Source organism: Amycolatopsis sp. NPDC049252, assembly GCF_043197175.1.
Lineage (GTDB): Bacteria > Actinomycetota > Actinomycetes > Mycobacteriales > Pseudonocardiaceae > Amycolatopsis.
Window position 1 is genome coordinate 112,070 of the sequence record NZ_JBICSQ010000011.1, and the last position, 57,671, is coordinate 169,740.

Sequence of the window (57,671 nt, forward strand, 5' to 3'; positions counted from 1 at the left end):
CCCGACCGCGACGCCGCGGTGGCGGGCCCGGCCTCGGGCGCGCTTCATGGGGCGCCAGCTCGTGCGTATCCCACCGGCAGAGGCCTGCGGGCGGAACAGTGACGAGGAAATGACGGCTAGCGCACTCAGTGAGACCTCCCAGAGCGACGTCCCCGAGGACCCCGCGCCCGCCACCACCGGCCGGAGCTGGGGTGCGCGGCTGGCGCCGGTGCTGGCCGTGCTCGCCGGCGTCGCGGCGGTCGCCGTCCACGCCCTGCGCTACGGCCACTGGATCGTCGACGACGCCGCCATCACGTTCTCCTACGCCCGCAGCTTCGCCGACGGCCTCGGCCCGGTGCTGCAGCCGGGCGCCCCGCCGGTGGAGGGCTTCTCCGACCCGACGTGGATGGTGCTGCTCGGTGTCGGCAAGCTCGTTGGCCTCTTCGACCACGGCCAGCTCTTCGGCCTGCCCGACTACGTGCTGTTCCCGAAGCTGCTGGGCCTGCTGTTCACCGGCGGCATCCTGACGGCCTGCTACATCGCCGCGAAGCAGATCTTCACGCGCTTCGCGTGGCTGGTCACCCTGGTCGCGGGCCTGACGCTGGCGACGATCCCGTCGTTCGTCATCTGGGTCGTGTCCGGCCTGGAGAACTCGCTGTTCGCGTTCGCGGTGGTCACGCTGGGCGTGACGCTGTTCGTCTCGGTCAAACGCGACAAGCTGCTGACGCCGAAGGTCGCGCTCTGGGCGGGCGTCATCGTCGCGTTCGCCGCGCTGACCCGGCCGGAAGGGCTCATCTACGCGGGCGCGTACCCGCTGGCCGCGCTCTTCCTGCTGCGCTCGGGCCTGTTCTGGAAGAGCTTCCGGCTGGCGCTGCTGTCGGTGGCGGCGTTCGCCGTCCCGTTCGGCGGGTACGTCCTCTGGCGGCACTCCGAGTTCGGGCGGCTGCTGGCCAACCCGTCGGTCGCGAAGCAGCAGGGCCTGCCGGGGATCGACGCGCTGAAGCGCCCCTTCGAGCTGGCCGGGTACGCGGGCTGGGCCGGCGTGGTCCTGCTGCTGCTCGTGATCGCGTTCGCGCTGGTCAAGGCGCCGTGGCGGCGTTCGCTGGTCGCGCTGCTGGTGCCGCTGGGGCTCGGGATCGTCGCGTACGGCGTGCTGGTCGCCGACTGGATGTACCAGCACCGGTTTGCCAGCCCGATCTGGCCGCTGGCGGTCATCGCCGGCACGCTGTCGGCCGGTGAGCTGCTCAAGCACCGCCGCGCGCTGCTGCGGATCGGGATCGTCGTGGTGCTGGTGGGCGCGTTCGTCCCGTCGGCCGTCGGCTTCGCGCAGGCCGCGGACAAGTTCGCGAAGAACCCGAACATCACGGCCTGCCTGGTCGCGGACCGCTTCGGCCGCGGGTTCAACACCTACGCCGACATCCTGGGCATCCAGAAGGCGTCGCTGCTGCTGCCGGACCTGGGTGGCTCGTCGATGACCAGCCGGCTCGAGCTGGTGGACATGGCCGGCCTGGTCAACAAGCCGATCGCCGACCTGGTCCACGACAACGACCTGGCCGGCCTGCGCAACTACGTGTTCGACACGGTCAAGCCGACGTTCATCCACTCGTGGGGCCCGTGGGCCGCGGGCAACGGCATCGCGCTGGACCCCCGCCTGGACCGCGACTACGTGCTGATCTACTCGTCGCCGATCGAAGGCCTGCGCAACGGCGACTGGGTGCGTCGCGATGCCGTGACCGACCCGGCGAAGCTGAAGGCGGCCCAGGACTACGCGAAGGTGACGATTCCGGCGGTGGCCGCGGACCGCTTCGGCGGCCCGCTGGACGACTGCGGCGCCACGATGAAGCCGGGCCAGACCCTGAGGATGCCGGGCAACTGAGTCCGGAACCTGGTTGCCCGGACGGGCTCGCGCTGGTGATCATGGTGGTCATGACCGAGAGAATCGAGCCCTCCGCCCGCCGGTGAGCGCGCCGATCGAGCCGGGAGCACCCCGGACCACGTTGTTCCGGCACGCTCTGCGGCTTCACCAGGCGGCGCCCGACGCGCCCTTGCGGCGGGACGGCGAGCCGTATCCGGACGACGACCTCCACCGGCGGCACCGTCCACCGGCAGTGGGGGATCGGCGCCTTCGAGGTGCCGAAGCCGCGCGTGTCCTCGACCGGTACTTCGGCGATCCCGGCGCCCCGCCAAGCGATCTTGCCGACGCGTTCCACGCCGTCGACGTCCCGATCCGCCGCAACGAGCACATCACCGCGGCCGCCCTGCGGGCGGATCGGCAGCGAGTTCGGCACACCGGCCGATGGCTGGTGCGGCACAGCACCGACCGCTGCTCGGCCACGATCGGACTGGCTCTGCTGGCCACGGACTCGGTCGAGCAGGACATCCCGTTGATCCAGACCATCGGGTTGCTGTCGGACCGGTTCGGGTCGTTGGCCGCCGATGCGCTCAGGCGTCGTAGCGGCGGTGAGGAGGCCCTGCTCTGGCTGGCCCAGCGCGTCGGCGGCTGGGGACGGGTCGACGTCGTGCGAGCCCTCTGCCGGCAGGTGACGTCCCTTTCGCGTCCCTGGCTGCTTCGCCATGCCTGTGACGGTGACTTCCTCAACGGCTACTTCGCAGGAGAGGTCGCCACTGCGGCTCACCTGCACGAAGCCGCCGATGACCCGGACGACGACCTGGTAGACCACACTGGTCTGCTGCTGAGGACCATGGCCGATTGCGAAGGCATGGGCATGAGCCTGAGTACCTATCCGCCGGCGCCCGCGGTGCTCACCGCACACGCGGCACACGTCGCGCGGCAGAGCCCGACAGCGGACCGGTACCGCACCGCCGAGATCATCGCCGGCTACTTGGCGACGCGGATGCCTGAGCGGAACGGTTGTACTCCCGGCCAACGCGACCGCATCCTGAGGCAGTACCGGGATGTCCTGGATCGTCAGGCCTGGCGTGACGTCTCGCACCGGTGACGGGTCACGTCGCGACGGTCAGGCCCAGCCACAGGGCCACCGTCGCCGCGGCCAGGCACAGCGGGGTTGTCAGCGCCCCCAGGGTGTGGAACGTCTTCGCCGACGGGTGCCGCGGGAGCGCCCGGCGCCACAGCAGGGTCGCCAGCGAGCCCAGGTAGCTCGCGTTCGGGCCGATGTTGACGCCCAGCAGCACCGCCAGCAGCACACCCGGCGCCGGGTGGGTGCCCAGGACCGACAGCAGGATCAGCGTCGCCGGGAGGTTGTTGACCAGGTTGGCCAGCAGGGCCGCCACGCCGGCCGCCAGCAGGAGGTCCACCAGGCCGGTCGACGTCGGGAGCAGGTCGCGCAGCAGGCCGCCGAGCAGGTGCTCCGAGACGGCCTCGACCACCACCGCCAGGCCCAGCACGAACAGGCACAGCTGCGGGGCCGCCTCGCTGATCAGCTGCCACGGCTTGATCTTGCCCCGGACCAGCGCCCGTACGCCCAGGACCAGGGCCGCGGCCGTCGCGATCCAGACCGGCTCGACGTGGGCCAGCGGGCCCAGCCCGAAGCCGGCCAGCGTGGCCGCCAGGACGACCAGCGCGAACGTCGGCGTCTCCAGGTGCTGCCGCGGCTCCGCCGTCTCCCGGGGCCGGAGATCCGCGGCGAAGAACCGCAGGAACACGAGCAGTTCGATGCCGATGGTGACCAGCCACGGCAGCGCCATCAACGCCGTGAACCCGGCGAACGTCAGCCCGGACGCGGCGAAGGCCAGCAGATTGGTCAAATTGGACACCGGCAGCAGCGTCGAGGCCGAGTTCGCCAGGTGCACGCAGGCGTAGGCGTGCGGGCGCGCGGGCATCTTCAGGCTCGACGCCGTCGCGAGCACCACCGGGGTGAGCAGGACGACCGTGGCGTCCAGGCTGAGCACGGCCGTCACGCCCGCCGCCGCGGCGAACGTCAGCACCAGCAGCCGCTTCGGCCTGCCGTGGCACGCCTCGGCGAGGCGGTTGCCGAGCCAGTCGAACACGCCGTCCACACTGGCCAGAAAGGACAGCAGGAGGATCGCGGCCAGGAAGCCGAGGGTCGGCAGGATCTCGACGGCCCGGTGCCCGGCCGCGGCCGGGCGCACCAGCCCGAGCAGCAGCGCCAGGCCGGCCGCCGGCACCGCGGCGACCGCCTCCGGCCAGCCGCGTGGGCGGACGATCGCGAAGACCAGCACCCCGATCAGGAGCACAAGGCTCGCGGCACCCGCCCAGAAGTTCACCGGCTCACGCTAGCCGGAGCCTCCTTCAGGACATTCAGACGCCCAGGGGTTCGGGGGTCGCGGCGCCGCGTGCGAGTTCGCGTTCCTTCTCCCGGATCACCGGCAGGACGTGCTTGCCGAAGTGCTCGACGTCCTCGAGGTAGTGCAGGAAGCCGAGCAGCAGGAGGTTCGCGCCGCGCCGCTTGTACTCGATGGCGCGGTCGGCGATCTGCTCCGGCGTGCCGATCAGCCGGGTGCGGAAGCCGTCGTTGTACTGCACGAGGTCCTCGAACTCCGAGTCCGCCCACATGCCCTTGCTGTCCGAAGTGGACTTTCCGGCCTGCTTGACGGCGTTGCGGAAGCCCTCGACGGCGTCCTTGTTGGCCTTCTCGACGATCTCGCGCAGCACGGCCTTCGCCTCGCTCTCGGTCTCCCGGGCGATGAGGAAGCCGTTCAGTCCGAATCGGACGGTGTGGTCGTTCTCGGCCGCGTAGCCGTTCACTTCGGCGACCTGCTCGCTGAAGCCGTCGAAGTCCTTGCCGTTGCTGAAGTACCAGTCCGAGACGCGCCCGGCGAGCTTGCGCGCCGCCGTGGAGTTGCCGCCCTGGAAGATCTCCGGGTGCGGTGCGGCGACCGGCTTCGGCTTGATGTCGAAGTCGTGGATCCGGTAGAAGTCGCCGCGGAACTCGGCGTGGTCGTTCGTCCAGAGTTCCCGCAGCACGCGGATGAACTCCTCGGAACGCCGGTAGCGCTCGTCGTGCTCCAGCCAGGCTTCGCCGAGACCGGTGAACTCGTCCTTGAACCAGCCGCTGACGACGTTCACCGCGGCGCGGCCGCCGGAGATGACGTCGGCGCTGGCGATGAACTTCGCCAGCACACCGGGGTGCCACAGGCCGGGGTGCACGGCCGCGATCACCTTCAGCCGCTGCGTCGCGAGCAGCAGCGCCAGGCTGAACCCGGTGGACTCGTGCTGGTAGGAGGCGCCGTAGCTGGCCGTGTAGCGGACCTGGGAGAGGGCGTACTCGAACCCGTTGTCCTCGGCGAGCACGGCCAGTTCGCGGTTGTATTCGTAGCCCCAGTCGGTGCGCTGCTCGATGTCGCTCGTGACGAGCCCACCGCTCACGTTCGGGACCCAGTAGGCGAATTTCAGGGGTTCTTCGAGCGAAGCCATGGCCCGAGTAGAGCAACGACGTCGCAGGCGGTCAACGCGTGTCCACGCGCTGGGACTTCGCCAGCGCACCACCGAGTTCGGCCCGGCCGGGGATGCCGAGCTTGCGGTACGCGCCGGACAGGTGCAGCTCGACCGTGCGGCGGGTCAGGTGCAGTGCCGTCGCGATCTCGCGGTTGGTCAGCCCCTGCGCGGCCATCACCGCGATGCGGTTCTCCTGCCGGGTGAGGCCGTGCTCGTTGTCCTTGGCCGGCGTCAGCGCGCGCCGGGACGACCGCAGTTCCTCCGCCGCACGGCGGGCCAGCGGACGCGCGCCGCAGTGCTCGCTCAGTTCGACCGCTTCGCGCAGCGTCTCGATGGCCTTTTCGGACTGACCGTGCCGCGCCTGCAGCGCGCCCAGCTCGGTCAGCGCCGTGGCCAGCTGCAGCCGGGCCGGCGACGAGCGCAGCGCGGTGATCGCCTTGTTCAGCGCCCGCTCGGACTCGTCGTCCTCGCGGACGAGACCGAGGGTCGTGAGCGCCGTGCCGAGTGGCCGCGCCGCGCCCCAGCGGGTCGAGGCGGACAGGTCCTCCTCCGCCAGCCGGGCCGCGTCGTCGGACTGGCCGAGGGCGAGCGCCGCGCGGGCGGCGTGCGCGCGCCACGGGACGAACCCGGGGAACCGCATGCCGTGGTGCGCGAGCCGCCGTCCGCAGCTGAGCAGGTCCTCGAAACCGAACCGGGTGTACCCGGTGGCGGCGCGCAGGCGGCCGCGCGCGTACAGCAGGTAGGTGTGGGTGAACAAGCCCTGGCTGGCGACGAAGTCCATCCGGTCCAGCAGCGACGTCGCCGCCTCGAACCGGCCCAGGTCGACCCAGCATTCGACGAGCTTCGCCGCACACAGCACGCCGACCGGGCACGTCGTCGTCGCGCCGCGCTCGTCGAACCGGCGCAGCAGCGACTCGAAGTGGACGCTCGCCCGCTGCAGGTCGCCGCTGGCCTGCAGCGCGATCCCGCGGGCCAGGGTCGGCAGCGCGCCCTGCGGGATGTGCACGTCCCACGGCTCGCGCTCGACGTCGAGGACCCGGCACAGCCGGTCGACGTGCACCGGCTCGTCCGCGAGCACCGCGGTGGCCAGCGTGAAGAAGTAGTGCTGCTCGAACAGGTCGCCGTCGCCGCCGCCCAGCCTGCGGGGCGTGCCGTCTTCGGCCGGGGCCGAGATGTGACTCAGCGCGTCGGCGAAGTGCGTGACGGCGTCCTGCGCCGACTCGCCGCTGCGGACCGCGTCGAGCGCCAGCAGCGCGGAGCGGCTGCGGCGCGCGGCCGGGTCGGTCAGCGGGGCCCACTGCTCCTCGAAGTCCCGGAACTCCGGCGGCGGGCCGAGCCGGCTGCCGGCCTCGGCCAGGTAGGTCATGCACAGCAGCGGCCAGACGGCGTCCGGGCCGCCGGCGTCGAGCCGCGCCGCGATCTGACCGGCCGCGCTGATCGCGAGCCGGGCGTCCTGGCCGCCGCAGAGCGACAGCAGCATCGCGGTGGCGATGAACGCGGCGGTCTCCCGGCGGCCGATGTTGTCGACGGCCTCGCGCACCCGCACGGCGGCGGCCGGCGGGTCGAGCTGGAACTCGGCGTGGGCCAGCTGCAGCAGCACCGCCACTCGCCGCCCGGAGCTCAGCCGCTCGTCGAGGGCCCGCCGCAGGTACCGCGCGGCCAGGTCGGCCTCGCCGGCGAACAGGGCGTTGCGCGCGCCCAGCCGCAGCACGTCGACGCCCCAGGGGATCCGGACCGCGGTGGCGTCCAGCAGGTGCGCGGCGACGCGCTCGATCGGCGCGCCGGTCTCCGCCAGCAGCTTCGCGGCCCGGGCGTGGCTGACCGCCCGGGTCGTCTGCGGCATGTCCTTGAGCACGGAGTTGCGGACGAACGGGTAGGACAGCGTCGGCTGGTTGCTGTTGTCGAGCACGTGCAGCCGGACCATCGTGTCGATCGCCTGCAGCGCGTCGAGCTCGTTGATGCCGGCGAGCTGGGCCAGCAGGTCGAAGCCCGCGTCCTGGCCGAGGATGGCGGCGGCCTGCAGGATCGCGGGGGCGTGCGGGAACTCGTGCATCCGGGTGTGGAGCACCTGGCCGATCAGCGACGAGCCGAGCGCGTGCGGGTCCGCGCCGGGCAGCAGCCGCGGCCGCAGCGCGTGCAGCAGGTACGGGTTGCCGCCGGTGGCCTCGCGGCAGGTGGACGCCAGCTCGCCGGGGGCGAGGCCGAGGATCTCCGCCGCGGCGGCGTCGCCGAGGCCGTTCAGGGTGATCGTGGCCGGCGTGCAGCCCGCCATCTCCAGCATCGCCACCTCGCTGTGCGGGGGGTGGCCGATCAGGGCGGTGAGTATGATCAACACCGGCAGGTCGAGCACGCGGTGCCGGATGTAGGCGAGGCAGCGCATCGACCAGGCGTCGGACAGGTGCACGTTGTCGATGCCGAGGAACAGCGGGCCCTGCTCGGCCGCGCGGCGCACGAGGTGGAAGAAGCGCTCGAGGGCTTCGCTCTCGGCGGCCGGGCCGCACTGCTCGGTGGCGTGCGCGGTCCGCGGGCGGGGTGACGCCGGGTCGGCGGTGATGTCGTCCAGCGCGTCGGCCAGCTGCCGGGCCAGCCCGCCGGCCAGGTGGCTCTCGAGCCGCGACCCGGTGGCGATCGCGACCGCGAAGCCGGCGTCCGCGGCCAGGGCGGCGGCGGTGCGGAGCGTGGCGCTCTTGCCCATGCCGAACTCGCCGACCAGCACCGCGCTGGCCGCCGTGCCGCCGAGGGCGACCGGGAAAAGCCTGGTCAGGCGGCTGAGCTCGGGCTCGCGGCCGGGGAGCCGCGGAGCGGGACGCTTCGGTACCGAAGCCCCGCTGACGGGGTTCTCGGGATTTACTTCGGTATCCACCGTAAGGACTTTCATGTTGGGTTCGGGCAGACTACTGGAAACCGGCCGACCTCGGGAGAATCCGCAGGTGGGCGCCGGTGCCGGCGACGACCTGAGCAGGGGAGACCATGGACGCAGCGGTTGCGGACCGGTCCTTCCCGCAGGCCGGGCCCGGCGCGCACAGGGCCGTCACGCCGATGGCCAGCGCCACCAGCAGCAGCGTGCCGGTCGCCGAGCCGGGCCGCCGCCCGCCGAACAGGCACGACTTCCGGCGCGGGGCCGTGCCGTCGCCCGGCGGCAGGTAGCCGAGCCGGACCGCCTGCGCCAGCGCGCCGGTCACCGAGCGGAACTCGGCGACGCGGACCCGGCAGCGGGCACAGCCGCTCAGGTGCGCCTCGAACTCCCCCGGATCGTCGAGGACGCCGAGCCCGTAGGCCGCGGCGTCCTCGTGCAGCTCGTTCCCCTCCTTCATCGCACCGTCACTTCCCCGAGCGCCTTCCGCAATTGCCGCATCGCCGTGTACAACCGCGATTTCACGGTTCCCTCCGGAATTCCGAGAATTGTCGCGGCCTGTCGAACGGTGTTTCCGGCGAGGTAGGTCTCGGAGATCACCGAGCGATATTTCTCGTCGAGTTCCGACAGTGCCCGGGAAATCGTTAGCGCGGCTAACGAACTGTCGGTGCGGTCGGCCGTTTCGGCGTTGTCCGGGATCTCCAGGGCGACCTCCTGCGGGCGGACCCGGCGATTTCGCCAGCCGTCGATGACGATCCGGCGGGCCACCGTGAGCAGCCAGCCGCGCAGCATTCCGGGCTCGCGTTCGAGGGTGTCGGAGTGCTGCCAGGCGCGGATCATGGTCTCCTGCACCACATCTTCGGTCCACTGCCGGTCGTAGTTGGTGAGGGACAACACCTGGCTGAACAGGGTGGTGCGAAAGTTCTTGTACAGCAACGGGATCAAGTCTTCCGTCGGGTTCGCGGCGAAGTCGACCGCGACGCCGGACGAGAGGTGGCCCGCGTGGCCGAGACTTGTTCTTCCCAGTGCATCCATAAATCTTCGCAACCTCACCTGACTGGCGGACTTATGCGCCAGCAGAGCGTAGCGCACAAGCACTTAATAGGCCATATGCATCAGTTTCCCCGGCTAATTGGCTCCCGGTCGCCACGGTGAGTGCTCACGGCCGGTTCAAAAACTGTCTTGTGATGCACGTCACAGTCTCTAAAAGGTGACATCGAGAACCAGGCAATGCCCTTTGCGCGTAGCTCCCGGTAAGGACTACTTCGCGAAGGGACCCGGAATGCCGCTCCGATTCGTGGCGCTGTTCGCGGCCACGACCGCGCTGGTGCTCGGCGCCGTTCTGCCGGCCGCCGCCGGGGAACTGCAGCAGACCGACCGTGCCCTGATGACCCGGCTCAAGCAGCACTCGCTGTGGGCCGGGCCGGCCAGCACGCTGGCGGCCGAGCGCGCCGGCAACCGCCGCGTGCGCGACGTCGCCGCCCGCATCGCCGACGACCAGGTCCGCCTCGGCGTCGCCCTGCGCGCGGCCGCCGACCGGGTCGCCGTGACCCTGCCTTCCGCGCCCACGGACCAGGAGCGCGCGTGGGCGGCCGAGATCGCCGCCGACTCCGGTGACGAGTTCGACCGCGTCTACGTCAACCGCCTGCGCGCCGAGTACGGCGACCTCTTCGCGCTCGCCTCCGACGTCCGCGCCGGCACCCGCGACGACGACGTCCGCGCGTTCGCCCAGACCGCCGTCGACACCACGCTCGGGCACCTGACGCTGCTGGAGAGCACCGGGCTCGCCGAGACGACGTCCCTGCTCGTCTCCGCCACCGAGGACGACACGCTCGGCGGCGGCGACCTCACGCTCGGCGCGGTGCTCGTCGCCCTCGCCACCGTGGCCACGTTCGGCCTGCTCCGCCTGCTCGGAACCCCCGCCACCACCCCGCCGCGCACCCGGAGGTAAGCCGCTCCATGTCCCTGTCAGCCGCGCTGAACACCGCGTCGTCGCCGCACGACGGCGGGATCGCCGAGGCCGCCGCGTTGTCCGGCCGCCTCACCTACCTCTGCATGTGCCTCACCCTGTGCTGGGGCGTCCTGGCCGCCGCGGGCTGGGTACGCCGGTTCAGCGGGCAGGACGCCGTGCGCTCCGGCCACGTCGTGCTCGCCGCGTTCACCCTCGCCACCGGCGCCCTGCACGGGCTGACGTTCCTCTTCCTCGACGACGACGCGTTCGGCTTCGCCGACCTGCTCCTCCCGTTCTACGACGGCACCACGCGGCACGCGCTCGGCATCGCCGGCTTCGAACTGGTCGTCGCGGTCTCGGTGACGGCCGGGCTGCGCCGCGGCGCGCGTGAAGGCCGCTGGCTGCGCTTCCACCAGTTCGGCTACCTGGCGATCGGCCTGCTCGCGGTGCACGCCTGGCTCGGCGCGGTCTCCAGCGGGCACCTCGCCGTCGTCTGGCTCGCGGGGATCACCGCGAGCGTGCCGCCGGTCGTGCTGTCGGTGCTGCGCCTGCTGCCCGCGTCGGCGCTCGTCCGGGCCGGGCTGATCGGGCCGGCGCCGGCCGTCCCGGAGGACGACGACGCGATCCTGCGGATCAATGTCGACAGCCACCGCTGCCACTCCTACGGCGTCTGCCAGTCGGAGGCGCCCCAGGTCTTCCGGCTCGGCCACGACGGCCGGCTGGAGTACGAGAAACGGCCGGAGGCCCGGCTGACCCCCCACGTCCGGGCCGCCGCGCGCGCCTGTCCCATGCGAGCCATCCACCTGTTGGGAGCCACCCGATGACCGAACGGATCGTCATCGCCGGAGCCGGCCTCGCCGGCCTGCGCGCCGCGGAGCGGGTGCGCGAACTCGGGTTCGACGGCGAGGTCGTCGTCATCGGCGCCGAGCCCGACATCGCCTACCACCGCCCGGCGCTGTCCAAGAGCCTGCTCACCGGCGCCGTCAGCCGCGCCGACACGCTCCTGGCCGACCCGCTGGAGGTGGACGCCGAGTGGCGGTTCGCCACCGCCGTCACGGGCCTGTCGCCGAACCGCCAGGTCGTCCACCTCGCCGACGAGGAACTCCGCTACGACGGGCTGATCATCGCCACCGGCGTCGAACCCCGCCGCCTGCCGGGCGCGCCGCACGGCCACCCGCGGGTCGTCGTCGTCCGGACGCTGTCCGACACGATCGCGCTGCAGCGCGCGCTGCTCACCAGCCCGGGCCCGGTCGCCGTCGTCGGCGACGGCCTCATCGGCTGCGAAGTCGCGTCCAGCCTCCGGGAGATGGGCCGCGACGTCGTCCTCTTCGGCCGGCCCCGCGCGCTGCTGGCCGACGTGCTGGGCCCCGACATCGGCGAGTGGCTCACCGCGCTGCACACCGCCCGCGGCGTCCGCCTCGAGCTCGGCACGACGATCCGGCGCTGGCGGCCGGCGCCCGCGGGGGTCGGCATCGAGTTCGCCGACGGCCGGGCCCTCGACGTCGCCTGCGTCGTGGTCGCCGTCGGCAGCGTCCCGGCGGTGTCCTGGCTGCGCGGCGCCAAGCTCCCGCTCGACGACGGCGTCGTCTGCGGGCCGACGTGCCACGTCGTCGGCTCGAGCACGATCGTCGCCGCCGGCGACGTCGCCCGCTGGCCGAACCTGCGCTTCGGCCCGGTGCCGCAGCGCGACGAGCACTGGCTCAACGCGGTCGAGATGAGCCGCGCGGCCGCCGCGAACCTGCTCGCCGGTCCGCAGGGCTCGCCGGCGTTCACCCCGGTGCCGCGCTACTGGTCCGAGCAGCACGGCGTCCGCATCCAGGTCGCCGGCCGCCCGATGCTCGGCACCGACACCGTGCTCCTGGAGTCTCCGGCCCCCGGCACCCGCCCGATCACCGGGTTCGTGCGGGGTGGCGCGCTGGTCGGGCTGATCGGCCTCGACAGCCCCGCCGCCGTCCTGCACTGGACGGCCGAGCTCGCCCGGCAGCAGGCGCACGGGGCCGAACCCCGGCCCGCGCCCGAGATCGTGCGCCCGCGTCACGGTGGTTCCCACGACCACCGCAGTGCCGTCGCGGGGTGGTGAGAGCCGCGCGGGTACGCTTCTCCGCGCGGACGAGCTGGCAGGGCGGTCGCGGGCCGGGGTGACCCGGCTCGAGGAAAGTCCGGACTCCACAGGGCTGGGTGGTTGCTAACGGCAACCCGGGGTGACTCGCGGGAAAGTGCCACAGAAAACAGACCGCCCCCGGTCCCCGGACCAGGGGTAAGGGTGAAACGGTGGTGTAAGAGACCACCAGCGTCCCGGGCGACCGGGACGGCTAGGTAAACCCCACCCGGAGCAAGGCCAAGAGGGAGCTTCGGCTCCTGCGCAGGCGTTCGAGGACGGCCCGTCCGAGCCTGCGGGTAGGCCGCTGGAGCCTGCCGGCGACGGCAGGCCGAGATGGATGACCGCCGCCCCGGAAGCCGCAAGGCGACCGGGGAACAGGATCCGGCTTACATGCCAGCTCGTCCGCACCCGCACCCGCATCCCCGCCGACGAAGGCTCGTCGGCGGGGGTTACCCGGGGGTAGGGTGCCCGCATGGCGGGAAACGAGAAGCAGTTCAAGTCGGCTTTCGACTCCTTGCACGCGCTGGCCTACTTCGCCCCCGAAGTCGACGCCGCCCTCACCGGGATCGGGCTGCGACCGGGGCGGATGCCCTACTTCGCCGGCCGCTCCGCCGCCATGGGCCCGGTCGGCCCCGAGATCGTCGCGGCGACCTTCTACAACTTCAACCCCGAGGTCGTCGCGCGGGTGATCCCGCGGGCCTGGACGCTGGCCACGCCCGAACAGGTCCTCGAAGCCCGCCTCGACGGCGTCGACAAGGTCCTCACCAGGCTCCTCGGCGACGACACGCTCAAGGGCGAAGAGGTCGCCGAGGCCGCCGAACTCGCCCGCGAGGCCACCGCCGGGTGCACCGGCGAAGGCCGCGCGCTCTACGCCGCGCACACCGCGCTGCCCTGGCCCGAGCAGCCGCACCTGGCCCTCTGGCACGCCCTCACGCTGGTGCGCGAGTACCGCGGTGACGGCCACGTCGCCGCGCTCGTGCTCAACGGCCTCAGCGGCGTCGAAGCCGTCGTCACGCACGTCGCCACCGGGCACGGCTTCACGACCGACGCCGCCAAGCTCACCCGCGGCTGGAGCGACGAGCAGTGGGCCGCCGCCGAGGCCGGGCTGACCGACCGCGGGCTCCTCGACGCCGAGGGCGCGCTGACCGAGGCGGGCGTCGCCCTGCGCGACCGGATCGAGGTCGCCACGGAAGCCGCCGCGACCGGCCCGTGGGACCACCTCGGCCCGGAAAAGACGGCCCGGCTCGAAGCGCTGTGCCGCGACCTCACCCGGCAGGCCGTCGCGGCCGGCGCCTTCCCCGACGGGGTGTTCGCCCGGCAGCGCCGCTGAAGGGAGCTGCCGCTCGAGCCGCTCACGACGTGCTCGCGGACGAGTGGTTCGTTCAACCGGCGCGAGACCGGAATCCGGCGACGACTACGCAGTGCGCTCGTCCCGGGCGCGGTGACGGCTACGGCGGGGAGGCTTCGGGCGCGGTGAAGATCGTCCTGTGGCCGGCCGTGGGCGTCGTGCGGCCGAACGCGTCAGGCGAGGACGCGTCTGAATGGAGCAAGATCACGCTATGTAGTGAAACTTGTGTGAGGTCTTGAACACCTAGTGACGGACCTTTGCGGTCGTGAAGATCGGGAACTCGGCCGAACGGTCCACTGGGCGTCACAGTGTGGACTCCTGCAAGGCCGCCGTTCGGGTCGTGTCACACTGTTTCCCGCCCGGCGGTGGTCACAAGCCGGGTACGCAAAGTGAGCAATTCTCTGCCAAGAGAGTGAGTTCGGCACTGCGACGAAAACGATGGGCGGCCGGGCTTTGACCGGAGGACCCTTGCCGCGATGATGGTGAGCGTGGAGATTTCGGGTAACAAGCGCGCCGTCCCGGTTGAGCAGCGAGCCGGTACCTACTCAGCGCGCTTTGACCGCTACCCCTCGTAGCCGCCATGATGTTGTTCGAAGCACTGCCTGAGCCAGAACCGCGCGGCCCCCACCGCGCACCGGGAGTAACGCGATGATGACCTTGACCACCCTCGACACGCTGGCCGCCGGCGAGCTGGGCACCGGAAACGTGCGCCAGTGGCTGCTTGACAACGTCATCCCCCTGGTGCTGCTGGCCGTCGCACTCCTGCTCCTGTGGCTCGGTGGCGGCAAGGGCGACAACGCCGGTGTCATGCGCCGGCTCGCGGGCGTGGTCATCGCGCTCGCGATCATCGGGCTCGCGGTCAGCGGCGCCGGCGTCAACGTGGGCCAGTGGATCGCCGGCCTGTTCACCGGCTGAGACGGGGTCCACGTGCGGATCAGGACTGATGACGAGGTCTACCGGGTCGACGCCGTCTGGCTCGGCCCGCCGAAAGCGACTTTTCCCTGGAGGGCCCGCTACGTCGCGTGGCTCATCGGCATCCCGGTGTTCTTCCTGGTGCTCGGCGTCGAACGCTGGGCCGGGTGGAGCTTCGGTTTCTTCTCGACGGCGTGGGCGTTCATCGCGACCATCGTGGTGACCCGGCTGCTGACGGCCAAGATCAGCCACGAGCGGCCGCTCGGCACCGTGGTCGCGATGGCCGGGCGCGAGCTCAACACACCGAGGGAACAGACCACGGGCACGGGTGGCGCCGTCAGCGCCAGCCGCGTCCGGGTGCGGGCGGAGCGCCCGTTGCCGAAGCACCGTCGGAGACGGCAGTACCGGCACCACGGCTCGCCGCCGGGTGTCGTCCAGGGAGCCACACGAGCGCGCCGGAGCCGCAGCGCGGCTCGGGCCGGGAGGTAGTCGTTGTTCGGTCGCGGCGGTAGCCGAGGTAAAGGTCGGGACGCACACTCGGGCGCGTGGCAACCGCCCGAGCAGGTCCGCGCGGCGCGGAACGGTTCGGGCGGGGGCAGCACCAAGGGCCGGCGCCTGCCCGGTGAGCAGGCGATCCCCGCGTACACCCCGTCGATCGCGGTGCGCAGCATCGACGGGCACCTGGTCCGCACCGGGTACGAGGTCTACGCCTGGTACCGGCTGGCGCCGCAGCGCTGGTCGTTCCGCTCCGACTCGCAGCGTCGCGACCTCGTCGCGGCCATCGCCGGCCAGTACGCCGAGCTGCAGGGCCGCTGGCTGCACCTGCGTGTGACGAACCGGCCCTACCCGATCCGGATGTGGGCCGAGGCGCACGTCTACAACGCCCACGGCCGCCCCAACGACGTCCCGGGCGCGCTGTCCTTCGACGACTACCTGATCGGCGAGCAGCAGCAGCTGATGGGCCGCTCGATGGCCGAAAAAGAGGTCTACCTGGGCGTCCAGGTGCAGACCCGGCGGATGGTCGACCGCGCGGTCGAGCGGGCCGCGCCGGTGCTGCGGAAGATCCTGCCCGAGGCCGTCGACGCCGAGCTGGCCGCGCTGGACTCCGAGGTCGAGCACCTCGACCAGGTCATCGGCAGCGCCGGGCTCGAAGGCCGTCCGGTGCACGCCGAGGAGATGTCCTGGCTGATGCACCGCTCGTGCTCACTCGGCCTGCCCGCGCCGCGGAACATGCCCGCGGTGCCCGGCGCGGCCTGGGAGCCCGAGGACCTGGCCAGCTTCACCGACGCCGCCGACTACTACGCCGACCCGTACGCGCCGACCGTGACCGTCCGCGGCCGCACCGGCTCCAACGCCGGCGTCTCGCGGCACCTGGCGATCCTCACCGTCGGGCAGATGCACGGCCTGCAGATCCCCGAGGTCGACGACCCGTGGATCCAGCACGCCGACCGGCTGCCCGCGGCGGTCGAGGTGTCGGCGCGGATCTACGTCCGGCGTCCCGAAGAGGTCGCCAGCGAGCTGCAGCGCCAGATGAACAAGGTGCGTTCGCAGGTCAAGCACTACACCGACGAGCACGAGCTGGAGCCGCCGCAGTCGCTGTCGCGGCAGGCCGGGCGGGTGCTCGAGATCGACGACGAGATGACGTCGGGCTTCACCGCGCTCGCCACCCGCGTGCGCAGCTGGTGGCGGCTGGCGGTGTCCGGCCCGACCGAGCGCGACGCCCTGCGCCTGGCCCAGCAGCTGCTCGACCTGTACAAGCCCAAGATCGCCATCGAGCACCCGGAGGCCCAGTACGCGCTCGCACGGGAGTTCATCCCGGGTGAGCCGCTGGCGTCGGCGGCCTACATGCGCCGCGGCTCGGTCGTCTGGAGCGCTTCGGCGGTGCCGACGGCGACCGCGGAGGTCGGCGACCGGCGCGGCATCCTGCTCGGCGAGACCTGCACCGCGACCCGGCGCCCGGTGGCCTGGGACCCGTGGATGGCCCAGGAGATCCGGGACGGCTCGGGCCTGACCGCGATGGTCGCCGGCCTGGGTGCCGGCAAGTCGTTCCTCGGCGGCGGCATCGTCTACAAGACGCTGCGGGCCGGGGCGAGCTGGACGCTGCTCGACCCGTCCGGCCCGCTGTCGCGGCTGTGCGACCTGCCGGAGCTGCGGCCCTACGCGCGGCCGATCAACCTGCTCAACGCCCAGCCCGGCATCCTCAACCCGTACCGGGTGGTCGCCGAGCCGCTGATCGAGCACTTCATGGACGAGGACGACCCCGAGCGCTCCTGGCGCCGCGAGAAGGCCCTGGCCGGCGCGACCCGGCGGCGTCTCGTGCTGGACGTCCTCACCGGCGTGCTGCCGTACGAGGTGTCGCGGATGGCCCAGACCCGGATCGTGCTGCTGCGCGCGGTCCGGACCGTCGGCGGCCGCTTCGACGCCGACCCCGGCCAGGTGATCGACGCCCTGCGGCGCGACTCGAGCGAGCACCACGAGCACGCGGGCGTCGTCGCGGACTTCCTCGACGAGATGCGCGAGCGGATGGCGCTGCTCATCCCGGAGTCCGACGCCGACCCGTACGCCGAAACCCGTGACGACCGGCTGACCGTGCTGACGATGGCGGGCCTGACCCTGCCGAAGGACGGCGTCCCGCGCGAGTACTGGACGGACGCGGAGTCCCTCGGCGTCGAGATGCTGAACCTGGCGGCGTGGCTGACCCAGCGGTCGGTCTACGAGAAGCCGAAGGAGATGCGCAAGGGCGTCTGGATCGACGAGGCGTTCTTCCTGTCCGAGGTGCCGACCGGGCGCGTGCTGATGAACCGCTTCGCGCGTGACTCGCGCAAGTGGAACGTCCGCGTGCTGCTGTCGTCCCAGATCCCGGCGGACTTCCTGAAGATCCAGGGTTTCGTGACCCTGCTGGACTCGGTGTTCGTCGGCCGCCTCGACGACGACGACGCCCAGGCCGACGCGCTGCGCCTGCTGAAGGTGCCGGTGGGCGTCGGGTACGAGCAGGTGGTCGCGGCCCTGGGCCGCCGCCCGGGCGCCGCGCAACGCGGCCTGGAACGCGACATCGAGCCCCGCCAGTTCATCTTCGGCGACGGCGCGGGCGGCGTGGAGCGCATCCGCGTCGACTTCTCCGGCCCGCACCTGGACCACCTGCGCGCGGTGATGGACACGACCCCGGGCTCGAAGGACGCGGCCAAGCCGCGCCCGGGCACGGAACTGGCCCTGCCGAAGAACCCTTCGGAGGAGAAGCCGTTCGTCGCAGCCCCGCCGGAGGACGACATCGAGCTGGAGCAGGACTTCGAGCTGGCGGCGGAGCTGGAGGTCGGCCTGGCCGACGAAAACCTCCTGGGCGCCCCGGACCCGCTGGCCTCGGAAACGGGCGAGGTCCAGGGCGACGTCCGGCAACCCCCGAACGGAACCGGACCAGGCCAGAACGGCCACGGCGGGCAGCAGCACGCCCGCACGGGCGGGAAGGGCGGCACCGGCCGGGACGCCGCATGAGTACCCTGCTGACGCTGGCGGTGCTGCTGACGTTGGCAGCCGGGTGGAACGCGCTCAAGCGCCGGATCAAGGACGGTCCGCGGCGACCCGGCAGGCGCACACCGAGCCGCAGGGCGACGATGTTCGCCGTCATGCTGGTCCTCGGCCTGCAGGCCATCGCGACCGCGCCCGCGGCGAGCGCGGCCGCGTGCGGTGAGGCACCGAACCCCGAACGTCCCGGCGCGGGCATGGTCGGCGCCATCGACCCGGCCGAAGGCCACGGCGAGGCGGGCAGCCCGTACGTCGACTACAGCTACGCCGGGTTCGTCTGGAACACCTTCGAGACGAACTGTTCCGGCCTGAACATCACCCCGGCCGGCTCGACGCTCGACACCTGGGGCGGCAACCAGCTGTTCAACCTGGGCAAGAACATCGTCGGCGCGACGAACTCGCTGCACTACACCGTGCTCGAGGGTGGTCTGCTCAATCCCTTGTACAGCGCGGTGAAGTCGGGCGCGGAGAAGGTCTACAACAACATCTACGCCCAGTTGTTCGGCCTGGTCGCGCTGATCCTGTCGATCATGATGTTCCGCAACATCTGGCGCGGCGACCTCGCCGCGGTCAGCAAACGCGCCTTGTACGCGATGGCCGGGATCTGGCTGGCCGCGTCGTCACTGGCGATGCTGCGGTACTTCGACCCGATCGACAAAGCGATCGTGCAGACGACCACGAACATCCAGGCGGGGTTCGTCGACGACTCCGACAACCGGGTCATCCGGCACGTGCTGCCGACGAACCTGCACAACGAGATCGTCTACAAGAACTGGCTGCGCGGGGAGTTCGGCTCGCCGACCGCACCGCAGGCCGACCAGTTCGGCCGCCCGCTGCTGGACGCGCAGGCGTTCACGTGGGGCCAGCTGCGCAACGGTGACGACGGCAACCAGGGTGTCATCGACGGCAAGAAGAACGCCTACAAGGACATCTCCACCAAGCTCGGCCCCGCCACCGGGTACTTCACCGGCGAGGCCGGCGGGCGTACCGGGGCCGGGTTCCTGTCCCTCGGCCAGGCCATCGTCTACTCGCTCTTCCAGTTGCTCGCCAAGGCGTCCGTGCTGCTCGCGCAGGTCCTGATCCGGCTCTTCGCGCTCACCGCGCCGCTGATCGGGCTCGTCGCGCTGCTGCACCAGGACATCCTGCGCCGCGTGCTCAAGGTCGCCGGCGGGGTCGCGTTCAACCTCGTGGTGCTCTCGGTGCTCGCCGGCGTGCACGCGCTGCTGCTGCAGGCGATCTTCGACGCCTCGAACTCGCTCAACATGCTCACCCAGATGGTGCTCGCCGGGCTGATCACCGTGCTGCTGTTCATGGTCGGGCGTCCGGTGCGGCGGCTGTGGCAGATGGTCGAGATGTCGGTCAGCATGGTCGGCGCCGCGGTGCCGTCGCCCGGCGGCGGGATCTTCTCGCGCTTCCGGCGCAACCACAGCGGCCCGACCCCGCAGGACGAGTTCTGGCAGAACGTGCGCGACACCGACGACGTCGTCGACGGCGAGCAGCGCGGCCCGATGGGCGCGACCGTCGGCGGCGGCCGGTTCCGGCCGGAGGCGACGATCTTCGCCAACGCCCAGCGCCTCGACAACGGCTCGGGCGCGTCCCGTCCGGCCGCCGCGTGGTCCGGCGCCTGGCCGGGGGCCGTCAACGGCGGCCGGGCCGGCGCGCTGCCTGCGGGCGGACGTCCCGGCGCTCCGGTGTTCGGCCAGTACAACCCGGCCGGCGGTGACCCCGGCGAGTACGTCGTCGTGGGCGCCGGCGGCCATCCGACGGTGCGAGGCCAGGAGAGCCGGCGCGTCGACACGTCCCCGGTGGCCGACCGTCGCTGGAACGACGAACCCGAGCCCGTCGTCGTGCCGTCGGATCTCCGCACGCCGGAGTCCGGGTTCAGCGACTACACCCCCCAGGACACGCCGAGGACGCCGGGAGTGCGGGCGCAGCCGCGCCGCGTCGACCCCGAAGTCGTCGCCGGCAAGCCGGTCTTCGTGTTGTACCGGCCGTCGCGGGGCATCGAAGTCCGCGAGGAACCGCGGGACACCGACAGCGTCATGGGGCGGTGACCGATGCCGATCCGGACCAACCGCGGCCGCGCCGCGGTCTACCGCCGCCTGTGGGGCTGGCCGCTGCGCTCGCCCCGCCACCTGGTCGGCGCCCTGGTGTTCCTGGCCATCCTGGTCACCGCGCTCGGCATCGTCCTGCCGAAGGTGATGGGCAAGCAGCAGGCGAAGGCGTCGCCGACGACCGGGACCACGACCACCTCGGTCACCGCGCCGACGCCGTCCGGGGTCGCCGCGCCGGTGCCGACGTCGAACCTGCCGACGAGGCTGTCCACGCCGCTGGCCACCCCGACCACGGCGGCGCCGAACGGCGACGCCGTCCGCGTCGCGAAGGAGTGGGCCGCGGCCTGGGTGGACCACCCGCCGGGCATCACGTCCGCGCAGTGGCTGGAGAAGCTGAAGCCGTACACGACGGAGGAGTACCTGCCGGTGATGTCGTCGGTCGACCCGGCGAACGTCCCCGCCACGAAGGTGACCGGTGAGCCGACGGTCGGCACGTCCTACACCAGCTCGGTGCAGCTGACGATCCCCACCGACGGCCCGAAGCTCAGCATCACGGTGGTGAGCACCAACGCCGGCTGGCGGGTCGCCGACTACGACCAGGCGAGCTGACCCGTGCGGCGGCTGGGGTTGTGGCTGGGGCTGGTCGTGTTCGTCGCGATCGGCGCCCTGATCATCACCGCCATCGCCGCCAAGGTCGTCGTCGACAACCAGCAGGCGCAGGCCCGCGGCGTGTCGCTGATGAGCTGCGACGCCTCGGTCGGGCCGACCCAGCCCGGCGAGGGCGAGCGCGGCACGGTCGACGCGTCGAAGCTCGACGACGAGCAGAAGGGCATCGTCGCGCTGATCATCTCGATCGGCAAGCAGCGGTCGCTGGCGCCGCGCGCGTGGCAGGTCGCGATCCAGGCCGGGATGACCGAGTCCGGGCTGCACAACCTGACCTACGGCGACCGCGATTCCCTGGGCATCTTCCAGATGCGCCCGACGATGGGCTGGGGCACGGTCGCGCAGGTCACCGACCCGACGTACGAGGTCAACAAGTTCTACGACGTGCTGCTGGCCGTGCCGGACTGGGAGAACAAGCGCCCGGGTGACGCCGCGCAGGCCGTCGAGCGCTCGGGGTTCCCGGACCGGTACCACAAGTGGGAGCCGATGGCGGCGACGCTGGTGGAGAACGTCGGCCAGGTCGTCGACGTCGTCGCCTGCGGCACCGGGCTGGGCCAGCTGCTGCCGCCGAGCCAGGCCGCCGCGAAGGCGATCAGTTTCGCGCTGGGCGAGCAGGGGAAGCCGTATGTGTGGGGCGCCACAGGGCCCGACTCGTACGACTGCTCGGGCCTGATGCTGCGGGCCTACGAGTCGGCCGGGATCATCCTGCCCCGCGTCTCACAGGACCAGTACCACGCGGGCGCGATGCTGCCGGTGCGGGAGGCGCAGCCCGGTGACCTGCTGTTCCTCGCCACCGACCCGTCGAACCCGGAGACCATCCACCACGTGATGATGTACCTGGGGGACGGGAAGGTCGTCGAGGCGCAGCAGACCGGTGTTCCGGTGCACACACGGGCGTTCTCGTTCGATGAGGCCGAAGTGGTGCCGCAGGCGGTCCGGCCCGGCGTTTAGCATGGGTTAAAGCCCCTTGACACGAGCGGGCCGGCGGATGGGCCGACAACGGAACCGATTCACCCGACGTCGCGGCGCTTCCCCGAGCAGGCGGCCGCGTACTGGCAGAGGATGAGCACGTGGGACGGAAATTCGGCAAGCGAGGCAAGCCCGGCGGTCCCCAGGATCCGGCGGCGCTGTTCGGCGCGCCCCAGCCCCCGAGGCAGTCGGCTCGCCCCGCGTCCAGCACGCCCCTGGCCGACCAGCTGAGTGTCGGTTACCCCGGCGTCGACGCGGGTTACGTGGTGCTGCCCAGGTCCCTGGCCGAGGGGATGTCCCTGCCGTGGCAGCAGCAGATGGCGGCGCTGCTGGCCCAGTTCCACGCCGAAAACGCCCGGCTGACGTGGCCGATCTACCGCGTGGTGCCGTCCCGCTACGAGCGGCTGGAGGATCTCGACGAGGAGCAGCTCGCGGAGGCGGGCTACCTGGTGGAGATGGACGCGGACGGCGAGATGGTCTACCGCGAGCGCAGCGGCCGCAAGGTGGACGACCCGGCCAACACGACGGTCCTGGTGTCCAGCCTCGACCCGATCCCGAAGCCGGCTGCGCGTCCGCAGGCCCCGCCTCCGGGAGCGCCCCCGCCGCCGAGCCAGGCCCCGGCCCCGATGAACATCGGCCCGGCGCCGGTGTGGCGGACGGTGCCTCATCCGCCGGGTCCGGCTCAGCCGGTCCAGGGCGGGCGGGAGCAGGGACCTCCGGCCGTGGCTTCGGGTGGCGTTGAGGCGTCTGGTGGGTTTGTCGAGTCGCGGCCTGCGGCTGAGCCTGTTGGTGGGTTTGGTGAGGCGCGGCCCGGGGCGGAGTCGCCGGTTGGGTTTGGTGAGGCGCGGCGCGCGGCCGAGTCGCCGGTTGGGTTTGCGGAGGCGCGGCGCGCGGCCGAGCCGCCGGTTGGGTTTGGTGAGGCGCGGCCCGCGGCCGAGTTACCGGTCGGGTTTGCGGAGTCGCGTCCTGAGGTCGAGCCGGCTGGTGGGTTCGTCGACTCGAGGTCCGGGGGCGAACCGTCGGGCGGGTACGTCGATTCGCGCCTCGGTGCGGCCGAGGCCGAGCCGTCGGGCGGATTTGTCGATTCGCGCGCTGAGGCGCCCGGTTCTCCCGCTGAGGTCGAGCCGCCCCCGGCGGCCGCAGATTCGCGACCGGGGGTGCCCACCGGCGGCCTGGCGTGGAGCCGCCCGGAGGAGGCGGCGCCGAACCAGCACCGCCCGGAACCCCCGCCCAGCTGGGAACACCGCGCCCCGGAGCCGGAGTGGTCGGTGGCCGCCGAAGCGGACCTCCCAGGCCCGGTCAAGGCACCGCAGCAGCAGGCTCGCCACGCGGCGCCGGAGACGACGGACCCGGTAGCCGAGGCGTTGGCAGGCGCCCCGCGACACGCGCCTTCGGCGTCGGTCGCCGAGGAGTCGCCGCTTTCGGTGCAATGGTCCGGGGCCGCGCAGCCCGAGGAACAGCTCCAACCGGAAGCTCCCGCGACGGACTTCCAGGGAGAGTTCTCGCCCGAGCCGCAGCCTGCCGAGGAGGTATCGCAGCAGGGCGGCGAGCCGACGGCAGATTCGCCGGCCGAGCAGCCCGATACGTCCGCCGCGGACCAGGCCTCCCAGGCGGAGCCAGCCGAGGCCCGTTCGCAGCACGACAATTTCGTGTCACCGCAGGCCGACGCGCCAGCACCCGCCGCAGAGGACGGCTTGGCCGTTCCGCACCCTGACGATCCCGCCGAGCCAGCACCCGACGGCGGCGACGCTTCACCTACCTCGCCCGCCGACGAGGCACGGCTTGCCGCGGAGGGGAACTCGCCCGCGTCGCGCTCGGATGAGCCGGCACCTGCGGCGGAAGGTGCTTCGCCTGCGTCGCGCTCGGACGAGTCTGTCGTGCCGGCACCTGCGGCGGAAGGTGCTTCGCCTGCGTCGCGCTCGGACGAGTCTGTCGTGCCGGCACCTGGGGTGGAAGGTGCTTCGCCCGCTTCGCCTACGGCCGAGCCGGTACCTGTGGCGGAGAGTGGCTCGCTTGCGTCGCGCTCGGGTGAGTCGGTCGTGGCGGAAGGTGCTTCGCCTACCGGCGAATCGGCCGAGCCGCCACCTGCGGTGGAGGGTGGCTCGTTTGCGTCGCGCTCGGCCGAGCCGCTACCTGTCGTAGAGGGTGACTCGCCTGCGCCGCACCTCGACAAGTCGGCCGCGGTACAGCCTGCAGACGAGGATGCCTCGCGCTCCAGCGCGCCGCCTGCTTCGCAGGGCGGTCAGGCGGTTCAGCGCATAGAGCCGCCTGCCTCGCAGTCGCCCTCTGGTCCCGCTGGACCGCAGCCTGGTCAGCCCGCTGTACCGCAGGACGGGCCGCCCACCGGGGTGCCGTCTGGCCAGCACCCCGTGCCACCCTTTGCGCAGCCTGCCGCGGCATCGCCTGGCCCGTTGTCGTCGCCTCAGCCGGAGCAGACCGTTGCGACAGCTGGCGCGCAGTCCGGCCAGCCTCTGTCGCAATCGGGCCCGGTCGCTTCGTCGGGTCAGGCCCAGCCGCAGGCGAGCCCGTCAAGGCCGGAGAGCAGCCGGCCAGACCCGGTCGTGTCGCAGTTCGGCCAGCAACCAAGCCCGGCCGCCTCACAGGCCGGTCAGTCAAGCCCGGTCGCGGCCCGGCCCGGCCAGCAGCCGGGTCCGGTCGCGGCGCAGTCTGGTTCGGTCGTGCCTCAGGCCGGCCAACAGCCGGACCCAGTCGCGCCTCAGCCCGGTTCGGCTGCACCGCAGCCGGGCTCAAGCGCGCCGCAGTTCGGTCAGCACCCAGGCTCGGCGGCTCCGCAGCCCGCCCAGCCGCAGTCAGGTCCGACCCAGCAGCCAGACCCAACCACGCCGCAGTCCGGCCACCACCAGTCAGGCCCCTCCATCCAGCAGTCGGGCCCGAGCACGCTGCACCCCGGCTCGTCGCAGCCAGGCTCAGCGATACCGCAGATTGGCCACCAGCAGCCCGGCCCGATCACATCGCAGCCAGGCTCGGCTGCGCCGCACTTCGGGCAGCAGCCAGGCCAGCAGCCCGGCTCAATCACGCCGCAGCCTGGCCAGCAGCCCGGCCCAACCGGGCTGCAGTCCGGCTCAGCCGCCTCGCAGTCCGGCGCAACCGTGTCGCAGTCCGGCTCAGCCGTGCCGCAGCCTGGTCAGCAGTCCGGCGCAACCGGGCCGCAGTCCGGCCCAACTGCGCCGCAGCCTGGCTCAGCCACGCCGCAACCCAGCCAGCAGAACGGACCAACCCCGCCGCAGCCAGGCCAGCCGAGCCAGCCCGGCCAGCCGAACCACCCGCAAACTCCCCAGCACTGGGCCCCGACCAACAACCCAGCCCGCACCCAACCCCCGAAACCCGTCTTCCCCGGCCCGGAATCAACCCCCCAGTCCTTCCCGACCAGGCACGCCGCCCCCGTCCGGCCGGTTTTCCCCGGGCCGAACTCCGCGCCCCAGCCGCCGAACCCGGCCGTGCCGCCTGTTTTCCCCGGGCGGGAGCCTCTCCCGCAGCCCTCGAACGCGCAGTCGGACGCCGATACCCCTCCTCGGGGGACCGCCATGCCTTCCCGCGGGTGGTTCGACGAGTTCACCGATCAGCCCGCCGAACCCGAGGAGCCGCAGGAGTTCGGGCCCACCGGGCAGCCGACCGAGATCCCCTACCGGTACAAGCGCTGACAGACCGGCCCGGGGATGCCAGGCTTGGGGTATGGCGAAAGACGCGAACCCGGACCCGGGGTGGTACTACAACACCCGCACCAACCAGGTCGAGCACCTCGAACGCGGCCGCGGCATCGATCTGCTCGGGCCGTACCCCGACGAGGCCACGGCCCGGCGGGCCCTCGACATCGCCAAGGAACGGACCCGGCAAGCGGACGCCGAAGACGACTAGACCACCACCTGCGGACCCAGCACGAACTCCGGGTCCACCTGGGAGGCCAGCTCGGCGCCGGCCCACGCCTTGGCGTTGCGCAAGTGGAACTCGACGGCTTGACGCTGGTAGCGCGCCCAGTCGCGCTGCCCGGCGTCGACCGCCGTGTGCATCGCTCGCAGCGTCGAGAGGTTGGCCGGCTCCAGTTCGGAGATCGGCCGGGCCGCGCCGCGTTCGGCCGCGCGTACGTGCCGCGACGCCGACATCCACCCCAGCAGCGCCTCGCCGACCTGCTCCCGCAGGAATTCGACGTCCTCGTCGTCGGTGACCTTGTTGCCGACCACCACGAGCCGCACGCCGAAGTCGCGCGCGTAGTCCGCGTACTGCCGGTACACGCCCACGCTGCGCACCGTCGGCTCGCACACCAGGAACGTCACGTCGAACCGCGTGAACAGCCCCGACGCGAACGCGTCGGCGCCCGCGGTCATGTCCATCACGACGTACTCGCCGTCGACGTCGACCATGTGGTTCAGCAGCAGCTCGGCCGCGCCGACCTTCGAGTGGTAGCACTTGACGCCGAGGTCGTCCTCGTCGAACTGGCCGGTGACGCCCAGCCGGACCCCGCCCAGCTGCCGGAAGCAGGCGGCGAAGACCGGGTTGTCCTCGAACGGCCGGACCAGCCGCGAACCCCGGCCCGGCGGGGTCGTCTTGATCATCGACGCCGCGTCCGGGATCCGCGGGTTGTCGCCGCGCAGGTGGTCCTTGATCAGGGCCATGTTGTCGCCGAGCGTCGGCCAGGCGAGCGCTTCCTCTTCGGTCGCGCCGAGCGCCACCGCGAGGTGCTGGTTGATGTCGGCGTCGATGGCCAGCACCGGCCGGCCGGCGTCGGCGAGGTACGCGACGAACAGCGACGACAGCGTGGTCTTGCCGCTGCCGCCCTTGCCGACGAACGCGATCTTCACGGTCGGATCCCTTCTTGGAAATGAAGACGGTTTTCATTATTGTGGAAGTCAACGTACACCCGACCGGCCCCAGCCCGATCGGGCGATCACAGTGGCGTTTCCCGGGCCGTTCGCGGGTTAGGGTTGGGGGGTGCCTCCCCTCGTGATCAGGACACACTCGGCGGGCGGGGACTTCGGCCCCCTGCGTGCCGAGTTTTCGCTGCCGGAGTCCTTCGGGCCCGAGGTGCTCGCCGAGGCGGAAGCCGCGGTCCTGGATCCGCTGGCGAGCGCCGGGACCCGGGAGGACGCGACGGACCTGCCGTTCGTCACGATCGACCCGCCCGGCTCGAAGGACCTCGACCAGGCGATGGTCGTCGAACGGACCGCGCACGGCTTCCGGGTGCACTACGCGATCGCCGACCTGGCCGCGTTCGTCCCGCCCGACGGCGCGCTCGACCGCGAATCCCGCCGCCGTGGGCAGACGCTCTACCTGCCCGACGGCAACGTCCCGCTGCACCCGCCGGTGCTGTCCGAGGGCGCGGCGAGCCTGCTGCCCGGCGAGATCCGGCCCGCGGTGCTCTGGACCATCGAGACCGACGAAGCGGGCGAGCCGACGGCGACCCGGGTGCGCCGCGCGCTGGTCCGGTCCACCGAGCAGTTCGACTACGAGACGGTCCAGGCCGCCCTCGAGGCCGGTGACCCGCACCCTTCGGTGGCCGCGTTGCCCGAGCTGGGACGGCGGCGCCGCGAGCTGGCCGTCCGCCGCGGTGCCGTCGAGCTGCAGCTGCCCGAGCAGGAGATCAGCGGCGACCCGGACGGCGGCTGGGTGCTGGCGCGGCGCCCGCGCACCGCCGTCGACGCCTGGAACGCCGAGATCTCGCTGCTCACCGGGATGGCCGCGGCGCAGATCATGATCGACGCGAAGATCGGCGTCCTGCGCACGCTGCCCGACCCGGAACCCGAGGCCGTCGACTGGCTGCGCCGCTCCGCCGAAGCGGTCGGCATCGCCTGGCCGGCCACCGACACCGTCTCGGAGTTCCTGTCCCGGCTGGATCCCCGGCAGCCGGCGGCGATGGCGATCTACGCCGACACGACGCGCTTGCTGCGCGGCGCCGGCTACACGGCGTTCGACGGCGGCTTGCCCGCGCTCACCACGCACGCGGGCATCGGCGGCGCGTACGCGCACGTGACGGCGCCGATCCGGCGGCTGGTCGACCGGTTCGCGACGGAGATCTGCCTCGCGGTGTCGGCCGATCGCGACGTCCCGGCGTGGGTGCGGGCGGCGCTGGCGGACGTCCCGGAGCGGATGACGGCGTCGGACACCCTCGCGGCGAAGGTCGAGCGGGCGTGCATCGACCAGGTCGAGGCGTGGGTGCTGGCCGAGCACGTGGGCGGCGAGTTCAGCGCGGTGGTGCTGCGCGCGGACGAGAACAAGGCGGAGATCCTCGTCGAGGACCCGACGGTGATGGCGAAGTGCTCGGGGGAGAAGCTCACCGCGGGGGAGCGGATCGGCGTCCGGCTGACCGCGGTGGACGTCGAGAAGCGGAAGGTGTCGTTCGAACGCGCATGACGCACCTGGTCGACGATCTCGGTGAGCCGGTTCCGCTCGGTGACTCGGTGTCGCGGGTGGTCTCGCTGGTCCCGTCGCTGACCGAAGCCGTCGAGGTCAGCGCGCCCGGCCGGCTGGCCGGGGCCACCGACTACTGCACCCATCCGTCCACTTTGGACGTACCGCGGGTCGGCGGGTCGAAGTACCCGAAGCTGGACCGGGTGCTGGACCTGGCGCCCGACCTCGTGCTGGCCAACTCGGAGGAGAACCGCCCGGAGGACGTCGAACGGTTGCGCGCCAACGGGATCCCGGTGTGGGTGATGGCGGCGTCGGCCTCGGTCCCGGCCGCGCTCGGTTCGCTGCGGCGGATCCTGACCCAGGCGTACGAGCTGGCGGAGCCGGACTGGCTGGTCGAGGCCGAGGAGATCTGGCGCGAGGTCCGGCCGGTGCGGTTCCACGCGGTGGTCCCGGTGTGGCGCAAGCCGTGGATCGTCCTGGGCCGCGAGACGTTCGCGGGCGACGTTCTGCGGCGGGTCGGCGTCGCGAACGTGTACGCGACTTCCGAGGAGCGCTACCCGCGGCCGGACGTCGAGGAGCTGCGGGCCCACTTCGCGGCGGACGCGGACCTGCTGGTGCTGCCGGACGAGCCGTACCTGTTCACCGAGGAGGACGGCCCGGACCACTTCCCGGACGAGCGGTACGTCCTGGTCTCGGGCCGTCACCTCACCTGGTACGGGCCTTCGCTGGTCGAGGCCCACGAGGCGGTGACGGACGCGCTGGCGGCGCTGTGAAGTCGAAGCCTCTGGTCAGCGCGGCGCGAACGCCGTCGGCGACTTCGGCCGGGGTCACCGGTTCGGTGCTCTGGTCCAGCCAGTTGTCCGGCCGCGGCCGTCCGGTGTCCACGACGAGTACGGGCCCGGGCCGCTCGGCGAGTTCGACGGAGTAGGTCATCGTCGCGCCGAGGCCCTGCGAATAGGTGGGTTTCGGGCGGACCGACCAGCGGTAGTCCGTGCCGTCGACCGTGATGAGCCGTGAACCCTTGCGCGCCAGTGTCATGGTTCCGGCGAACCTACGCCGGGACCGGCGGGCGGGCGATCGGTTTTCCGCCGGCGCAACCAGGACTCGAGCGCGTCGAAGTGCTCGGCGGCGAGGCCCGTGTGCGGGTCGACGGCGATCAGCTCGGTCGGCAGGTCGCCGCGGCGGTCGAGGAACGTCTGCCGGGCGGCGGGGAAGAGGTCGAAGTCGTCGTCGAACCAGGCCAGCGGGCGACCGGCCGCGAACCGGGCCACCGGGCCGAACTTCCACGTCGTGGGCCGGGCTTCGAGCTGGCCGGCGAACCGGACGACCGGCAGCGGCGGCAGGCCGATGGCCGGGCCCACCTGGGCGTTCGCCCGGTCCTCCCAGCTCGTCGCCCAGGCCGGCTCCGCGTCCGCGGAACCGGCCAGGGCGAGCAGCGCCGGGCCGTGCGCCGGGTTCAGCCAGATCCGTTGCCGGCGCCGGCTCCAGCGCGAGATCCGCAGCTGGTGCTCGACGTAGCCGGCGGGCTTCGCGTGGCGCGGTGCGGCCCACGGGCTCAGCGGGCCGTCCACGTCAAGCAGGATCAGCGGTCTCACACCGCTTACAGCGTCAGACCCGTCAAGACCGTTACCCGCTCCTCCGTGAAGTCCGCCATCGCCGACGCCGGGCCTTCGCGGCCCACGCCCGAGTCCTTCACCCCGCCGTACGGCATCTGGTCCGCGCGGAAGCTCGGGACGTCGCCCACCACAACCCCGCCGACCTGCAACGCGGCCGACACCGAGAACGCCGTCGGGAGGTCCCGCGTGAACACTCCCGCCTGCAGCCCGAAGCGTGACGCGTTGATCCGCGCCACCCCCTCCGCCACCGAGGCGACCCGGATCAGCGAGACCACCGGGCCGAAGACCTCGTCGGCCATCACCGACGCGTCCTCCGGGACGTCCGCCAGTACTGTCGGCTCGAAGGTCGCGCCCGATCGCGAGCCGCCGGTGAGGAGCGTGCCACCAGCGGAAACCGCCGAGGAAACCCACGACTCGACACGAGCGGCGGCAGCAAGGTTGATCATCGGGCCGACGTCCACACCCTCGGCCCGCGGGTCACCCGTCCGCAACGCGCTGACCTGAGAAAGCACCTTCTCCTGCAAGGTGTCGAAAACGTCAGCGTGCGCGTACACCCGCTGCACCGAGATGCACGACTGCCCGGCCTGGTACATCGCGAACGTCGCGATGCGCTGCGCCGCGAAGTCGAGGTCCGTCCAATCGGGACAGACGAGGACCGCGCCGTTGCCGCCCAGTTCCAGCGCGACGTGCTTGCGCGGGACGCTGTCGCGGATGCTCCAGCCGACCGGGACCGAGCCGGTGAACGAGACCACCGGCAGCCGCGGGTCCTGGACCAGCCGCGACGACGTCTCGTTGTCCACCGGCAGGATCGACCACGAGCCCGCCGGAAGGTCGGTGGCAGCCAGGATCTCGCCCAGCAGCAACGCCGTCAGCGGCGTCGCGGGCGCGGGCTTGAGCACGATCGGCGCGCCGGCCGCGATCGCCGGGGCCACCTTGTGCGCCACCAGGTTCAGCGGGAAGTTGAACGGCGTGATACCCAGCACCGGACCGCGGGGCACGCGCCGGACCAGCGCCAAGCGGCCGGTGCCGCCCGGGTCGGTGTCGAGGCGCTGCAGCTCGCCGGAGAAGCGGCGGGCCTCCTCGGCGGCCCAGCGGAACGTCGACACCGCCCGGCCGACCTCGCCGCGCGCCCACTTCAGCGGCTTGCCGGACTCCGCCGTGATCAGCTGGGCGATCTCCTCGGACCGCTCACCCAACGCCCGGGACACGTGGTCCAACGCTCCCGCGCGGACGTGTGCGGGCAGCGTCGCGAACTCGTCGCGGACGTCGTGCGCGGCCTGGACCGCGGCCTCGACGTCCGAAGTGGACGGTACGAAGTGCGACCCGGCGAGCGAGCCGTCGAAGGAGTGGCGGACGTCGGCCGTGGCGCCGCCGGTCACCGGCTTTCCGGCGACCCAGAAGGGGAAAGTCACGAGCGAACCTCCGTGCGGACAGCGTGCTCGAGGACCGAGAGGCCCTCGTCGAGCAGGTCGTTGGACAGCGACAGCGGCGGCAGCAGGCGGACGACGTTGCCGTAGGTGCCACAGGTCAGCACGATGACGCCGGCCCGGTGGCAGGCCGCCGCTACGCGCTTGGTCAGGTCGGCGTCCGGTTCGGTCGTGCCCGGTCGCACGAACTCCGCGGCCAGCATCGCGCCGCGGCCGCGGACGTCGCCGAGCACGCCGGTCTCGTCGGCCAGCGCGCGCAACCGCGGCAGGACAACCCCTTCGGTGCGCTTCGCCGACTCGGCCAGGTTCTCGGCCTTCATCGTCTCGATCGAGCCGAGCGCGGCGGCGCAGGCGATCGGGTTGCCGCCGTACGTGCCGCCGAGGCCACCGGGCGGGACGGCGTCGAGCAGCTCGGCGCGGCCGGTGACCGCCGCGAGGGGCAGGCCGCCCGCGATGCCCTTGGCCGTCGCGACCAGGTCCGGGACGACGCCTTCCTCGCTCGACGCGAACCAGGAACCGGTGCGGCAGAAGCCGGTCTGCACCTCGTCGGCGACGAACACGACGCCGTTTTCGGCGCACCAGGCCGAAAGCGCGGGCAGGAAGCCGCGGGCGGGCTCGATGAAGCCGCCCTCGCCCTGGATCGGCTCGAGCACCACGGCGGCCACCTGGTCGCCGCCGATCTGCTTCTCGATCCGGTCGATGGCCAGGGCCGCCGCCGCTTCGCCGGAAAGCCCATCGCGGTACGGGTACGACCCTGGCACCCGGTAGACCTCGGGCGCGAACGGGCCGAAGCCGTGCTTGTAGGGCACCGACTTCGCGGTCATGCCCATGGTCAGGTTGGTGCGGCCGTGGTAGGCGTGGTCGAACACGACGACGGCCTGGCGCCCGGTCGCCACCCGCGCGATCTTCACGGCGTTCTCGACGGCTTCCGCGCCGGAGTTGAACAGCACCGACTTCTTCGCGTGGTCACCCGGCGTCAGCTCGGCCAGGGCCTCGCACACCTCGACGTACCCCTCGTACGGCGTGACCATGAAACAGGTGTGGGTGAACCAGCAGGCCTGCTTGCGGACGCGGTCGACGACGGCCGGCGCGGAGTGCCCGACGCTGGTCACCGCGATGCCGGAGCCGAAGTCGATCAGGACGTTGCCGTCGGCGTCGGTGACCAGGCCGCCGCTGGCGGAGGTGACGTAGACGGGCAGCACCGAGCTGACCCCGGCGGCGACCGCGTTGACGCGCCGCTCCTGCAGCTCGCGGGAGGCGGGGCCGGGGATCTCGGTGCGCAGCCGGCGCTGCCGGGGTGCCGGGGCCTGCGGCTCGGCGGTGGTGCTTGCGGTCACGGCGTGCTCCTCCGGACGGGGGTGGACGTCCTCAGGATGAGCTGTGACGCGGCTGCCGTCAGCTGGCCGGACTGGCGAATTCGGAGCGTAGAATTGGCCGTTATGGCACTCACGCTGCGAGGACTGGCCGCCGACCGCCCGCTCGGCCTGCGCGTGCTCACCGGCGACGCCGCGCTGAACCGCCCGATCGGCTGGGTGCACCCGACGGAGCTGACCGACCCGCAGGCCTTCCTGGAAGGCGGCGAGCTGCTGCTCACGACCGGCTTGGCCCTGGACGAGGAGACGTCGCCGTCGTATGTCCGCCGCCTGGTGCACGCCGGGGTGGCGGGGCTCGGTTTCGGCGTGGGCCTGAGCCACGACGAGGTGCCGGCCACGCTGGTCGCCACGGCCGCCGAGGTCGGGTTGCCGCTGCTGGAGGTGCCGCGCGAGACGCCGTTCATCGCGATCACCCGCGCGGTGTCGCGGGCGGTGGCGGCGGACGAGTACGCGACGACGGTCCGCATCGGCAAGGCCCAGCAGGAACTGACCCGCACGGCGGCCGGCAAGGGCGGCCCGGCGGGGGTGCTGCGCAAACTCACCAAGCTGGTCGACGGCTGGGTTCTGCTCTTCGACCACGCGAGCGTCGAGGCCGCGCCCGCGAGCGCGCACGCGCACGCCGACTCGGTCCGCGAAGAGGCGAAGCAGCTTCGGTCCGGTACGCGGGCCTTCACGCTCGACGGGGAGGAGGTCGTGCTGCAGACCCTCCACACCCGCGCGCGCCGGATCCTCGCGGTCGGAACGCCCGAACCGCTCGACACGGCCGGGCGGCACGTCGTCAACGCCGCGGTGTCGCTGCTTTCCCTTGCCCTGGAACAGGATCTGACCCTCACGCACGCGTGGTGGTCCCTGCGCAAAGGGGTGGCCGATCTGCTGGCCGCCGGGCAGCACGAGCTGGCGCTCGGCCTGATCACGACGGTGTGGGGCGACCCGCCCGAGCCGCCGTGGGCGATGGTCGCACTGTTCGGCACGCCCGCGCAGCGTCGCCGCGTGGGCGACGCCCTCGACGGGGACAACTCCCTCTTCTTCGTGGAGTGGGGATCGGCGGTGCTCGTGGTGGGCCGCTCGGGCGGGGACGTGCTGGACCGGGCCCTGGCCGCCGCGGCGACGGTCCCGCCGATGTACGCCGGCCTGGCGGACCCGGTGCGGCTGGAGGACTTCGAGGCAGGTGCGGAGCAGGCCGACTTGGCGGCGCGGGCGGCCGAGGCCGACGGCAAGCCCCTGGTGACCTTCGCCGAGCACTCCGCTCGCGGCCTGGTGTCGCTCATCGACCCCGTGGTGGCGCGGATCTACGCCGCAAACACGCTGGCCCCGCTGCGCGAACACGACAAGACCGGCCGCGGCGACCTCGTCGGCTCGTTGCGCTGCTGGCTGGAGCACCACGGCCACTGGGACACCGCGGCCACCCGCCTCGGCGTCCACCGCCACACGCTGCGCAACCGGATCCGGAAGGCCGAAGAACTGCTCGGCCGCGACCTCGACTCACCGGGCGTGCGCGCCGAACTCTGGGTGGCTCTCCAGACGTCCGTCAGTTGACGCCGACGTCCGCTCGTCCTGTGGCGATGAACTGTCGTAAGGCAGTACTGCTCCGCTAGTCCGGCGCCGCCGAGCAGTTCGAGTTCGGCTTCGACCGGGACCATTTTAGCCACGATCCCTGGCATCTGGTTCGCGAACTCGGCTTCGAGCGGCATGTCTACCAGCGCGCGAACAATCTCCGAGCCAGCTTCATGCGCGAGTTGAATCGCCCGAACGTAAACATCGTGTCGCATCTCGAGGCCCCGAGCGTGCCGGTCACGCCGATTGCCGCGCCGAGAAGAGCCGCAGTGGTCGCGTCCACTTCGGACCTAGCGCACCAGCACGATCGGCGAATCCCCGCACCGACGCAGCACCGGCCCCGGCTCCGCGCCCGACGACCACCAAGCCGGGACGTCCACCTCGCGCACCAAGGATCCCGTCGCCTGCCGGACGCTGTTGGACACGATCACCCGCCCCTGCGCGTTCAGCAAAGCGGCGCCGCGTCCGAGGGACCGTAACCGAGGACGCACCGCGCGCTCGAACTCGCGCACGTACACGTCCGCGCCCACCACGCCCGCGAAGACGCCGGCCGAAACCACCGGGATCGTGAACGTCAGGGTGTACTCGTCGGTGCACAGGTAGTCGACGTACGGGCCGTTGATGTGGCGCCGCCCGGTGTCGCGCGGGACCGTGAACCACGACTGGCGCGTGTAATCGAGGAAGTTCTCGCTGCCCGGGTCGAGGCTGATGAACAACTGGGACGGCGGCTCACCCGAAGTCCACCACTCGAAGCCGAACTCCGAATCCTGGAGCACCCGCGGCGCGCTGACGAACCCCGCGCCGACGATCAACCCGCCGAGGGCCTCGGTGACGGCCGGGCGGATGCGGTGCAGCGCCGCGGCGGCCGGGTCGTCGGCCAGCACCGACTCGGCGGCCGCGAGCAGCGGCTTCAGCCGGTCGAAAACCCCTTCCACCAAAGCGGAAACGTGCTCGACGACCTCGTCGCCGGCCAGCGTGCGGGTGTCGTTCACGGTGCTCACCTCGATGCGCGGGGTTGGGACGGAGCTTACGGGGTGAGCAAGTCGAGGTGCACGTCCGCGAGCCGGTCGAGGGCGCCCAGGAGGTGCTCCTCGGTGAGCTTGCGGGCCAGGTCGCCGTCGGCCGACGCGATCGCCGCGGTGATCGCCGTGTGCTCCTCGTACGGGTGGGTCCCGAGCGGCAGCCACAGCAGTCCGCCCAGCTCGGCCTGCAGGTGGACCTCTTCGTGCGTCAGCCGCGGCGACTGGGCGGCCGCCGCGATCTCCAGGTGGAACTGCCGCTCCGCCCGCGTGAAGTCGATGCCGTGCGCCGTGCGGAGGTCTTCGGTGGCCAGCCGCAGCCGTTCGACGTCCTCGGAGGAGCTGCGCTCGGCGGCGAGCTTGGCGGCCGCCCCGGCGATCGCGAGGTAGTGGTCGCCGACGTCGCGCAGGTCGGACAGCGACACCTCCTGCAGCCGTTCGCGCCAGAGGTCCGAGGGCGGGTTGGCCGGCGTGCGGACGAAGCTGCCGCCGCTGCGCCCCCGCCGCGTCTCGACGAGGCCCTGCTGCCGCAGCGCCACGAGCGCCTCCCGGACCGTCACGGTCGAGACGCCGAACTGCGCGGCCAGGTCGGCCTCGCTGGGCAGCTGCTCCTCGTCGGCGAGCAGGCCGAGGGTGATGGCGTCGACGAGCCGCGCCGCCACCGCTTCCGCCCGCCCGACCTGGCCGAGCGGGGCGAACATGGCGGACCGCGCGCTGTGCGACATGCCCTTGCGCATCGTGACCCTTCGCCGTCGGAGAACCCGTTCGCACCAATCTTGCCTGATCCACTTGTCCTATTACATATGGACTTATATGTTTTAGCTCCGCGAACCCCCGAGGGAGTCATCGTGCAGGAGCTGAAGCACTACGTCGGCGGCGCGTACGTCGAGTCCAAGTCGGGCCGGACGGCGGAGATCACCGACCCGGTCACCGGGCGCCCCTACTGCACCGCGCCGATCGCCGGACCCGAGGACGTCGACAACGCGCTGCAGGTCGCGGCCACCGCGTTCGAGACCTGGCGCGCGACGACGCCCGCCCAGCGCCAGCTCGCGCTGCTGAAGATCGCCGACGCGCTCGAAGCTCGCGCCGACGAGGTCGTGCGCGTCGAATCCGCGAACACCGGCAAGCCGATCGCGCTGACCATGGCCGAAGAGATCCCGATGCTGCTCGACCAGCTCCGGTTCTTCGCCGGGGCGGCGCGCGTGCTCGAAGGGCGCTCGGCCGGTGAGTACCTGGAGGGCCACACGTCGTTCGTCCGGCGCGAGCCCGTCGGCGTCTGCGCCCAGGTCACGCCGTGGAACTACCCGCTGCTGATGGCGATCTGGAAGATCGCGCCGGCGCTCGCCGCGGGCAACACGGTCGTGCTCAAGCCGTCCGACACCACCCCGGCGTCGACGCTGCTGCTCGCCGAGATCGCCGGGGAGTTCCTGCCGCCGGGCGTCTTCAACGTCGTGTGCGGTGACCGCGACACCGGCCGCGCGCTGGTCGAGCACGACATCCCGGCCATGGTGTCGATCACCGGCTCGGTCCGCGCCGGGATCGAGGTCGCTCGCAGCGCGGCCGCCGACGTCAAGCGCGTGCACCTGGAGCTGGGCGGCAAGGCGCCGGTCATCGTCTTCGGTGACGCCGACCTCGAAGCCGCCGCCGAGGCCATCGCCGTCGCGGGCTACTTCAACGCCGGCCAGGACTGCACGGCCGCCACCCGGGTGCTGGTCGCCGACGAGGTGCACGACGAGTTCGTCGGCGCGCTGGCCCGGCAGGCCGAGGCCACGAAGACCGGCAAGCCGGACGACGAAGACGTCGCGTACGGGCCGCTCAACAACGCGGCCCAGCTGGAGAAGGTGGCCGGCTTCATCCATCGGCTGCCCGGGCACGCGACCGTCCACTGTGGAGGACGCAGAGCCGGCGAAGAGGGCTACTTCTACGAGGCCACGGTCGTCTCCGGCGTCAAGCAGGACGACGAGATCAGCCAGAACGAGATCTTCGGCCCGGTCATCACCGTCCAGCGGTTCGCCGACGAGGCCGAGGCGTTGAAGGCCGCGAACGGCGTCCAGTACGCGCTCGCGTCGTCGGTCTGGACCCGCGACCACCAGCGCGCGATGCGCCTGGCCGCGAAGCTCGACTTCGGCTGCGTCTGGATCAACACGCACATCCCGCTGGTGGCCGAGATGCCGCACGGCGGCTTCAAGAAGTCCGGCTACGGCAAGGACCTCTCGCTGTACGGCCTCGAGGACTACACCCGGATCAAGCACGTCATGAGCGCTCTGTGAGGCTGGCGATGCCCAACCAAGCACCGAACCAAGCACCTTCCGAGACCCGGGCCGAATCCGAGCCGCCAGTGGAGACCGAGCAGCCCGCCGTCCGGCTTTCCGGGCTGCGCAAGCACTTCGGCGACGTCCACGCGGTCGACGGCGTCGACCTCGACATCCCGCCCGGCGAGTTCTTCTCGATGCTCGGCCCGTCCGGCTCCGGAAAGACGACCGTGCTGCGGATGATCGCCGGGTTCGAGCTGCCGACCGAGGGCACGATCGAGCTGGCCGGCCGTGACGTGAGTCGTTTCCCGCCGTTCGAGCGGGACGTCAACACGGTCTTCCAGGACTACGCGCTGTTCCCGCACATGAGCGTGCAGCAGAACGTCGAGTACGGCCTGCGCGTGAAGCGCGTCCCGAAGCAGCAACGCCGTGAGCGGGCGCTCGAGGCCCTCAAGACCGTGCGGCTGGACGACTACGGCTCCCGCAAGCCGTCGCAGCTCTCCGGCGGCCAGCGCCAGCGCGTCGCGCTCGCCCGCGCGCTGGTCAACCGGCCCAAGGTGCTGCTGCTCGACGAGCCGCTCGGCGCGCTCGACCTCAAGCTGCGGCAGGCGATGCAGCTGGAGCTCAAGCAGATCCAGCGCGACGTCGGCATCACGTTCGTCTTCGTCACCCACGACCAGGACGAGGCGCTCACCATGAGCGACCGGATCGCGGTGTTCAACGACGGCAGGATCGAGCAGGTCGGCCCGCCCGAAGAGGTCTACGAACGGCCCGCGAGCGCGTTCGTCGCGGGCTTCGTCGGGACGTCGAACCTGCTGGGCGGCCGCGGCGCCGAGTCGGTGATCGGCCGGCCGGGCCTGTTCAGCATCCGGCCGGAGAAGATCCGCATCGACGACGAGCTGTCCGAGCCCGCCGCCGCGGGGGAGACCAGCGCGACCGGCACGGTCACCGACGTCGTCTACGCCGGCGCGACCGTGCGCTACTCCGTCGCCCTCGACGCCGGCGGCCAGCTGTCGGTCGTCCGGCAGAACGCCGACGGCGCCCTGGCAGCCGGCCGCGTCCGGCTCAGCTGGCGCCACGAACACAGCTTCCAAGTCCCCGGTCAGTGAAAGGGTTGCCATGAAGAACAGGAAGACGCGGCTGGCCGGGCTCCTCGGCGCCAGCCTGCTGTTGGCTGCATGTGGCACGTCGGGCACGAGTTCGTCCGCGCCGCCCGGTGCGCAGGGGTTCACCCCGCCGAAGCTGGAGGCGCTGAAGGCGCTCGGGCAGCCGGAAGGCCAGCTGAACGTGCTGGCCTGGCCCGGGTACGCGGAGAACGGCTCGAACGACCCGAAGGTCAACTGGGTCACGCCGTTCGAGCAGCAGACCGGGTGCAAGGTCAACGTCAAGCCGTTCGGGACGTCCGACGAGGCCGTCACGCTGATGAAGACCGGCCAGTACGACGTCGTGTCGGCGTCCGGCGACGCATCGCTGCGGCTGGTGGCCTCGGGGGACGTCGAGCCGGTGAACACCGCGCTGGTGCCGAACTACGCCGACGTCCAGCCGTTCCTCAAGGACAAGTCGTGGAACAGCGTCGGCGGCGTCGCCTACGGCATCCCGCACGGCTGGGGCGCGAACCTGCTGACCTGGCGCACCGACAAGGTGACGCCGGCGCCGAGCTCGTGGTCGGTGATGTTCGACGCGAACTCGCCGTACAAGGGCAAGGTCATCGCCTACGACTCGCCGATCTACATCGCCGACGCGGCCCTGTACCTGATGGCGCACCAGCCGGACCTGGGCATCAAGAACCCGTACGCGCTGGACGACAAGCAGTTCACCGCCGCGGTGAACCTGCTCAAGCAGCAGCGGCCGCTGGTGTCGGAGTACTGGTCGGACTACCTCAAGGAGTCGCAGGCGCTGAAGAACGCGGACGCCGTCGTCGGCACGGCCTGGCAGGTCACGGTCAACCTGACCAAGGGCGAGGGCGCGCCGCTCGAGTCCGCGGTGCCGAGCGAAGGCGCGACCGGGTGGTCGGACACCTGGATGGTCGCGGCGAAGTCGCAGCACAAGACGTGTGCGTACAAGTGGCTCGACTACATCGTCAGCCCCAAGGTGAACGCCCAGGTCGCCGAGTACTTCGGCGAGGCGCCGGCGAACGCGAAGGCGTGCGCGGAGATGACGGACAAGACCCTCTGCGACACCTACCACGCCAGCGACGCGGCGTACGCGGCGAAGATCGCGTACTGGACCACGCCGATCCCGCAGTGCCTCGACGGCCGCACGGACGTCAAGTGCAAGGACTACGGCGAGTGGACCAAGGCCTGGACCGAGATCAAGGGCTGACATGACCGCCGTATCGGCCTTCTTCTACCGGAAACCCAGGTTGCGCTTGGGTTTCCTGCTCTCGGCCCCGCTGCTCTGGCTGGGCCTGGCCTACCTGGGCGCGCTCGCCGCGTTGTTCGTGACGGCGTTCTGGCACACCGACGCGTTCACCGGCCAGGTCGTCATCGAATGGTCGCTGGACAACTTCAAGACGTTGTTCAGCGACGCGGTGTACCGCACGATCACCTTCCGCACGGTCGGGATCGCGGCGCTGGTGACCGTGATCGACGCGGTCATCGCGTTTCCGATGGCGTTCGCGATGGCCAAGCTGGCGTCGCCGCGCGCGCAGCGGATCCTGGTGATCGCGGTGATGACGCCGTTGTGGGCGAGCTACCTGGTGAAGGCGTACGCCTGGCGGTCGATGCTGTCCGGCAACGGCGCCCTGAACTGGCTTTCGCCCGGTTACGGCGTCACGGCGACGATCATCACGCTGTCGTACCTCTGGCTGCCGTACATGATCCTGCCGATCTACGCGGGCCTCGAGCGGCTGCCGGACTCCCTGGTGGACGCTTCGGGCGACCTCGGCGCCCGCTCGTTCCGGACGTTCCGCTCGGTGATCCTGCCGCTGACGTTCCCGGCGATCGTGGCGGGCTCGATCTTCACGTTCTCGCTGTCGCTGGGGGACTACATCACGGTGAAGATCGTCGGCGGCACGTCGCAGATGCTCGGCAACGTCGTCTACGACAACATCGGCGCGGCGAACAACCTGCCGTTCGCGGCGACGGTGGCGACCGTGCCCGTGGTGATCATGTTCGGGTACTTGGCCGCGGTGCGCCGTACCGGCGCGCTGGACAACCTCTAGGAGCGTGGGCGTGCGGACGTCTCGGGTGCTGCTGTGGACGGCTCTGGGTCTCGGCCTGGCGGTGATCTACTTCCCGCTGCTGGTGGTGCTGCTGAACTCGTTCAACGCGGACACGACGTTCGGCTGGCCGCCGTCGAGTTTCACCCTCGAATGGTGGCGCCGCGCGGCCTCGAACGAAGGTGCGTTGCACGCGCTGTGGACGAGCGTCGAGGCCGGCCTGGCGGCGACGGCGATCGCCCTGGTCCTCGGCACGATGGCCGCGTTCGCGTTGCAGCGCTACCGGTTCTTCGGCCGCAACCCGGTGTCGCTGCTGATCATCCTGCCGATCGCCCTGCCGGGGATCGTCACGGGCATCGCGCTGAACAACGCGTTCCGGACGATCCTCGGCATCAACCTGGGCCTGCTGACGGCGATCATCGCGCACGCGACGTTCTGCATCGTGGTGGTGTTCAACAACGTCGTCGCGCGCCTGCGCCGGATGGGCGGCAGCCTGGAGGAGGCGTCGATGGATCTGGGCGCGACGGGCTTCACGACGTTCCGCCTGGTGACGTTCCCGATGCTGCGCTCGGCCCTGCTGGCGGGCGGCCTGCTGGCGTTCGCGCTGTCGTTCGACGAGATCATCGTGACGACGTTCACCCTGGGCACGGGCATGGAGACGCTGCCGATCTGGATCTACGACAACCTGTTCCGGCCGAACCAGGCCCCGATCGTGAACGTGGTGGCGGCGGTCCTGATCGTGGCGTCGACGGTGCCGGTGTACCTGGCCCAGCGCCTGTCCGGTGACACGGCTTCGGGCGGCAGGCTCTAGTACCCGGGTCTGCCGCAGCCGAACGTTTGCCGGGCTACGGGCGGAATGAGTCCGTCGCGGCCCGCAGCGCGGCCAGGACGCCCGGATCGGTCACCGCGTGCCCCGCCCCTTCGATCAGCTTCAGCTCCGACCCCGGCCACGCCCGATGCAGTTCGTAAGCCGTCGTCGGCGGGCACACCGCGTCGTAACGGCCTTGCACGATCACCCCCGGGATCCCGGCCAGCCTGCCCGCGTCGCGGATCAGCTGACCGTCCTCCAGCCAGGCGCCGTGGGTGAAGTAGTGGACCGCGAGCCGGGCGAAGGTCAGGGCGAACGCCGGTTCGGCGTACTGCAGGACGAACGATTCCTGTGGGTACAGGGAAACCGTCGCGCCCTCCCATCTGCTCCACGCGATCGCCGCCTGGTCGCGGACCCGGGCGTCGGCGAGCAGGTCGCCGTACGCCGTGAGCGGGTCGTCGCGCCGGTCCGCCGGGATCGGGGCCAGGAAGGCCTCCCACTCCCGTGGGAACAGGTTGGCCGCGCCGCCGCGGTAGATCCAGTCCAGCTCGCTCTGCCGCACGGTGAAGACGCCGCGCAGGATGATTTCGCTGACCCGTGAAGGATGTGTCTCGGCGTAGGCGAGGGCGAGGGTTGCGCCCCACGAGCCGCCGAAGAGCTGCCACCGCTCGATGCCGAGCCGTTCGCGCAGGGTCTCCATGTCGGAAACCAGGTGCCACAGGGTGTTGGCGGTGAGGTCGTCGGCGCTCGGCGTGGACCGCCCGGCACCGCGCTGGTCGAACAGGACGATCCGGTAGCCCTCGGGGTCGAAGTGCCGCCGCGCCATCGGCGCGATCCCGCTGCCCGGCCCGCCGTGGAGCACCACGACCGGCTTCCCGTCCGGGTTTCCCGCTTCCTGGCACCGGATCCGGTGCCCGTCGCCGACGTCGAGGAATCCTTCGGCCCGCGCGGGGAGCGGCGGGTACAGCTCGTCCATGCCCGACACTCTGCCGGACCGAACCTGGCCGCTGTCCCGCTACCCCGCCGCCGGGACGCGGGACAGCGACCGGGAAAAGTGGGGGCCCGCCCCCGCCGCCGGGCTGAGCGGGCCCCCAGTCGGTGACGCGTCAGCGAGCGGCTGACGCGAATCCCGGAGGGTGGCGAATGACGGCCGTGAAAGTCGGTTCCCGCTCACGCATTCCCATCCTCCTCGTCGAGGGTTCGAACTCCGTCGTGGCGGCGACGGCTTAAACGGTAAGCCACGATCCGAACGCCAGTCAAGGACATGATTGACGTTCATGTATGCGAACATGCGCTGAGAGCACGCTGAGCGCCGGGGGTCCCCTTGCGCGCCGTTAACGAAAGCGCCGGTACGTTCCGGTGTCGGGGTCGAGGAAACGCTGTACGAAAGGCACGGAATGTCCGCGGTGACCTATGTCGAGGCGATTGTCGTCGGCGCCTTGCAAGGGGTGTCGGAATTGTTTCCGGTGTCCAGTCTCGGCCACAGCATCCTGTTGCCCGCCTGGCTCGGCGGCCAGTGGCAGCAGGACCTGAGCATCGGCAAGGACTCGCCCTACCTCGCGGTACTCGTGGCCATGCACGTGGCGACCGCCCTCGCGCTGGTCCTGTTCTTCCGGAAGGACTGGGTGCGGATCGTCCGCGGCCTCTGGACCTCGGTCCGCTACCGCGAGGTCCGCACGCCGGACCAGCGGCTCGCGTGGCTGCTCGTGCTCGCCACGATCCCGGTCGGGCTGGCCGGCCTGCTGTTCGAAGGGCTGCTGCGCGACGTCCTCGGCAAGCCGGTGCCGGCGGCGATCTTCCTCGCGCTCAACGGCGGTGTCCTCTACGCCGCCGAGAAGTTCTCGCACCGGCGTCCCGAAGAGAACGACGACACAGTGGACTTCTCGGCGGAGGAAACGCTCGTGATGCGGGCCGTCACCGTCGAGGAGGCGACCGACGTCCGGCTGGCGAAACTGGGTGTCGGCGAAGCCGTCCTGATCGGCGCGGCGCAGATCTTCGCATTGCTGCCCGGCATCAGCCGCTCCGGCATCACGATGGTCGCCGGCCTGCGCCGCGGGCTGGGTCACGAGGACGCCGCTCGGTTCGCGTTCCTCCTTGCCACACCGGTGATCCTGGCCGCCGGCGTGCTGAAGATGCCGACGCTGTTCACCCCGGAGAACCACGCTTCGCTCGGCCCGGCCCTCGTCGGCAGCGTCGTCGCCGGGGTCGCTTCGTACATTTCCGTCCGGTTCCTGACGGGCTACTTCGAAACGCGCACGTTGACCCCGTTCGCGATTTACTGCGTGGTCGCCGGAATCGCCAGCCTGATCTTCTTCGCGGTCTGACGTGCCTCTCACCTTGGACGTTCCCGCGGTGCTCGTCGTGCTCATTCTGGGCGGGCTCTACCTCCGGGCGACGCGCCACCGCTCGTGGCCACCGGGCCGCACGACGGCGTTCCTCACCGGGCTCGCGACCATCCTCGTCGTCACCTGCTCGCCGTTGGCCTTCTACGACCGGACGTTCTTCTGGGTTCGCGCGGTCCAGACCGTCACGCTGCTGATGATCACGCCGCTGCTGCTGGCCTTGGGCGCACCGATCCGGTTGCTGCTCGACGTCACCCCGGCCCGATGGCTGCGACGGCACGGCCGCGGCCCGGTGGCCCGTGCGCTGACCTTCCCGCCGGTGATCACGCTCGCCCTGGTCGTGCCGGTCCTGGCGCTCTACCTGACCCCGCTCTACGACCTCACGCTCCGGGAACCGGTGGTCGACGGACTGGCCCGGGCGATGCTCGTCCTGTCCGGGTTCGTCTACTTCTGGACGCGGCTGGGGCTCGACCCGACCCCGCGCACGGACCCGCACCTGGTGTCGGTGTGGATCGCCTTCACCGAGGTCGTCTTCGACGGCGCCCTCGGCCTGGTGCTGTGGCTCGGCCCGCTGCTCGCGCCGGCCCACTACGCGGCCGCGCACCCGGGCTGGGGCCCGGACCCGCGCACCGACCAGATCGTCGGCGCGGGTGTGCTGTGGATCGGCGGCGACGTCGCCGGCCTGCCGTTCGTCATCGCGCTGTTCGTCCGCTGGGCCCGCGACGACGAGCGGCGCGCGAAGCAGATCGACGTCCAGCTGGACGAGGAAGCCGCTTCGGGCGCCGCAACGGGGTCGTCGGGGCTGTGGTGGGAGAACGACCCGGCACTGGCCGAGCGGTTCAAGGGCCGGGGTTAGTCGTGGAACTCGTGCTCGGGTGCCGGGAACTCACCGCGGCGGACGTCCTCGGCGAACGCCGTCGCCGCGTCCTGCAGCACCGTCGCGACGTCGGCGTAGCGCTTGACGAACCGCGGTGCCTTGCCGCGCCGCAGCCCGGCCATGTCCTGCCAGACGAGCACCTGCGCGTCGCAGTCCGGGCCGGCGCCGATGCCGACGGTCGGGATCTGCAGCTCCGCGGTGACGCGCTTGGCGGCTTCGGCGGGCACCATCTCCATCACCACCGCGAACGCCCCGGCCTCCTGCAGCGCCAGCGCGTCGGCGAGCAGCACGTCCGCTGCTTCGCCGCGCCCCTGCACCCGGTAGCCGCCGAGGTTGTGTTCACTCTGCGGGGTGAACCCGATGTGACCCATGACCGGCACGCCCGCCGACGTCAGCGCCTCGACGTGCGCGGCGAACCGGCGCCCGCCCTCCAGTTTGACGGCGTGCGCGCGGCCCTCCTTCATGAACCGCACCGACGTCTCCAGCGCCTGCTGCGGCGAGAGCTGGTAGGAGCCGAACGGCAGGTCGGCGACCACGAGGGCGCGCTTGACCGACCGCGTCACCGCCCGCACCAGCGGCAGCAGCTCGTCGACGGTCACCGGCAGCGAGGTGTCGTAGCCGAAGACGTTGTTGGCCGCGGAGTCGCCGACGAGCAGCACCGGGATCCCGGCCTCGTCGAACAGCGCGGCGGTGTACATGTCGTAGGCGGTGAGCATGGGCCACGGCTCGCCGCGTTCCTTGAGCTCCCGCAGGTGGTGCACGCGGACCTTCCGGCCCGGACTGGGCGCCGCGGGTGCGGCGGATCCGGTGCCGTAGGGCGCGGCCACCTCGTCGGAGGAGGTTTTGTCGGTGGCTGACATCGTCGTCGACCGTCCTTCCCTCGGGGCCTGGGTGAGGTCCCCGGGTCGTGGAGCAGATGCGTCTCAACAGGCGTCTCAAAGCGTGACACGCACCCGCACCGACCTCGACTCCGTGCGACCAGCTTCACACCGTCGTGCGGCGGGACCAGACGGCATCAGCCTTCAGGTTGATGTCGGGGGACAACCAACCTGGGTTCACTGACGTCAAGAAGAGGTCATGAAGAGCATGGCGACCGAACGGCCGCGAAAGGCGACAACGGCGACGATGGGCACCACCGCGCGCACGCGCATTCCCGCCTGGAAGGCGAAGAGCGGCGGCATCGTCGCCACCGTGGTGCAGCTGGCCGCGGTGTTCTCGGTGGTCCTGCTGCTGACCGGCGGCCCGCGCGGGCGGCTGATGAACGGCCTCGACATGGGCTTCTCGGCCCTGAGCGTGCCCACCAGCGCGAGCTTGGTGATGGTGCTGCTGCTGGTCGTGCTGGGCGGGGCCCTGCGCCGCCGCAAGAAGGCGGCGCTCGGCACGCTCGTGCTGTTCCAGGTCGGCGGGCTGCTGCTCACCCTGGCCCTGCAGGCGACGCTGATCTGGTCACCCGATCTGCTGACGCTCGGGCCGAAGCAGATCCGGCACATCCCGGCGCAGCTGTGGGTCCTCACCGCGGCCGACGTGCTCTCGATCGGGCTGATCGTGTTCCTGCTCGCGCTGCGCCCGGCCTTCCCGGCCCGGCTCGCGCCGAGCGCCTGGCGTGACGGCCTGACCATGCTGTTCGGCGGGTTCGCCGTGGTCATCCTGGTCGGCTGGCTGCTGGCCGAGACGTTCCCCGGCCACCTCGGCGACTCGTGGGAGCGCTTCGCCTGGGTCGTCAACCACGCCACCGGTGAGAACCTGCAGCTGCGCAAGATCGGCGTTGGCGAGGGGCCGGCCTGGCTGGACGTCTTCCTCGACCTGAGCGCGACGCTCGTCGCCACGGCCGCGCTGTACATGCTGTTCCGCGGGGTCCGCAGCCGCCGGCTGCGCACCGACCAGGAGGAGCTGCGCGTGCGGGAGCTGCTCGCCGAACACGGCGAGGACGACTCCCTCGGCTACTTCGCCACCCGGCGCGACAAGAGCGTCGTCTTCGCGCCGAACGGCCGCGCCGCGGTCACCTACCGCGTGCTCGGCGGTACCAGCGTCGCCAGCGCGGACCCGATCGGCGACCCCGAGGCGTGGCCGGACGCGGTGCGCGCGTGGCTCGACGAGACGCGCACGTACGGCTGGACCCCGGGGGTGCTCGGGGCCAGTGAACGCGGCGCCAAGGTGTACACCGGCGCGGGCATGCGGGCGCTGGAGATCGGCGACGAGGCGGTGCTCGACGTCCGCGAGTTCAGCCTCGCCGGGCCGGAGCGGCGTTCGGTCCGCCAGGCCGTCAAGCGCATCGAGCGCGCCGGCTACACCTCGCGCGTGCGCCGGCACGGCGAAATCCCCGACGGCGAGATGGCCGAGCTCCTGGCCCGGGCGCAGGCCTGGCGCGGCGCCGAGACCGAACGCGGGTTCTCGATGGCGCTGGGTCGCCTCGGCGACCCGAGTGACGGGCGCAGCGTGATGGTCGAGGCCTACGACGCCGCCGGCGAGCTGCGCGGGCTGCTGTCGTTCGTCCCGTGGGGACGCCGGGGGCTGTCGCTGGACCTCATGCGCCGCGACCGCGACGCCGAGAACGGCCTCAACGAGTACATGATCGCCGAGGTCGTCGCGGCCGGGCAGGTCCTGGGCGCGCAGCGGATCTCGCTCAACTTCGCCATGTTCCGCGCGGTCTTTTCCGAGGGGGAGCGGATCGGTGCGGGCCCGGTGCTGCGCGCCTGGCGCGGGGTCCTGAGCGTCGCGTCGCGGTTCTTCCAGCTGGAGTCGCTGTACCGCTCCAACGCCAAGTACGGCCCGGAGTGGGAGCCGCGGTTCCTCTGCTACTCCTCGGCCCGGCGGCTGCCGCGCGTCGGCATCGTCGCGGGCGCGCTCGAGGGGTTCGTCCCGACCGGACGGTCGCGCTCACTGCGGCTCGAGACGGTCACCGACGGCTTCGTCGCCCGCGTCCGGGAGATCGAGGAGTCGGCCGCGGTGCCGGTGGCGAAGGCCGTGCGGCGGCCCGAGCAGGTGCGCGTCCGCGTCGCGAAGCTCGGCAAGCTGCGCGAAGCCGGGATCGACCCGTACCCGGTCGGCTTCCGCCGCGACGACCACATCGGCGACGTCGTGGCGAAGTTCGGCGCGCTCGACCCGGACACCGCCACCGGGCACCGGGTCCGGATCGCCGGGCGCGTGCTGGCCATGCGCACCCTCGGCGGGCTGTGCTTCGCGCGCGTCAAGGACTTCAGCGGCGAGATCCAGCTGATGCTGGACGCGGGCGAGCTGGACCTCACGGGCTGGCGGACCGGCGTCGACCTCGGGGACCACGTCGGCGTCAGCGGCCAGGTCGTCACGTCGAGGCGGGGCGAGCTCTCGGTGCTCGTCGACGAGTGGACGGTCACCGCGAAGTGCCTGCACCCGCTGCCGGACAAGCGGAAGGGCCTCACCGACCCGGAGACGCGGGTGCGGCAGCGCTACCTCGACCTGGCGGTCAACCCGGACTCGACGAACATGCTCCGGCTGCGGTCCACAGTGGTCCGCGCGGTGCGGGAGCGGCTGCACCAGGCCGACTACCTCGAAGTCGAGACGCCGATGCTGCAGACGGTCCACGGCGGCGCCAACGCCCGGCCGTTCGTCACCCACATCAACGCCTACGACATGCGGATGTACCTGCGGATCGCGCCCGAGCTGTACCTCAAGCGGCTGTGCGTGGCCGGCGTCGAGCGCGTCTTCGAGCTCAACCGCAACTTCCGCAACGAAGGCGTCGACGCGACCCACAACCCCGAGTTCACGATGCTCGAGGCGTACCAGGCGTACGCGGACTACGACACCATGCGCACCCTGGTGACCGGCCTTGTCCAGCACGCGGCCGAAGCGGCATACGGCGCTCAGGTCGTGCGCCGCCCCGACGCCGATGGCAAGTTCGTCGAGTACGACATCTCCGGTGACTGGCCGGTGATCCCGGTCCACGAAGCCGTCTCGGCGGCGTTGGGTGAGCACGTCGACTCGGGTACGTCCGTGGCGGACCTGCGCCGGTTCTGCCTCGCGGCCGGCGTGCCGGTCGGGGAGGACCCGAGCCACGGTGATCTCGTGCTGAAGGCCCACGAGCACCTCGTCGAGGGCTCGACCGTGCTGCCGACGTTCTACACGGACTACCCGACGGACGTCTCGCCGCTGACCCGCCAGCACCGGACCGACCCGCTGCTGGCGGAGCGCTGGGACCTGATCGCGTTCGGCTCGGAGGTCGGCACGGCCTACACCGAGCTGACGGACCCGATCGAGCAGCGGCGCCGGCTGGAGGCGCAGTCCTTGCGCGCGGCCAGTGGTGACGTCGAAGCGATGGAGCTGGACGAGGACTTTTTGCTGGCCCTGGAGCACGGAATGCCGCCGACCGGAGGCCTCGGCCTGGGCGTGGATCGCCTGCTCATGATGTTGACGGGAGCGTCGATCCGCCAGACGGTGCTGTTCCCGTTCGTCCGTCCGCAGGGATAACGACTGGGTCGCCCTGATCACGCTGGACCCGCGCGATGGCAGGCGTTCGCTTAATGTGTGCGACGTGCGCACGGCTCGGATCGCCTCGGCTCTCCTCATGGGGATGGCCGTGATCGCCTATTCGGGTTGGCTGCTCGAGTTCTTCGTGCCGACGGGGGTGTCGCCGGTGCGGGACCCGGCCGACGCGCTGCTCGCCGGCCCGCCCGTGTTCCGGATCCTGCTCGCGATCTCGGGAGCCGCGTTCCTGCTCGCCGGGCCGCCGCTGCACCGGCTCGGGCCGGTCCAGTGGCAGGCGCGGCTGAGCTCGATCTCGGTGAGCGTGTTCGGGGTCGTCGTGCTGTTCCAGGCCGCTTACCCGGACAGCAGCGGCGTGATCTCGTCGCTGCTGAGCATCGTGCTCGTGATCGGGGTGATCAGCCTGGTGCTGTGGTGGCCGCCGGGCTGGCGCCGGCTCGCCGTCATCGGGCTCGTGGTGGTGATGGCGACCTGGCTGGCGGTGATCCTCGCCCGGCAGCTGGGCGAGTTCGAAGGCGTGTTCAGCCGCCTGCAGCTGGCGGTCCGCGCGGTGCTGTTCGGCGCGGGCGGCGTGTACGCCTTCGTCAAGCCGGCGCCGCGGCACGCTCCCCGGGTCTGATCTTTCGAAATTGTCGGTGCCGGATGGGAGTATCTGGTTCCCGACTCCGGAGGAGAGAACGACATGGCGGGAAACGTGCCCCCGGTGGCCGACGAGCGTGAGGGCTTGCTGCGCTTCCTCGAGCAACAGCGTTACGTGCTCAAACTGGCCGCACACGGCCTGACCGACGAGCAGGCGCGCTACGCGCCGACGAAGAGTTCGCTGTCGGTGGGCGGCTTGATCAAGCACGTCGCCAGCACCGAAGACGGCTGGATCGACATCGCCCTGCAGCTGCCCCAGAAGCCGTTCGACGAGGCGATGCAGGACTACGCCGAGGCGTACCGGCTGGGCCCGGAGGAGACACTGCAGAGCGTCCTGGAGCGCTACGACGAGGTCGCCGCCCGCACGGCGGAGGTCATCGGCCGGATCGACGACCTCGGCCGCCCGGTCCCGGTGCCGAAGGGCGTCCCCTGGTACCCGACCGACGTCGACGCCTGGTCGGTCCGCTGGGTCCTGCTGCACCTGATCGAGGAGACGGCCCGCCACGCCGGCCACGCGGACATCATCCGCGAGCACGTCGACGGCGCCACCGCCTTCCCGCTGATGGCCGCGGCCGAAAACTGGCCGGAAACCCCCTGGATGAAACCCTGGAAACCCAGCCCCCAACCAGCCTGACCGACCCTCCCGGCACGCGACCCGACGCCCCAGGTACGCGTGTCGTCCGTCCAGGTACGTGTGTCGTCCCTCCGGGTACGCGTGTCGTCCGTTCGATCGCCCGTGTCGGCGTTCCGCACACGGCACGGCCCGGCGCGACAGGGCGGGCGGGCGTCAGAACAACGTCGGCTCGTCCGCCAGCGCGCCCTCGATCACGAGCATCCGGCGTTTCGTCGCCACTCCGCCGCGCGCCGAGAAGCCGCCGTCGCGCCCGCCCGCGGCCAGGACCCGGTGGCACGGCACGACGATCGGGAACGGGTTGTGCCCCATCGCCTGCCCGACCGCCTGCGCCGACCCGGGCATCCCGAGCCGGTGCGCGATGTCGCCGTAGGTCAGGGTCTTGCCCGGCGGGATGGTGCGCGCGATCTCGTACGCGCGCCGGTTGAACTCGGGCACCGCGGCCAGGTCCAGCTCGATCCCGGCGAGGTCGCGGCGCTCGCCGGCCAGCAGGGCGACGATCTCGTCGACCGCCGCCTGAACCGGCGGAGGCGGCGGACCTTCGACGGCCTCCGGGAACCGCTGAGCCAGCCACGCGCGGGTGCGCGCAGCACTGCCCTCCGGCAGCGACGTCCCGATCACGACGTCGTCCCGCCACGCGAGCCCGCACACCCCGATCGCCGTGTCGAAGACCGTGAACCCCGGTGTCATGCGGCCAGCCTACGACCGAAGGGAGGCTGTCGGCGGTGGCTCGGCCACGGGATGATGGGCCGGTGCTGGACCACCTCGTCTACGCCGGACCGGACCTCGCCGAGGCCGTCGCGCGCGTCAAGGAACTCACCGGGGTCACCCCCGCGCCCGGCGGCAGTCACGTCGGCGTGGGCACGGCCAACCACCTCGCCGACCTCGGCGCCGGTGCCTACCTGGAGGTGATCGGGCCCGACCCGGCCCAGCCGGAGCCTGCGCGGAAGCGGCCGTTCGGCATCGACGACCTCACCGAGCCGGCCCTGGTGGCCTGGGCCGTGCGCACCACGGACATCGACGCCACGATCAAGAACGCCCGCGCCCACGGTTTCGACCCGGGTGACGCCGTCGAGATGTCCCGCGAGACCGCCGAAGGCGAGTTGCTGCGCTGGCGCCTGACCCCGACGAGCGTCCCGGGCACCCTCACGCCGTTCCTCATCGACTGGGGCAGCACCCCGCACCCGACGACCCGCGGCCTGCCGTCCCTGCCGCTGCTCATGGTGACGGGCACCCACCCGGACCCGGACTCGGTCCTCGCGGTGACGGACGCGCTGGGCCTGGAGCTCCTGGTCCGGCGCGCCGACCGCGCGGGCTTGACCGCCGCTGTCCGCACCCCGGAAGGCCGCCAGGTGGCGTTGAGTTAGGCCTTGCCCTCGCGCCACGCGTTGGTCATCGGGAGCCGCCGGTCGCGGCCGAACGCCTTGAGCGTGATCTTCGTGCCCGGCGGGTACTGGCGCCGCTTGTACTCGGCCTTGTCGACCATCCGCACCACGCGGTCGATCGTCTCCGGCGCGAAACCGGCCTCGACGAGGTCGGCGTACCCGCGGTCGCCCTCGACGTAGTCGTCGAGGATGTCGTCGAGCAGCGCGTAGTCCGGCAGCGAGTCGGAGTCCATCTGCCCCGGCCGCAGCTCGGCCGACGGCGGCTTGGAGATCGAGTTCTCCGGGATCGGCGGCGTTTCGCCGCGCCTCAAAGCCTCCGCGTTGCGCCACCGCGCCAGCTGCCAGACGTGCGTCTTGAAGACGTCCTTGATCGGGGCGAACGCGCCGACCGCGTCGCCGTAGATCGTGGAGTACCCGACGGCCAGCTCGGTCTTGTTGCCGGTGGCGAGGACCAGGTGACCGTCCAGGTTGGACAGTGCCATGAGGAGCATGCCGCGGGTGCGCGCCTGGATGTTCTCCTCGGCGAGGCCCGTCAGGTTCAGCTGCTCGACGTAGACGCGGACCATGTCCTCGACCGGCTCGACCCGGTAGTGCGCGCCGATCCGCTGCGCGAGGTCGGCCGCGTCGTCCTTCGAGTGGCCCGAGGAGTACTTCGACGGCATCGAGACGCCGTAGACGTTGTCGCCGCCCAGCGCGTCCGCGGCCAGCGCCGCGCACACCGCCGAGTCGATGCCACCGGAGAAGCCGAAGATCACCGACGAGAAGCCGTTCTTGTGCACGTAGTCCCGCAGCCCGACGACCAGCGCCGACCACACCTCGGCCTCGTCCGACAGCGGCTCGCTGATGACCGGCTCGGCCGTCGGCTCGTAGGACGGCAGCGGTTCGGAACTCAGCACCCGCCGCCGGACGTGCAGGCCTTCGAGGTCACCGTCGCCGGCGTGCCCGCCCGCGGTGAGGTCCAGGTCGAGCACGAGCAGGTGCTCGACGAACTGCGGCGCGCGCGCCACCACCGAGCCGTCCGCGCCGACGACGAGCGAGTCGCCGTCGAAGACGAGGTCGTCCTGGCCGCCGACCTGGTTGGTGTAGACCAGCGGCGCGCCGGCTTCGGCGGCGCGGCGGGCCACGAGCGGCAGCCGCTGCTCGTCCTTGGACCGTTCGTACGGCGAGGCGTTCGGCGCCACCACGAGGTCGACCCCGGCCCGGCCCAGCGCCGAGATCGGCCCGCCGTCCTGCCAGATGTCCTCGCAGATGACCATGCCGATGTCGAGCCCGTGGAACCGGACGACGTCGAGCGTGGTGCCCGGCTTGAACCAGCGGTGCTCGTCGAACACGCCGTAGTTGGGGAGGTGGTGCTTGAACTGCCGCGCGACGACCTCGCCGCGGTAGAGCGCCGCCGCCGCGTCGCGCGGGCCGGCCTCGTCGAGGTCGAGGTACCCGATGTAGGTCAGCACTTCGCCGCAGCCTGCGTCGTCCAGCCGGCGCGCCAGCGCCTCGACGCCCAGCCGCGATGCCTCGGCGAACGTGCGGCGCAGCGAGAGGTCTTCGACCGGGTAGCCGGTCAGGGACATCTCGGGGAAGACGACGACGTGGGCGCCGGCTTCGGCGGCCCGGCGGGTCCAGGCGACGTGCAGGTCGGCGTTGCCGTCGAGGTCGCCGACGGTGGGGTTGACCTGGGCGAGCGCGATGCGCAGTTGCGGCATGCCGCCATTCTGACGCACCGCCACCCGCCCAGCCGAGCGAATGTGGGCGAAAAGCCACCCTAGGTCGACGCGACGGCGTCCCGGTGCTTGAGCTTCGCCATCCGCCCGTCCCGGTGGTGCCAGACGACGCCCTCGAACTCCGGGTGCGCGAGCAGCCACGCCATCAGCCCGTCGAAGTCGCGCGGGAGGCCGGTGAACTCCTGCGCGGTCGCGTGCGGGACCAGCCGGTGCGCGCCGAGCTTCTCCGGATCGCCGTTGACCTTCGGTCCGCACAGCTCGTAGGTGCCGGGCGCCGCACCGAAAAGCCGCTCCCGCGCTTCCTCGAAGAACTCCGCGAACGGCGACTGCTCCACCGGCTCCCAGCCGACCGTCTTCCCCGTCTCCGGGTCGGTCTGCACGGCCTCGAACCCGGCCGGCGCGCTCTTCCCCGGCTTCACCTCGCGCCGCGCCCACCAGTCCCCGGACTCGTCGAGCCGGACGCAGGTGCCGTCGTACTTGCGGGTGGCCACGCCTTGGCCGTCGAGCACCCACTGGCACGCCGGGTGCACTTCCCGGGTGACGCGCCGAAGGTCTTCGGGGTCGCGCCGGAACAGCGTCGGGATCTTGAGCATGGCCCCATCCTTCCGTTCCGGGCAACCGAAAAAACCCCCGCCCGGGCTAATCGGGCGGGGGTTTCCGGGAAGTAGGGCTACTTCCGCTTGATCATGCTCCGGACCTTCTTGATGGTCTGCTCGAAGTCGGAGTCGAACGGGTTGTCGTGCACCAGGTAGGTCCACGTCGTGTTCGCCCGCCGGACGCCCGCGTCGCCGAGGTCGATGCCGTCGTCGGTCAGCTCGGCCTCTTCGAGCGTCTTCGCCGCGCGCGAGTCCGCCTCGGCGATGATCTTGTGGAACTCCGGGATCGCCGCGCGGTGGAACTCGTCGAGCGGCGTCTCGCGCGCCAGCGCCCGCAGGTGGATGCTCTCGCGGACGTCGGTCAGGTAGGCCAGGTGGTCCGACCAGAGCTGGTCGACGTGGAACAGCAGCACCTCGCGGCACAGCTGCTCCAGCTTCTCCTGGTCGTCGCCCAGCTTCTCCTTCAGCTCGGCGAACTTCTCCGGGTGCGCCTTCTCCAGCTTCTCCGCCGCGTACGCCTCGCGAAGCACCTTGTCGCGGTGGGTCAGCAGGTCACGCCGCTGCCGCTCGATCAGCCGCGTGTAGCGCCAGGTGTTGCGGTGGATCTCCAGGTCGACACCCTCGGCGACGCGCTGGGCGTGGTTGAGCTGCCGCAGCGCCGCGTTGTCGGTGATCTCGCCGGTCTCTTCGTCGTCGGTGATGCCGTCGGGCACGTCCGGCGCGTTCGACAGCACGAGCTCGTCGTTCAAGCTCGCGAAGAAGATCGCGCTGCCCGGGTCGCCCTGCCGGCCGGAGCGGCCGCGCAGCTGGCCGTCGAGCCGGCTCGACGGGTACCGCGCGGTGCCGATCACGTGCAGGCCGCCCAGCTCGACGACCTCTTCGCGGGTCGCGCCGTCGGTGCCGCCCAGCCGGATGTCGGTACCGCGCCCGGCCATCTGGGTGGACACGGTGACCGCGCCCTTCTTGCCGGCCTCGGCGATGATCGACGCCTCTTCGGCGTCGTTGCGCGCGTTGAGCACGACGCACTCGAGGTCGACCTTCGCCAGCTTCTCGGCCAGCTCCTCCGACTCGGCGACGTCCTGGGTGCCGACGAGGATCGGCCGCCCGGTCTCGTGGACCGTGCGGATCTCCTCCTCGATCGCCCGCAGCTTCTGCGACGGCGACGCGAAGACCCGGTCCTCCAGGTCCTCGCGGACGTTCGGGGTGTTCGGCGGGATGACCGCGACCTCGAGCTCGTAGAACTCGCGCAGCTGCTCGGCGACCGCGACCGCGGTACCGGTCATGCCCGCGACCTCGGGGTAGCGCGCCAGCAGCGCCTGGACGGTGATCGAGTCCAGGATCTCGCCGCGGTCGGTCGCGCTGACCTGCTCCTTCGCTTCGACGGCGGCCTGGAGGCCGTCCGGCCAGCGCTGCAGCTCGGCGACGCGGCCGCGGGCGGCGTTGATCAGCTGGACCTTGCCGTCGCGGACCAGGTAGTCGACGTCCCGGGTGAGCAGCGCGTGCGCGTGCAGCGCGACGTTCACCGCGGGGAGCCGGTCCGAAGCCGTCTCGCCGTAGAGGTCGTCGACCTCCAGGCCGAGCGACTTCGCGACGACGGACGCGCCGGCGTCGGTCAGCCAGGCGTTGCGGCCTTCGCTGTCGGTCTCGTAGTGCAGGTTGAGCCGCAGCCGACGGACGACCTTCGCGACCTCTTCGTCGGCGTCGGTGTGGTCGATCGAGCCGGCCATCACCAGCGGGACGCGGGCCTCGTCGACCAGCACGGAGTCCGCCTCGTCGACGATCGCGACCTCGGGGGCCGGCTGGACGAGGTCGTCGACGTTCGTGACCAGGCGGTCGCGCAGCACGTCGAAGCCGATTTCGGCGACGGCGCCGTACGTGACGTCCTTGGCGTAGGCCTCCTTGCGCTCCGCCTGGGAGTGCGACGGCTCGACCCAGCCGACCGACACGCCGAGCAGCGCGTACACCGGGCCCATCCACTCGGCGTCGCGCCGGGCCAGGTAGTCGTTGACCGTGACGACGTGCGCGCGCCTGCCGCGCAGCGCGTACCCGGCCGCGGCCAGCGCGCCGGCGAGCGTCTTGCCCTCACCGGTCTCCATCTGCACCACGTGCTTGCTGAGCAGGCCCATCGTGCCGAGGATCTGGACGTCGAACGCGCGCTCGCCCAGTGCCCGCCGAGCGGCCTCACGACCGAGCGCGCACACCTCGATCAGGTGATTGTCGCCGAACGCGGTGTCCTTCAGCGTTTCGCGAAGCTTCCCGGCCCGCTCGGTCAGCTCCTCGTCGGAGAGCTTCTCGAGCTCGGGTTCGAGCTTCTCGACTGCGGGCAGCAGTGCTTCGTAGCGGGTCAGCTCGACGCTGCCCGGCCGCTGGATGATCCGGCGGAGCCGTTTGCCCACCCGGCTGATCAGTGCTGCCACCCCTGGTCTCCCGTTCTCTCTCGCTCGACCGGCCTGCCCCACCCAACGTGGCGGTGGTGCGTTCGAGTTCCGCGGCCGGATGGGACGATCCAACCGTGTTCCCACATCCCAGCGCCAGGTCCCGTAGTCGCACGATCACCGCGATCGCGGCTTCCGCGCTGCTCGCGGCCTCGCTGACCGCCTGCACGTCCACCGGCAAGACCACGCCGCCGTCGCCGACCACCGAGTCGCACCCGCCGTCCGGGCCGGTGCCCGGGGGGCTGGAGCGGTTCTACGGCCAGAGCCTGACCTGGGCCGACTGCGCACCTTACGCGACGTCGGAGGACGCGAGGTCGGCGTTCCAGGCGAAGGACATCCAGTGCGCGCGGCTGACCGTGCCCCTGGACTACACCAAACCGGACGGAACGACCATCACGCTCGGCCTGCTGCGGCACAAGGCGACCGGCGGCGACCGGATCGGGTCGCTGGTGGTCAACCCGGGCGGACCGGGCGCCTCGGGCATGGTCGCCGCCGCCGGGCTGATCAAGCCGACGGCGAACACGGACCTCGGCAAGCGCTTCGACCTGGTCGGCTTCGACCCGCGGGGGATCGGCGCGAGCCAGCCGATCATCCGCTGCCTGACCGACTCCGAGCGCGACGCCGACCGCGCCGACGACAGCGAGACCGACGGCTCGCCGCAGGGCGTGCTCAAGCAGGAGGCGCAGGAAAAGGACTTCGCCGCCAAGTGCGCCCAGCGCACCGACGACGGCACCGGGCTGCTCGCCAACGTCGGCACCCGCGACGTCGTGAAGGACCTCGACGTCCTGCGCTCGGTCCTCGGCGACGAGAAGCTGACCTACCTCGGCTACTCCTACGGCACCCGGATGGGGTCGACCTACGCCGAGGCGTTCCCGAAGAACGTCCGCGCGATGATCCTCGACGGCGCGGTCGACCCGGACCAGGACGCGGTCGAGTCGCTGGTCGCGCAGGGCCAGGGCTTCGGCGGCGCGTTCACGCAGTTCGCGAAGTCGTGCACCGCCCAGCAGGACTGCGCGCTCGGCCAGGACCCGGCCGCCGCGGTCAAGGTGTTCCAGAACCTCGTCCGGCCGCTGATCGACTTCCCGGTCCCGGTCGGCGACGGCCGCAAGCTCTCCTACGAGGACGCGACCACCGGCGTGATCCAGGCGCTCTACCAGGAGAGTCTCTGGGACGCGCTGAACACCGGACTCAACGAGCTGAAGCAGCAGCGCGGCGCGACACTCGAGAAGCTCGCCGACATCTACAACGAGCGCGACTCCAGCGGCAAGTACGGCACCACGCAGGACGCCTT

Annotated in this window: 45 protein-coding genes and 1 other RNA gene (1 of these 46 cut by a window edge); 29 read left to right on the plus strand and 17 right to left on the minus strand. The window is 71.6% G+C overall.

Annotated elements, in window-relative coordinates:
• Nucleotides 1-109 precede the first annotated feature (109 nt).
• Together ACGFMK_RS16370 and ACGFMK_RS16375 are read left to right on the plus strand one after the other, a co-directional pair.
• Nucleotides 110-1,855: a hypothetical protein gene (locus ACGFMK_RS16370; protein ID WP_392763135.1), complete on the plus strand. Its 1,746-nt coding sequence runs from the start codon at nucleotides 110-112 to the stop codon at nucleotides 1,853-1,855.
• A gap of 82 nt (nucleotides 1,856-1,937) precedes the next feature.
• Nucleotides 1,938-2,939 (plus strand): hypothetical protein, encoded by a 1,002-nt coding sequence (locus tag ACGFMK_RS16375; RefSeq protein WP_392763138.1) that lies wholly within the window; start codon nucleotides 1,938-1,940, stop codon nucleotides 2,937-2,939.
• 4 nt (nucleotides 2,940-2,943) lie between these two features.
• On the opposite strand, the gene ACGFMK_RS16380 is transcribed toward ACGFMK_RS16375, so the two are convergent.
• From ACGFMK_RS16380 to ACGFMK_RS16400, 5 genes are read right to left on the minus strand one after another with little or no spacing between them, the layout of a single operon-like run.
• Nucleotides 2,944-4,185 (minus strand): SLC13 family permease, encoded by a 1,242-nt coding sequence (locus tag ACGFMK_RS16380; protein ID WP_392763141.1) that lies wholly within the window; start codon nucleotides 4,183-4,185, stop codon nucleotides 2,944-2,946.
• 34 nt (nucleotides 4,186-4,219) lie between these two features.
• Nucleotides 4,220-5,335, minus strand: coding sequence for a dimethylsulfone monooxygenase SfnG (sfnG, locus tag ACGFMK_RS16385; protein WP_392763144.1), 1,116 nt, complete (start codon nucleotides 5,333-5,335; stop codon nucleotides 4,220-4,222).
• Nucleotides 5,336-5,366: 31 nt separating this feature from the next.
• Nucleotides 5,367-8,219, minus strand: coding sequence for an AAA family ATPase (locus ACGFMK_RS16390; RefSeq protein WP_392763146.1), 2,853 nt, complete (start codon nucleotides 8,217-8,219; stop codon nucleotides 5,367-5,369).
• Nucleotides 8,220-8,250: 31 nt separating this feature from the next.
• Nucleotides 8,251-8,670 carry a hypothetical protein gene (locus tag ACGFMK_RS16395; RefSeq protein WP_392763149.1) on the minus strand — a complete coding sequence of 140 codons (420 nt, stop codon included), beginning with the start codon at nucleotides 8,668-8,670 and terminating at the stop codon, nucleotides 8,251-8,253.
• On the minus strand, nucleotides 8,667-9,245 hold the full coding sequence (locus ACGFMK_RS16400) for a sigma-70 family RNA polymerase sigma factor (protein ID WP_392763151.1): 579 nt from the start codon (nucleotides 9,243-9,245) through the stop codon (nucleotides 8,667-8,669). Before ACGFMK_RS16400 ends, ACGFMK_RS16395 begins: the two co-directional genes overlap by 4 nt.
• Before the next feature lie 247 nt (nucleotides 9,246-9,492).
• Between ACGFMK_RS16400 and ACGFMK_RS16405 the strand changes: the two genes are divergently transcribed.
• From ACGFMK_RS16405 to ACGFMK_RS16460, 12 genes are all read left to right on the plus strand, one after another.
• The gene (locus ACGFMK_RS16405) at nucleotides 9,493-10,161 is read left to right on the plus strand and encodes a DUF4142 domain-containing protein (RefSeq protein ID WP_392763154.1); all 669 of its coding nucleotides are present in this window, start codon (nucleotides 9,493-9,495) and stop codon (nucleotides 10,159-10,161) included.
• An 8-nt stretch (nucleotides 10,162-10,169) separates the two neighbouring features.
• On the plus strand, nucleotides 10,170-10,985 hold the full coding sequence (locus ACGFMK_RS16410; RefSeq protein ID WP_392763157.1) for a 4Fe-4S domain-containing protein: 816 nt from the start codon (nucleotides 10,170-10,172) through the stop codon (nucleotides 10,983-10,985).
• On the plus strand, nucleotides 10,982-12,241 hold the full coding sequence (locus tag ACGFMK_RS16415; RefSeq protein ID WP_392763160.1) for an NAD(P)/FAD-dependent oxidoreductase: 1,260 nt from the start codon (nucleotides 10,982-10,984) through the stop codon (nucleotides 12,239-12,241). Before ACGFMK_RS16410 ends, ACGFMK_RS16415 begins: the two co-directional genes overlap by 4 nt.
• 30 nt (nucleotides 12,242-12,271) lie before the next feature.
• Nucleotides 12,272-12,667: RNase P RNA component class A (gene rnpB, locus ACGFMK_RS16420), an RNA gene on the plus strand.
• 67 nt (nucleotides 12,668-12,734) lie between these two features.
• Complete coding sequence (locus ACGFMK_RS16425; protein WP_392763163.1) at nucleotides 12,735-13,592, plus strand: hypothetical protein; 858 nt, start codon at nucleotides 12,735-12,737, stop codon at nucleotides 13,590-13,592.
• 666 nt (nucleotides 13,593-14,258) lie between these two features.
• Nucleotides 14,259-14,525, plus strand: coding sequence for a hypothetical protein (locus ACGFMK_RS16430; protein ID WP_004562703.1), 267 nt, complete (start codon nucleotides 14,259-14,261; stop codon nucleotides 14,523-14,525).
• Nucleotides 14,526-14,537: 12 nt separating this feature from the next.
• A complete protein-coding gene (locus ACGFMK_RS16435; RefSeq protein ID WP_392763167.1) occupies nucleotides 14,538-15,011 on the plus strand; it encodes a hypothetical protein in 474 nt (157 codons plus the stop codon).
• Nucleotides 15,012-15,014: 3 nt separating this feature from the next.
• The gene (locus ACGFMK_RS16440; RefSeq protein WP_392763170.1) at nucleotides 15,015-18,011 is read left to right on the plus strand and encodes an ATP-binding protein; all 2,997 of its coding nucleotides are present in this window, start codon (nucleotides 15,015-15,017) and stop codon (nucleotides 18,009-18,011) included.
• A complete protein-coding gene (locus ACGFMK_RS16445; RefSeq protein WP_392763172.1) occupies nucleotides 18,008-20,095 on the plus strand; it encodes a magnesium transporter in 2,088 nt (695 codons plus the stop codon). The genes ACGFMK_RS16440 and ACGFMK_RS16445 overlap by 4 nt, the downstream gene beginning before the upstream one ends.
• Nucleotides 20,096-20,098: 3 nt before the next feature.
• Nucleotides 20,099-20,704, plus strand: coding sequence for a hypothetical protein (locus tag ACGFMK_RS16450; RefSeq protein ID WP_392763174.1), 606 nt, complete (start codon nucleotides 20,099-20,101; stop codon nucleotides 20,702-20,704).
• 3 nt (nucleotides 20,705-20,707) lie between these two features.
• Nucleotides 20,708-21,709, plus strand: coding sequence for a C40 family peptidase (locus ACGFMK_RS16455; protein ID WP_392763177.1), 1,002 nt, complete (start codon nucleotides 20,708-20,710; stop codon nucleotides 21,707-21,709).
• Between the two features lie 3,711 nt (nucleotides 21,710-25,420).
• A complete protein-coding gene (locus ACGFMK_RS16460; protein ID WP_392763179.1) occupies nucleotides 25,421-25,603 on the plus strand; it encodes a hypothetical protein in 183 nt (60 codons plus the stop codon).
• Here the strand turns inward: ACGFMK_RS16460 and ACGFMK_RS16465 are convergent.
• Nucleotides 25,600-26,544 carry an AAA family ATPase gene (locus ACGFMK_RS16465; protein WP_392763182.1) on the minus strand — a complete coding sequence of 315 codons (945 nt, stop codon included), beginning with the start codon at nucleotides 26,542-26,544 and terminating at the stop codon, nucleotides 25,600-25,602. The genes ACGFMK_RS16460 and ACGFMK_RS16465 overlap by 4 nt on opposite strands.
• A gap of 142 nt (nucleotides 26,545-26,686) precedes the next feature.
• Here ACGFMK_RS16465 and ACGFMK_RS16470 point away from each other — a divergent pair, with 142 nt between their 5' ends.
• Nucleotides 26,687-28,093 carry an RNB domain-containing ribonuclease gene (locus ACGFMK_RS16470; protein ID WP_392763185.1) on the plus strand — a complete coding sequence of 469 codons (1,407 nt, stop codon included), beginning with the start codon at nucleotides 26,687-26,689 and terminating at the stop codon, nucleotides 28,091-28,093.
• Nucleotides 28,090-28,863, plus strand: a complete 774-nt coding sequence (locus ACGFMK_RS16475; RefSeq protein ID WP_392763188.1) for a helical backbone metal receptor — start codon at nucleotides 28,090-28,092, stop codon at nucleotides 28,861-28,863. Before ACGFMK_RS16470 ends, ACGFMK_RS16475 begins: the two co-directional genes overlap by 4 nt.
• A 261-nt stretch (nucleotides 28,864-29,124) precedes the next feature.
• Here the strand turns inward: ACGFMK_RS16475 and ACGFMK_RS16480 are convergent, their stop codons facing one another.
• Genes ACGFMK_RS16480 through gabT form a run of 3 tightly spaced genes read right to left on the minus strand, consistent with a single transcriptional unit; the run spans nucleotide 29,125 to nucleotide 32,470 of the window.
• Nucleotides 29,125-29,661, minus strand: coding sequence for a hypothetical protein (locus ACGFMK_RS16480; protein ID WP_392763190.1), 537 nt, complete (start codon nucleotides 29,659-29,661; stop codon nucleotides 29,125-29,127).
• Between the two features lie 29 nt (nucleotides 29,662-29,690).
• Complete coding sequence (locus ACGFMK_RS16485) at nucleotides 29,691-31,118, minus strand: aldehyde dehydrogenase family protein (protein WP_392763195.1); 1,428 nt, start codon at nucleotides 31,116-31,118, stop codon at nucleotides 29,691-29,693.
• Entirely contained in the window at nucleotides 31,115-32,470 is a 1,356-nt protein-coding gene (gabT, locus tag ACGFMK_RS16490) for a 4-aminobutyrate--2-oxoglutarate transaminase (RefSeq protein ID WP_392763197.1), read from the minus strand. The genes ACGFMK_RS16485 and gabT overlap by 4 nt, the downstream gene beginning before the upstream one ends.
• A 102-nt stretch (nucleotides 32,471-32,572) precedes the next feature.
• Here gabT and ACGFMK_RS16495 point away from each other — a divergent pair, with 102 nt between their 5' ends.
• Nucleotides 32,573-34,042, plus strand: a complete 1,470-nt coding sequence (locus tag ACGFMK_RS16495) for a PucR family transcriptional regulator (RefSeq protein WP_392763200.1) — start codon at nucleotides 32,573-32,575, stop codon at nucleotides 34,040-34,042.
• 308 nt (nucleotides 34,043-34,350) lie between these two features.
• Here the strand turns inward: ACGFMK_RS16495 and ACGFMK_RS16500 are convergent, their stop codons facing one another.
• Both ACGFMK_RS16500 and ACGFMK_RS16505 read right to left on the minus strand, forming a co-directional pair.
• Nucleotides 34,351-35,052 (minus strand): cache domain-containing protein, encoded by a 702-nt coding sequence (locus tag ACGFMK_RS16500; protein ID WP_392763203.1) that lies wholly within the window; start codon nucleotides 35,050-35,052, stop codon nucleotides 34,351-34,353.
• A 35-nt stretch (nucleotides 35,053-35,087) separates the two neighbouring features.
• Complete coding sequence (locus ACGFMK_RS16505) at nucleotides 35,088-35,816, minus strand: FadR/GntR family transcriptional regulator (RefSeq protein WP_392763206.1); 729 nt, start codon at nucleotides 35,814-35,816, stop codon at nucleotides 35,088-35,090.
• 111 nt (nucleotides 35,817-35,927) lie between these two features.
• Between ACGFMK_RS16505 and ACGFMK_RS16510 the strand changes: the two genes are divergently transcribed.
• From ACGFMK_RS16510 to ACGFMK_RS16530, 5 genes are read left to right on the plus strand one after another with little or no spacing between them, the layout of a single operon-like run.
• The gene (locus ACGFMK_RS16510; protein ID WP_392763209.1) at nucleotides 35,928-37,349 is read left to right on the plus strand and encodes a gamma-aminobutyraldehyde dehydrogenase; all 1,422 of its coding nucleotides are present in this window, start codon (nucleotides 35,928-35,930) and stop codon (nucleotides 37,347-37,349) included.
• 8 nt (nucleotides 37,350-37,357) lie between these two features.
• A complete protein-coding gene (locus ACGFMK_RS16515) occupies nucleotides 37,358-38,440 on the plus strand; it encodes an ABC transporter ATP-binding protein (RefSeq protein WP_392763212.1) in 1,083 nt (360 codons plus the stop codon).
• Between the two features lie 10 nt (nucleotides 38,441-38,450).
• Nucleotides 38,451-39,653 carry an ABC transporter substrate-binding protein gene (locus ACGFMK_RS16520; RefSeq protein WP_392763215.1) on the plus strand — a complete coding sequence of 401 codons (1,203 nt, stop codon included), beginning with the start codon at nucleotides 38,451-38,453 and terminating at the stop codon, nucleotides 39,651-39,653.
• A 1-nt stretch (nucleotide 39,654) separates the two neighbouring features.
• The gene (locus ACGFMK_RS16525) at nucleotides 39,655-40,494 is read left to right on the plus strand and encodes an ABC transporter permease (protein WP_392763218.1); all 840 of its coding nucleotides are present in this window, start codon (nucleotides 39,655-39,657) and stop codon (nucleotides 40,492-40,494) included.
• Between the two features lie 10 nt (nucleotides 40,495-40,504).
• Entirely contained in the window at nucleotides 40,505-41,302 is a 798-nt protein-coding gene (locus ACGFMK_RS16530; RefSeq protein ID WP_392763221.1) for an ABC transporter permease, read from the plus strand.
• A 34-nt stretch (nucleotides 41,303-41,336) separates the two neighbouring features.
• Here ACGFMK_RS16530 and pip read toward each other — a convergent pair whose 3' ends face one another.
• Nucleotides 41,337-42,275 (minus strand): prolyl aminopeptidase, encoded by a 939-nt coding sequence (gene pip / locus ACGFMK_RS16535; protein WP_392763224.1) that lies wholly within the window; start codon nucleotides 42,273-42,275, stop codon nucleotides 41,337-41,339.
• A gap of 421 nt (nucleotides 42,276-42,696) precedes the next feature.
• Here pip and ACGFMK_RS16540 point away from each other — a divergent pair, with 421 nt between their 5' ends.
• Nucleotides 42,697-43,623, plus strand: a complete 927-nt coding sequence (locus tag ACGFMK_RS16540; RefSeq protein WP_392763226.1) for an undecaprenyl-diphosphate phosphatase — start codon at nucleotides 42,697-42,699, stop codon at nucleotides 43,621-43,623.
• 1 nt (nucleotide 43,624) lies between these two features.
• Nucleotides 43,625-44,497, plus strand: coding sequence for a cytochrome c oxidase assembly protein (locus tag ACGFMK_RS16545; protein ID WP_392763229.1), 873 nt, complete (start codon nucleotides 43,625-43,627; stop codon nucleotides 44,495-44,497).
• On the opposite strand, the gene panB is transcribed toward ACGFMK_RS16545, so the two are convergent.
• Nucleotides 44,494-45,378: a 3-methyl-2-oxobutanoate hydroxymethyltransferase gene (gene panB / locus ACGFMK_RS16550; protein WP_392763231.1), complete on the minus strand. Its 885-nt coding sequence runs from the start codon at nucleotides 45,376-45,378 to the stop codon at nucleotides 44,494-44,496. The two genes, ACGFMK_RS16545 and panB, sit on opposite strands and share 4 nt — an antisense overlap.
• A gap of 265 nt (nucleotides 45,379-45,643) precedes the next feature.
• Between panB and lysX the strand changes: the two genes are divergently transcribed.
• The 3 genes from lysX to ACGFMK_RS16565 all read left to right on the plus strand — a co-directional run bounded on the left by lysX (nucleotide 45,644) and on the right by ACGFMK_RS16565 (nucleotide 50,249).
• Nucleotides 45,644-48,961 carry a bifunctional lysylphosphatidylglycerol synthetase/lysine--tRNA ligase LysX gene (gene lysX / locus ACGFMK_RS16555; RefSeq protein WP_392763288.1) on the plus strand — a complete coding sequence of 1,106 codons (3,318 nt, stop codon included), beginning with the start codon at nucleotides 45,644-45,646 and terminating at the stop codon, nucleotides 48,959-48,961.
• Nucleotides 48,962-49,025: 64 nt separating this feature from the next.
• A complete protein-coding gene (locus ACGFMK_RS16560; protein WP_392763233.1) occupies nucleotides 49,026-49,595 on the plus strand; it encodes a hypothetical protein in 570 nt (189 codons plus the stop codon).
• Between the two features lie 63 nt (nucleotides 49,596-49,658).
• Nucleotides 49,659-50,249, plus strand: a complete 591-nt coding sequence (locus ACGFMK_RS16565; protein WP_392763236.1) for a DinB family protein — start codon at nucleotides 49,659-49,661, stop codon at nucleotides 50,247-50,249.
• A 153-nt stretch (nucleotides 50,250-50,402) separates the two neighbouring features.
• Here ACGFMK_RS16565 and ACGFMK_RS16570 read toward each other — a convergent pair whose 3' ends face one another.
• On the minus strand, nucleotides 50,403-50,936 hold the full coding sequence (locus tag ACGFMK_RS16570) for a methylated-DNA--[protein]-cysteine S-methyltransferase (protein WP_392763238.1): 534 nt from the start codon (nucleotides 50,934-50,936) through the stop codon (nucleotides 50,403-50,405).
• A gap of 62 nt (nucleotides 50,937-50,998) precedes the next feature.
• Here ACGFMK_RS16570 and ACGFMK_RS16575 point away from each other — a divergent pair, with 62 nt between their 5' ends.
• Nucleotides 50,999-51,613 carry a VOC family protein gene (locus ACGFMK_RS16575; RefSeq protein WP_392763241.1) on the plus strand — a complete coding sequence of 205 codons (615 nt, stop codon included), beginning with the start codon at nucleotides 50,999-51,001 and terminating at the stop codon, nucleotides 51,611-51,613.
• On the opposite strand, the gene ACGFMK_RS16580 is transcribed toward ACGFMK_RS16575, so the two are convergent.
• The 3 genes from ACGFMK_RS16580 to secA2 form a co-directional block, all read right to left on the minus strand.
• On the minus strand, nucleotides 51,610-53,331 hold the full coding sequence (locus ACGFMK_RS16580) for an NAD+ synthase (protein WP_392763243.1): 1,722 nt from the start codon (nucleotides 53,329-53,331) through the stop codon (nucleotides 51,610-51,612). The two genes, ACGFMK_RS16575 and ACGFMK_RS16580, sit on opposite strands and share 4 nt — an antisense overlap.
• A gap of 59 nt (nucleotides 53,332-53,390) precedes the next feature.
• Nucleotides 53,391-53,942: a DUF5565 family protein gene (locus ACGFMK_RS16585; protein ID WP_392763246.1), complete on the minus strand. Its 552-nt coding sequence runs from the start codon at nucleotides 53,940-53,942 to the stop codon at nucleotides 53,391-53,393.
• A gap of 77 nt (nucleotides 53,943-54,019) precedes the next feature.
• Complete coding sequence (secA2, locus tag ACGFMK_RS16590; RefSeq protein ID WP_392763249.1) at nucleotides 54,020-56,362, minus strand: accessory Sec system translocase SecA2; 2,343 nt, start codon at nucleotides 56,360-56,362, stop codon at nucleotides 54,020-54,022.
• Nucleotides 56,363-56,457: 95 nt separating this feature from the next.
• Between secA2 and ACGFMK_RS16595 the strand changes: the two genes are divergently transcribed.
• On the plus strand, nucleotides 56,458-57,671 hold the 5' portion of the coding sequence (locus ACGFMK_RS16595) for an alpha/beta hydrolase (protein ID WP_392763252.1). The gene runs 406 nt beyond the window's last position; 1,214 of the gene's 1,620 nt are visible here — the first part of the coding sequence; it begins with the start codon at nucleotides 56,458-56,460; its stop codon lies beyond the right edge, outside the window.

Excerpts from the sequence above, each read along its gene's own strand:
- ACGFMK_RS16370 (WP_392763135.1), top strand. The coding sequence starts at position 110 with ATGACGGCTAGCGCACTCAGTGAGACCTCCCAGAGCGACGTCCCCGAG.
- sfnG (WP_392763144.1), bottom strand. The coding sequence starts at position 5,335 with ATGGCTTCGCTCGAAGAACCCCTGAAATTCGCCTACTGGGTCCCGAAC.
- ACGFMK_RS16395 (WP_392763149.1), bottom strand. The coding sequence starts at position 8,670 with ATGAAGGAGGGGAACGAGCTGCACGAGGACGCCGCGGCCTACGGGCTC.
- ACGFMK_RS16400 (WP_392763151.1), bottom strand. The coding sequence starts at position 9,245 with ATGGATGCACTGGGAAGAACAAGTCTCGGCCACGCGGGCCACCTCTCG.
- ACGFMK_RS16405 (WP_392763154.1), top strand. The coding sequence starts at position 9,493 with ATGCCGCTCCGATTCGTGGCGCTGTTCGCGGCCACGACCGCGCTGGTG.
- ACGFMK_RS16410 (WP_392763157.1), top strand. The coding sequence starts at position 10,170 with ATGTCCCTGTCAGCCGCGCTGAACACCGCGTCGTCGCCGCACGACGGC.
- ACGFMK_RS16415 (WP_392763160.1), top strand. The coding sequence starts at position 10,982 with ATGACCGAACGGATCGTCATCGCCGGAGCCGGCCTCGCCGGCCTGCGC.
- ACGFMK_RS16425 (WP_392763163.1), top strand. The coding sequence starts at position 12,735 with ATGGCGGGAAACGAGAAGCAGTTCAAGTCGGCTTTCGACTCCTTGCAC.
- ACGFMK_RS16430 (WP_004562703.1), top strand. The coding sequence starts at position 14,259 with ATGATGACCTTGACCACCCTCGACACGCTGGCCGCCGGCGAGCTGGGC.
- ACGFMK_RS16445 (WP_392763172.1), top strand. The coding sequence starts at position 18,008 with ATGAGTACCCTGCTGACGCTGGCGGTGCTGCTGACGTTGGCAGCCGGG.
- ACGFMK_RS16450 (WP_392763174.1), top strand. The coding sequence starts at position 20,099 with ATGCCGATCCGGACCAACCGCGGCCGCGCCGCGGTCTACCGCCGCCTG.
- ACGFMK_RS16460 (WP_392763179.1), top strand. The coding sequence starts at position 25,421 with ATGGCGAAAGACGCGAACCCGGACCCGGGGTGGTACTACAACACCCGC.
- ACGFMK_RS16475 (WP_392763188.1), top strand. The coding sequence starts at position 28,090 with ATGACGCACCTGGTCGACGATCTCGGTGAGCCGGTTCCGCTCGGTGAC.
- ACGFMK_RS16495 (WP_392763200.1), top strand. The coding sequence starts at position 32,573 with ATGGCACTCACGCTGCGAGGACTGGCCGCCGACCGCCCGCTCGGCCTG.
- ACGFMK_RS16505 (WP_392763206.1), bottom strand. The coding sequence starts at position 35,816 with ATGCGCAAGGGCATGTCGCACAGCGCGCGGTCCGCCATGTTCGCCCCG.
- ACGFMK_RS16515 (WP_392763212.1), top strand. The coding sequence starts at position 37,358 with ATGCCCAACCAAGCACCGAACCAAGCACCTTCCGAGACCCGGGCCGAA.
- ACGFMK_RS16520 (WP_392763215.1), top strand. The coding sequence starts at position 38,451 with ATGAAGAACAGGAAGACGCGGCTGGCCGGGCTCCTCGGCGCCAGCCTG.
- ACGFMK_RS16525 (WP_392763218.1), top strand. The coding sequence starts at position 39,655 with ATGACCGCCGTATCGGCCTTCTTCTACCGGAAACCCAGGTTGCGCTTG.
- pip (WP_392763224.1), bottom strand. The coding sequence starts at position 42,275 with ATGGACGAGCTGTACCCGCCGCTCCCCGCGCGGGCCGAAGGATTCCTC.
- ACGFMK_RS16540 (WP_392763226.1), top strand. The coding sequence starts at position 42,697 with ATGTCCGCGGTGACCTATGTCGAGGCGATTGTCGTCGGCGCCTTGCAA.
- panB (WP_392763231.1), bottom strand. The coding sequence starts at position 45,378 with ATGTCAGCCACCGACAAAACCTCCTCCGACGAGGTGGCCGCGCCCTAC.
- lysX (WP_392763288.1), top strand. The coding sequence starts at position 45,644 with ATGGGCACCACCGCGCGCACGCGCATTCCCGCCTGGAAGGCGAAGAGC.
- ACGFMK_RS16565 (WP_392763236.1), top strand. The coding sequence starts at position 49,659 with ATGGCGGGAAACGTGCCCCCGGTGGCCGACGAGCGTGAGGGCTTGCTG.
- ACGFMK_RS16570 (WP_392763238.1), bottom strand. The coding sequence starts at position 50,936 with ATGACACCGGGGTTCACGGTCTTCGACACGGCGATCGGGGTGTGCGGG.
- ACGFMK_RS16580 (WP_392763243.1), bottom strand. The coding sequence starts at position 53,331 with ATGCCGCAACTGCGCATCGCGCTCGCCCAGGTCAACCCCACCGTCGGC.
- ACGFMK_RS16585 (WP_392763246.1), bottom strand. The coding sequence starts at position 53,942 with ATGCTCAAGATCCCGACGCTGTTCCGGCGCGACCCCGAAGACCTTCGG.